Origin of the sequence: Micromonospora citrea, assembly GCF_900090315.1 — a bacterium.
Lineage (GTDB): Bacteria > Actinomycetota > Actinomycetes > Mycobacteriales > Micromonosporaceae > Micromonospora > Micromonospora citrea.
Window position 1 is genome coordinate 3701220 of the sequence record NZ_FMHZ01000002.1, and the last position, 48781, is coordinate 3750000.

41 protein-coding genes, 3 tRNA genes and 1 pseudogene are annotated in these 48781 nt (G+C 72.4%); 19 read left to right on the forward strand and 26 right to left on the reverse strand.

The window, feature by feature from the left end; translation table 11 throughout:
* Positions 1-6: 6 nt before the first annotated feature.
* The 5 genes from GA0070606_RS16985 to GA0070606_RS17005 all read left to right on the forward strand — a co-directional run bounded on the left by GA0070606_RS16985 (position 7) and on the right by GA0070606_RS17005 (position 4399).
* A tRNA-Ser gene (locus GA0070606_RS16985) sits at positions 7-95 on the forward strand.
* A gap of 263 nt (positions 96-358) precedes the next feature.
* The gene (locus tag GA0070606_RS16990; protein ID WP_141721714.1) at positions 359-820 is read left to right on the forward strand and encodes a hypothetical protein; all 462 of its coding nucleotides are present in this window, start codon (positions 359-361) and stop codon (positions 818-820) included.
* Between the two features lie 362 nt (positions 821-1182).
* Positions 1183-2196: an MBL fold metallo-hydrolase gene (locus tag GA0070606_RS16995; RefSeq protein ID WP_091100978.1), complete on the forward strand. Its 1014-nt coding sequence runs from the start codon at positions 1183-1185 to the stop codon at positions 2194-2196.
* A complete protein-coding gene (locus GA0070606_RS17000; protein WP_091100982.1) occupies positions 2193-3428 on the forward strand; it encodes a hypothetical protein in 1236 nt (411 codons plus the stop codon). Before GA0070606_RS16995 ends, GA0070606_RS17000 begins: the two co-directional genes overlap by 4 nt.
* Before the next feature lie 59 nt (positions 3429-3487).
* Positions 3488-4399, forward strand: coding sequence for a 2-hydroxyacid dehydrogenase (locus tag GA0070606_RS17005; RefSeq protein WP_091100986.1), 912 nt, complete (start codon positions 3488-3490; stop codon positions 4397-4399).
* A 114-nt stretch (positions 4400-4513) separates the two neighbouring features.
* Here GA0070606_RS17005 and GA0070606_RS17010 read toward each other — a convergent pair whose 3' ends face one another.
* Entirely contained in the window at positions 4514-5239 is a 726-nt protein-coding gene (locus GA0070606_RS17010; protein WP_091100989.1) for a hypothetical protein, read from the reverse strand.
* Between the two features lie 145 nt (positions 5240-5384).
* Between GA0070606_RS17010 and GA0070606_RS17015 the strand changes: the two genes are divergently transcribed.
* The gene (locus GA0070606_RS17015) at positions 5385-5918 is read left to right on the forward strand and encodes a YbhB/YbcL family Raf kinase inhibitor-like protein (protein WP_091100993.1); all 534 of its coding nucleotides are present in this window, start codon (positions 5385-5387) and stop codon (positions 5916-5918) included.
* Positions 5919-6085: 167 nt separating this feature from the next.
* On the opposite strand, the gene GA0070606_RS17020 is transcribed toward GA0070606_RS17015, so the two are convergent.
* Positions 6086-6796, reverse strand: coding sequence for a class I SAM-dependent methyltransferase (locus GA0070606_RS17020; protein WP_091100997.1), 711 nt, complete (start codon positions 6794-6796; stop codon positions 6086-6088).
* A 210-nt stretch (positions 6797-7006) separates the two neighbouring features.
* Here GA0070606_RS17020 and GA0070606_RS17025 point away from each other — a divergent pair, with 210 nt between their 5' ends.
* The gene (locus tag GA0070606_RS17025) at positions 7007-8827 is read left to right on the forward strand and encodes a DUF6311 domain-containing protein (RefSeq protein WP_091101000.1); all 1821 of its coding nucleotides are present in this window, start codon (positions 7007-7009) and stop codon (positions 8825-8827) included.
* Between the two features lie 136 nt (positions 8828-8963).
* On the opposite strand, the gene GA0070606_RS17030 is transcribed toward GA0070606_RS17025, so the two are convergent.
* Complete coding sequence (locus tag GA0070606_RS17030) at positions 8964-9746, reverse strand: ferric iron reductase (protein WP_091101003.1); 783 nt, start codon at positions 9744-9746, stop codon at positions 8964-8966.
* A 303-nt stretch (positions 9747-10049) separates the two neighbouring features.
* On the opposite strand from GA0070606_RS17030, the gene GA0070606_RS17035 reads away from it, so the two are divergent.
* Complete coding sequence (locus GA0070606_RS17035; protein ID WP_091101005.1) at positions 10050-11567, forward strand: peptide deformylase; 1518 nt, start codon at positions 10050-10052, stop codon at positions 11565-11567.
* Between the two features lie 174 nt (positions 11568-11741).
* Here the strand turns inward: GA0070606_RS17035 and GA0070606_RS17040 are convergent, their stop codons facing one another.
* Entirely contained in the window at positions 11742-12860 is a 1119-nt protein-coding gene (locus GA0070606_RS17040; protein WP_091101009.1) for a globin domain-containing protein, read from the reverse strand.
* A 143-nt stretch (positions 12861-13003) separates the two neighbouring features.
* Here GA0070606_RS17040 and GA0070606_RS17045 point away from each other — a divergent pair, with 143 nt between their 5' ends.
* Complete coding sequence (locus GA0070606_RS17045; RefSeq protein ID WP_091101013.1) at positions 13004-13774, forward strand: CPBP family intramembrane glutamic endopeptidase; 771 nt, start codon at positions 13004-13006, stop codon at positions 13772-13774.
* 95 nt (positions 13775-13869) lie between these two features.
* On the opposite strand, the gene GA0070606_RS17050 is transcribed toward GA0070606_RS17045, so the two are convergent.
* Positions 13870-14535 (reverse strand): hypothetical protein, encoded by a 666-nt coding sequence (locus tag GA0070606_RS17050; RefSeq protein WP_245724717.1) that lies wholly within the window; start codon positions 14533-14535, stop codon positions 13870-13872.
* Positions 14536-15691: 1156 nt separating this feature from the next.
* On the opposite strand from GA0070606_RS17050, the gene GA0070606_RS17060 reads away from it, so the two are divergent.
* From GA0070606_RS17060 to GA0070606_RS17090, 7 genes are all read left to right on the forward strand, one after another.
* Positions 15692-15782, forward strand: a tRNA-Ser gene (locus GA0070606_RS17060).
* Positions 15783-15818: 36 nt separating this feature from the next.
* Positions 15819-15891 (forward strand) — tRNA-Arg (locus GA0070606_RS17065).
* 552 nt (positions 15892-16443) lie between these two features.
* The gene (locus GA0070606_RS17070; protein WP_091101016.1) at positions 16444-16788 is read left to right on the forward strand and encodes a PadR family transcriptional regulator; all 345 of its coding nucleotides are present in this window, start codon (positions 16444-16446) and stop codon (positions 16786-16788) included.
* A complete protein-coding gene (locus GA0070606_RS17075; protein WP_245724718.1) occupies positions 16785-17162 on the forward strand; it encodes a DUF1048 domain-containing protein in 378 nt (125 codons plus the stop codon). The genes GA0070606_RS17070 and GA0070606_RS17075 overlap by 4 nt, the downstream gene beginning before the upstream one ends.
* Positions 17159-17971: an ABC transporter ATP-binding protein gene (locus tag GA0070606_RS17080; RefSeq protein ID WP_091101019.1), complete on the forward strand. Its 813-nt coding sequence runs from the start codon at positions 17159-17161 to the stop codon at positions 17969-17971. Before GA0070606_RS17075 ends, GA0070606_RS17080 begins: the two co-directional genes overlap by 4 nt.
* On the forward strand, positions 17968-18732 hold the full coding sequence (locus tag GA0070606_RS17085) for an ABC transporter permease (protein WP_091101023.1): 765 nt from the start codon (positions 17968-17970) through the stop codon (positions 18730-18732). The genes GA0070606_RS17080 and GA0070606_RS17085 overlap by 4 nt, the downstream gene beginning before the upstream one ends.
* Positions 18733-18844: 112 nt before the next feature.
* Positions 18845-20215, forward strand: a complete 1371-nt coding sequence (locus GA0070606_RS17090; protein WP_425413055.1) for a serine hydrolase domain-containing protein — start codon at positions 18845-18847, stop codon at positions 20213-20215.
* A 513-nt stretch (positions 20216-20728) separates the two neighbouring features.
* Here GA0070606_RS17090 and GA0070606_RS17095 read toward each other — a convergent pair.
* From GA0070606_RS17095 to GA0070606_RS17115, 5 genes are all read right to left on the reverse strand, one after another.
* The gene (locus GA0070606_RS17095) at positions 20729-21619 is read right to left on the reverse strand and encodes an ABC transporter permease (RefSeq protein WP_342672190.1); all 891 of its coding nucleotides are present in this window, start codon (positions 21617-21619) and stop codon (positions 20729-20731) included.
* Positions 21620-21696: 77 nt separating this feature from the next.
* Positions 21697-22227, reverse strand: coding sequence for a DoxX family protein (locus tag GA0070606_RS33345; RefSeq protein ID WP_245724719.1), 531 nt, complete (start codon positions 22225-22227; stop codon positions 21697-21699).
* Between the two features lie 102 nt (positions 22228-22329).
* The gene (locus GA0070606_RS17105; RefSeq protein WP_091101031.1) at positions 22330-23214 is read right to left on the reverse strand and encodes a VOC family protein; all 885 of its coding nucleotides are present in this window, start codon (positions 23212-23214) and stop codon (positions 22330-22332) included.
* 83 nt (positions 23215-23297) lie between these two features.
* Complete coding sequence (locus GA0070606_RS17110; protein ID WP_091101035.1) at positions 23298-23738, reverse strand: DoxX family protein; 441 nt, start codon at positions 23736-23738, stop codon at positions 23298-23300.
* A gap of 338 nt (positions 23739-24076) precedes the next feature.
* On the reverse strand, positions 24077-25228 hold the full coding sequence (locus tag GA0070606_RS17115) for an epoxide hydrolase family protein (protein WP_091101039.1): 1152 nt from the start codon (positions 25226-25228) through the stop codon (positions 24077-24079).
* Positions 25229-26168: 940 nt separating this feature from the next.
* Here GA0070606_RS17115 and GA0070606_RS17120 point away from each other — a divergent pair.
* On the forward strand, positions 26169-27131 hold the full coding sequence (locus GA0070606_RS17120; protein WP_091101042.1) for an alpha/beta fold hydrolase: 963 nt from the start codon (positions 26169-26171) through the stop codon (positions 27129-27131).
* Here GA0070606_RS17120 and fxsT read toward each other — a convergent pair.
* The 16 genes and pseudogenes from fxsT to GA0070606_RS17185 form a co-directional block, all read right to left on the reverse strand.
* Positions 27125-31027, reverse strand: a complete 3903-nt coding sequence (gene fxsT / locus GA0070606_RS17125) for an FxSxx-COOH system tetratricopeptide repeat protein (RefSeq protein WP_091101044.1) — start codon at positions 31025-31027, stop codon at positions 27125-27127. The two genes, GA0070606_RS17120 and fxsT, sit on opposite strands and share 7 nt — an antisense overlap.
* On the reverse strand, positions 31024-32235 hold the full coding sequence (locus GA0070606_RS17130; protein WP_245724721.1) for a TIR-like protein FxsC: 1212 nt from the start codon (positions 32233-32235) through the stop codon (positions 31024-31026). Before GA0070606_RS17130 ends, fxsT begins: the two co-directional genes overlap by 4 nt.
* The gene (locus GA0070606_RS17135) at positions 32222-32899 is read right to left on the reverse strand and encodes a TIR-like protein FxsC (protein WP_091101048.1); all 678 of its coding nucleotides are present in this window, start codon (positions 32897-32899) and stop codon (positions 32222-32224) included. Before GA0070606_RS17135 ends, GA0070606_RS17130 begins: the two co-directional genes overlap by 14 nt.
* A gap of 77 nt (positions 32900-32976) precedes the next feature.
* Positions 32977-33774 (reverse strand): AAC(3) family N-acetyltransferase, encoded by a 798-nt coding sequence (locus GA0070606_RS17140; RefSeq protein ID WP_245724722.1) that lies wholly within the window; start codon positions 33772-33774, stop codon positions 32977-32979.
* Positions 33771-36104, reverse strand: coding sequence for an FxsB family cyclophane-forming radical SAM/SPASM peptide maturase (locus GA0070606_RS17145; protein WP_091101056.1), 2334 nt, complete (start codon positions 36102-36104; stop codon positions 33771-33773). The genes GA0070606_RS17140 and GA0070606_RS17145 overlap by 4 nt, the downstream gene beginning before the upstream one ends.
* Entirely contained in the window at positions 36076-36306 is a 231-nt protein-coding gene (locus GA0070606_RS32930; protein ID WP_245724724.1) for an FXSXX-COOH protein, read from the reverse strand. The genes GA0070606_RS17145 and GA0070606_RS32930 overlap by 29 nt, the downstream gene beginning before the upstream one ends.
* A gap of 41 nt (positions 36307-36347) precedes the next feature.
* On the reverse strand, positions 36348-37250 hold the full coding sequence (locus GA0070606_RS17155) for a DUF4231 domain-containing protein (RefSeq protein ID WP_091101063.1): 903 nt from the start codon (positions 37248-37250) through the stop codon (positions 36348-36350).
* A 60-nt stretch (positions 37251-37310) separates the two neighbouring features.
* Positions 37311-37511, reverse strand: coding sequence for a SitI3 family protein (locus GA0070606_RS32020; RefSeq protein WP_425413100.1), 201 nt, complete (start codon positions 37509-37511; stop codon positions 37311-37313).
* A gap of 2 nt (positions 37512-37513) precedes the next feature.
* Positions 37514-37708: pseudogene (locus GA0070606_RS33350) on the reverse strand (CdiA C-terminal domain-containing protein); the annotation flags it as partial.
* A gap of 207 nt (positions 37709-37915) precedes the next feature.
* Entirely contained in the window at positions 37916-38443 is a 528-nt protein-coding gene (locus GA0070606_RS17165; protein WP_091101070.1) for a DUF6244 family protein, read from the reverse strand.
* A gap of 233 nt (positions 38444-38676) precedes the next feature.
* Positions 38677-41769: an FG-GAP repeat domain-containing protein gene (locus tag GA0070606_RS17170; RefSeq protein ID WP_091101073.1), complete on the reverse strand. Its 3093-nt coding sequence runs from the start codon at positions 41767-41769 to the stop codon at positions 38677-38679.
* Between the two features lie 151 nt (positions 41770-41920).
* Positions 41921-45019, reverse strand: a complete 3099-nt coding sequence (locus tag GA0070606_RS17175; RefSeq protein WP_091101075.1) for an FG-GAP-like repeat-containing protein — start codon at positions 45017-45019, stop codon at positions 41921-41923.
* A 109-nt stretch (positions 45020-45128) separates the two neighbouring features.
* Positions 45129-45407, reverse strand: a complete 279-nt coding sequence (locus tag GA0070606_RS33720) for a DUF6098 family protein (RefSeq protein WP_281190661.1) — start codon at positions 45405-45407, stop codon at positions 45129-45131.
* An 82-nt stretch (positions 45408-45489) separates the two neighbouring features.
* Positions 45490-46548, reverse strand: a complete 1059-nt coding sequence (gene trpS, locus GA0070606_RS17180; protein ID WP_091101079.1) for a tryptophan--tRNA ligase — start codon at positions 46546-46548, stop codon at positions 45490-45492.
* A gap of 85 nt (positions 46549-46633) precedes the next feature.
* Complete coding sequence (locus GA0070606_RS32565) at positions 46634-46810, reverse strand: hypothetical protein (protein ID WP_176737170.1); 177 nt, start codon at positions 46808-46810, stop codon at positions 46634-46636.
* Between the two features lie 48 nt (positions 46811-46858).
* On the reverse strand, positions 46859-47308 hold the full coding sequence (locus tag GA0070606_RS17185; RefSeq protein ID WP_091101082.1) for a PRC-barrel domain-containing protein: 450 nt from the start codon (positions 47306-47308) through the stop codon (positions 46859-46861).
* A gap of 286 nt (positions 47309-47594) precedes the next feature.
* Between GA0070606_RS17185 and GA0070606_RS17190 the strand changes: the two genes are divergently transcribed.
* Together GA0070606_RS17190 and GA0070606_RS17195 are read left to right on the forward strand one after the other, a co-directional pair.
* Positions 47595-48059, forward strand: a complete 465-nt coding sequence (locus tag GA0070606_RS17190; protein WP_091101086.1) for a hypothetical protein — start codon at positions 47595-47597, stop codon at positions 48057-48059.
* A gap of 287 nt (positions 48060-48346) precedes the next feature.
* On the forward strand, positions 48347-48655 hold the full coding sequence (locus GA0070606_RS17195; protein WP_425413056.1) for an SCO4848 family membrane protein: 309 nt from the start codon (positions 48347-48349) through the stop codon (positions 48653-48655).
* Positions 48656-48781 lie beyond the last annotated feature (126 nt).

Consider the following 48781-nt stretch of genomic DNA (forward strand, 5'->3'; position numbering starts at 1 on the left):
GGTCCGGGAGGGTTCGCCTAGTGGCCGATGGCGCTGGTCTTGAAAACCGGTAAGGGCAGCGATGTCCTTCGTGGGTTCGAATCCCACACCCTCCGCTCACCTGGACAGCAAGAACGCCCCTGAACAGCGCGAACGCTTGTCAGGGGGTGCCTATGGGGGGTGGGTCGGTCTCACTGCCCACGCCGCTGCCCAGCGTCCGCCGAGGGCGCGGCGTCGGTCGCGGATCAGTTCGGTCAGGCTCGGTGGCTACGCCACGCCCGGGTACGGTGATTCCGCTGAGGGTTCCGTCGTGGTAGCTGCTGCCACAGGTGGCTGCCGTCGGGCCAACCCGTTGTAGCGGCCGATTAAAATGGCCCGCATGATGGTCGCTGCGCTCATGTTTTTCGTCTTTGCGCTCGGGCTTGGCGGTCTAGGTATATATCTGTTCAGACAGGACGCGCCGGGTGTGGGTGCGGTGCTTCTGTTTGTCGCGATGATTTGTTTCGGTGGTGCATATGCGTTCTATCGAGCGGACGCCCAAATGGCAGAGAGCGAGGTCGATCGCGGCCAGGCGGTGGCCTGCGTAGCCGAGATTGTCGACATGCACGATAAGCGTTCCATGACCAACGATTACAGGCATTACCAGTTTCGGCTGCGGGTTCAGGTGCCCGGCAGGGACACTTACGAGACGGACAGCCATGCTGCGGTGTCTCCCCTGACTCTCGGCATGATCGGTGCAGACAAGATCACGTATCATTGCCTGGCCGATCGCAGCGACCTCAAGACGGTGGAAGTCCTCTGGGATCGTCCAGTCATCAGTGCTTCGGCTTCCCCTAGCTAGGCTCCCACCTTCGCGCAGTGGCTCGGACTGTGGCAACGGGCGGCGGCAGGCTTGGCTTGACGCACTTCCCGATCGAGACGCAGCGGAAGAGGCAGCGATGCCCTTCGTGGGTTCGAATCCCACACCTTCCTTTCCGGCTGGGCGGCAGGCACGTGCCTGCCGCCACGTTGTGCACGGAGATCGTCGGCGCCCGCGCGTCCGGCCTTCGCGGACCGGCGAAACGCATCACTCACAAAATGCGCCGAATCAGACACATCTTGAGGAATATTCGCTGGTTCGTCAGGCGCGATCCGGGCACGATCGGTCGCCTGGCCCGTGCAATCGGGTCGTGATGGCGGCCGAGTGCGAGAGGGGCGTCGACGATGCTGGACGAGCCTCCCGAGGGGCGGCAGACAACGCTCACGACCTCTGCCGGGGCGGCGCGTGATCGCGCCCGGACCCGTCCCGGGCGCCTCGAGCACGGGCACCCGTTCCGGCAGTGGAAGACCTGGCGGATGCCCGGCGCCGGGCTGACGCTCACCGGCTATTCCCGGGCGAACGACAAGACGTTCTTCCACATTCCGGAACTGCGATGCAGCCTCGACGCCGGCCTCTGCGAGGGACGGCGGGTGGACACGGTCTTCCTGACACACACCCACCTGGACCACGCCAAGGACCTCGATTTCCTGGCCGCCGACCCGGGCGGCACCGACATCCACCTACCGGCCGAGTCCGTCCCCCACGCCGAGTCGTACCTGCGGGCGACTGCCGAGCTAAATCACGGTGCGGCCTTCGACCCCACCCGTGCGACGGGTCATCGGCTGCACGGCGTACGCGACGGCGACGAGTTCACCTTCGGGCGTCGGGGCCACCACGTACGGGTCGTGGCCTGTGACCACAAGGTGCCCTGCGTGGGCTACGCGTTCGCCGAGCGCGTCAGGCGGCTGCGACCGGAGTTCGACCAGCTCCGGCAGCGGATCCCGGCCGCGGAGTTCGGTCGTGTCCTGGCCCGTGAGCGCGCGGCCGGCGTCGAGGTCGACACGGAGATCCGGCGGCCGCTGTTCGCCTACCTGGGCGACACCCGCGAGACCGTGTTCGAGCGCAACCGGTGGCTGTTCGACTACCCGGTCGTCATCACCGAATGCACGTTCCTCGACGAGGCCCAGGCCGAACGCGCCGAACGCGTCGGACACACCCTGTGGCGCCGGCTACGGCCGATCGTCGAGGCGCATCCGCAGACCCTGTTCGTGCTCATCCACTTCAGCCTGCGTCACTCCGACCGTGAGGTCCTCGCGTACTTCGAACGGCAGGGGCAGCCGCCGAACGTTCTGGTCTGGGCCCACCCGGAGAGCCATCTACCCGAGCAACACCAGCACGGAAGGAGCCCTGCCTCGTGACCCGGCGGACCTGGCACACCGTGCTGAACGGCCGGCTCGACCACGCTGTCTCCGCCATGGCCGAGGTCGCCCATCTGCGACCCGACGACCCGCAGGCCCAGGCGCTGTTCGACCAGTTCGCGGCGGCCAGACCCGCCACCGTCCGGAAGGCGGGACGCCTCACCACGAAACCGCTCCCCCTGACCTCCTGCTCCCTGCTGGCATTCGCCCCGGACCTCTCCGAGTTCGCGGTGGTGCACCAGCGGGGCGAGGTGCGCAGCGTCGAGACGTACGCGCTGCCGTCCGGCGGGCAGCGGGAGAGTTTCCCGTTGCCCGCCGGTGAATGGGACCCGAGCTACTCCGGTCTCGTCCACCTCGGCGACGCCGTCGTCCTCGTCGAGGGGCACAGCCTCCAGCGCATCCACCAGATCGTCCGGTACCGCCGTCCCGGCTGGGTCAGGGAGGTCGTCGCCACCCGCACCCTCGGGTTCCAGCCGGGGATGGCCGCAGTGCCGGGTGCCTTCGTCGCGGGCGGCGAAGGCGAGTTCCTGGTCGGCACGGCGAGCGGCCCGGTTCGGCAGGTGCCGGCGGACGGCGCCGCCAAGGTGCTGGCCGGCGAGCCGATCAGCGGCCGGATCGCCGTCACCTTCGACGACCGTCCGCAGGAGCAGTTGTTCGCCGTTCTCGATGCCGACCTGCGGATCCTGGCCCGCCGAAGGGCCACGTCGGACACGGACAGGATCGGCAGCGCCTGGTTCTGCGGGCCCGAGCGCGTGCAGACGTACGGGATGTGGAACTACCTGCGACTCTGGCGGATCGGCCGCGGGAAGCTCGGCCTTCGCGGCGACCGCCACCTGCCGAAGTACGAGCTGCAATACGGCAAGTCCGCCCCGCTCGGGTTCACCTACGTGCCGGGCCACGACCTGGTCGCGCGGGAGTTCCCCCACGCGCCGACCCGCTGGTACGACACGAAGCGGCTCGACCAGGTCGACGCACCCGATCCGTTCGGCGAGCGGAGGTTCCCGTTGTGGATCTCGCCGGGTGGCGAGTACGCGATCCTCGAGGGGGACGACGGCCTGGAGGTGGCCGACCTGCGACTGGCCGGCCTCGTCACCCGGCCCATGGCCGAACTGCGGCCGGCGGACCTCCTGCCGCTCGCACGGGACGAGAGCAGACTCGGCGACGACGCGAAACTGGTGCTGAGGCTCCTGCGGGCCCGCATGGCGCAGTCCCGGCCGATCGGCGCCGGCTGACGGTCCCACCGTCGGCCCTGTCGTCACGTATCAGGTTTCGCCTGCTCGCCCGATCCAGCATGATCGTCCCTGTGCGCTACCTGATTCCCCACCCCGACGCGGTGGCCGAGCTGAGCGATCTGGACGTCGGGCTCTACGACGGCACCCGGCCCCTGCCCGAAGACCTGGACGACGTCGAGTTCTACGCGGTCCCGTACGGAGTCATCGATCCACGCCTCTGCGAGCCGATCGCCCGGATGCCCCGGCTGAAGGTGGTGCAGACCGTGACCGCCGGCTACGACCACGTCCTGCCGCACCTGCGACCCGGCCTGACGCTGGCCAACGGCCGGGGCGTGCACGACGCGGCCACCGCCGAACTGGCCGTGGCGCTCACCCTCGCCGCCCGGCGCCGGCTGCCGGACTTCGTCCGGGCGGGGGACGAGGGCCGCTGGGCGTCGGGCTGGTCGCCCGGGCTGGCCGACGCCCGGGTGCTGATCGTCGGGTACGGCTCGATCGGCGCCGCGATCGAGCGCCGGCTCGCGGGCTTCGAGGTGGAGATCACCCGGGTGGCCCGCAGCGCGCGCCCCGGCGTACGTCCGGTCTCCGAACTTCCGGAGCTGTTGCCCAGGGCGGACGTGGTCATCCTGTCCACGCCGTTGACCCCGGAGACCGAGGGCCTGGTCGACGCGGACTTCCTCGCCCGGATGGCCGACGGCGCCCTGCTGGTGAACGTGTCGCGGGGTCGGGTGGTCGACACCGCAGCGCTGCTCGCCGAGCTCGCCGCGGGCCGGCTGCACGCCGCCCTCGACGTCACCGATCCCGAGCCGCTGCCCGCCGACCACCCGCTGTGGTCGGCGCCGAACGTCCTGGTCAGCCCGCACGTCGGCGGCCTGACCGCCGCGTTGTCGCCCCGGGCCCGCCGGCTGCTGGTCGACCAGGTGCGGCGGTACGCGGCGGGCGAACCGCTCGCGAACGTCGTCGTCGGGCCGTGACCCGGGCTCGGATTCCTCCTGCGGGCGCCCCTCGATAGGCCGTGCACGCCTCGGCCCACGGCACGACGCCCCCGGCCAGGCGCGCTCGCCGGCCGGGGGCGTCGTGGCGTCCGTTCAGTAGTCCAGCAGAAGGGGCTGGCGGTGCTGGAGCGCGGTCTCGGCGAGGTCGAGCAGCACCGCGAAGCCGAACCGTGCGACATCGGCCAGCGACGGGTCGTCGGTGAACAGCCCTCGCCGTAGCTCGGCCGGGTCGTGCCCGGCGAGGACACCTGCGCGTTCGTCCAGCAGGCGCAGCTCCGCGACCAGCCGCTCGACCGAGGCCATCCGGACCGGCTCACCCGTCGGCCGGGACGCCTCGAAGACGAGCGGATCCGCGGCGAGCGGCAGCCACCACTCCACCCCGGACAGCAGGCTGAGGAAGCGCTCGGGCTGCGCCGAGGCCGCCTGGTAAGCGGGAGCATCGGCGAACTCGCGCGGGCTGTCCTTCCTGTCCCAGGGGCCCTTCCTGTCCCAGGGGCTCGGGCACAGGTCCGGGCGCTCGTCGTACGCGGCGAGCAGCAGGACGGCACCGAACCCGTCCCAGTCGGGCTTGTCGGTCCAGTACGGCTGGGACGGGCCGTCCGGCCAGTCCACCGGGCCGCCGAGGGCCTCGCCGAGCCACTGCTGCCACTCGCGTACGGCGCCGTGGACCATGTCCGGGTCGGTCTCCCCGTCCTCCTCCTCGTGCGCCCGCACGACGCGCACGTCGTACCCTTCCTGCGCGCCGATCTGTTGGGTGATGGTCAGCCAGTCGCCGAGGTGGTAGCGGGTCAGCGGCCCGACATAGAGATCAAGTCCCATGGGGAGGCATTCTCTCCCAGCGGCACGCCGCGTCTCGACCCCGTTCGAGTCGTCGGGTCGCCGCGGCTTCCGGTTCGATCGCGGGCGTCGGCGGGGTATGAAGGTGAGCCAAGGACAACCGCACCAATCGGAAGGACTCGTCCCGATGAGCCTGGAACGACCGATCGCCCCGGACCCGTACGAGCTGCTGCCGACCGTGTCGGCGTTCACCCTGACCAGCGACGACGTGCAGAACGGCGAGCCGATGGACGCCGCACACGCCCACGGCAGCGTCGGGGGCGGCAACGTCTCGCCGCAGCTCGCCTGGTCCGGCTTCCCGGCCGAGACCAAGGGCTTCGTGGTGACCTGCTTCGACCCGGACGCGCCGACCGGCAGCGGATTCTGGCACTGGGTCGCGGTCAACCTGCCGTCGAGCGTGACGGAACTGCCGCGGGGCGCGGGCTCGGAGGACCTCGGCGGCGGCTTCACGGTGCGCAACGACTACGGCGAGCAGGGCTACGGCGGGGCCGCGCCGCCGGCCGGCGACCGCCCGCACCGCTACGTCTTCGCGGTGCACGCCCTCGACGTGGAGCGCCTCGACGTCACCCCCGACGCGACCCCCGCCGCCGTCGGCTTCAACCTCGCCTTCCACACCCTGGCCCGCGCCGTGATCCGCCCCACCTACCAGATCAAGCACTGACCCACCCATCCGCCCCCGCCCCCACCCCACTCGCCCCGCGATCTTGCACTTGCTGCCCCGACAGAAGGGGCGAAGGCCGCGTAACGGGGGCCGAAAGTGCAAGATCGCGGGGGCCGGGGCCGGGGCCGGGGTCGGGGCCGGGGCCGGGGGTGGGGGTGGGGTGGGGGTCAGGAGGGGACGCGGGCCACGGCGAAGACGGACTGGCCGAACGGAGGGCGGACGCGCTGCTCGGCGGCCTTGGTGGCGGGGAGCACGAGGGTGTCGTAGACCTTCACCATCGGGCCCTCCTTCGGCATCAGGCGGAAGACCTTGGTGGCCATGAAGTAGCCGATCAGGCCGAGCGCGTTCGCGTAGTGGATCTTCTCCACCGTCAGGCCGGCGGCGGTCATCGCGTCGGCCAGGGTCTTCTTCGTGTAGCGGCGCACGTGGCCGGTGGCGATGTCCGCCGGGCTCATCGCGAACTGGAACGCCGGCACGATGATGATGACGTTGCCGCCGGGCCGGACCAGGTCGCGCATGCTGCGCAGCGCGCCCACGTGGTCCTCGATGTGCTCCAGCACGTTGTACGACACCGCGGCGCTGTAGTCGCCCCGCTCGGAGTGCGGCAGGAGCATCTGGCGGACCTCGATGCGGGGCTCGTCGGCCAGCCGCTCCTTGAGCGAGACGAGCCGGTCCGGGTCCGCCTCGGTGGCGGTGAACCGGGGCAGCCGCTCCGCCCACTCCAGCGCGTAGTCGCCGAGCCCGCTGCCGATCTCGATCGGATTGTCACCGAGGTACGGCACGGCCAGCTCGACGAACCAGCGACGGTGGTTGACCGCGGTCGCGAGGCCCTCCAGGACCTCGGACTGCACGCGCTGATCCCCAGTGATTTCTGCCATGCGTCGATTCCTCACGATATGACTCGACCCGCGCCTGGACCGACAGAGTGAATCATCCGCGCTGACGGCAGAAGAATCGGGGCACCATGGTGGCCGAATTGCGGTCGGGGGTGGGCACGTGATCGGCGGTCGGCGAACCCGGCACATGGTACGGCAGTACCCCGAAACATGTCACGGCGGCGCTAGCGGCTGACTACTCTACGAATCGTCATGACTACTCCCGAATCGGGTCCCCCCGCCGGCGCGTCCGCGCGCGGGGCGTCGGAGGGCGGTCCCGACCGGGGATTATGGCGGTGGAGCGGCCGGTGGGCGGACGTCGCCGCGGTGGCGAGCTTCGCCGCGCTCGGCTTCTGGGTGACCGCGCGGCTCTGGCTGCGCCCCTCGCACGGCGTGCGGGACAACCGCACGGACCAGTCCCAGTTCGAGTGGATGATGGCGCACGGCGCGCGCGTCGTGACCGATTTCGTCCATCCCTTCACGTCCGACCGGATGAACGTCCCGGACGGCGTCAATCTGATGGCGAATACGTCTGTATTGTCCGTATCGCTGCCAATGACGCCCGTCACCCTGCTGTTCGGCACCCGGGCGTCCTTTCTGCTCTTTCTCACCCTCGGCATGATCGCCACGGCGACGGCCTGGTACTTCCTGCTCTCCCGGGTGGTCGTCGGCTCCCGGGGGCCGGCCTGGCTCGGCGCGGCGTTCTGCGCGTACGCGCCGGCGATGGTCTCGCACGCGAACGCGCACCCCAACATCGTCTCGCAGTTCGTGGTGCCCCTGATCATCTGGCGCACGCTGCGGCTCGGCGAACCGGGCCGCTGGCTGCGCAACGGGGTGCTGCTGGCGCTGGTGATCGTCTGGCAGGCCTTCATCAACCTCGAGGTGCTGCTGATGACCGCGATCGGGCTGGGCGTGGTCGTCGGGGCGCTCGCCCTCGGCCGGCCCGAACTGCGTCGCCGGGCGCGGCCGTTCCTCGCCGGGCTGGGCACGGCCGCCGTGGTGGCGTTCGTCCTGCTGGCGTACCCGCTCCACGTCCAGTTCTTCGGTCCGGGCGCGTACAACGGCCTGTCCTGGCTGATCCGCGGCTACTCCACGGACCTCGCCTCGTTCGTGGCGTACTCCCGGGAGTCCCTCGCCGGTGACGCGCGCACCGCGCAGGGGCTGGCGAAGAACCCGACCGAGGAGAACGCCTTCTTCGGCTGGCCGCTGGTGGTGCTCGTCGTCGCCCTGGTGTGGTGGCTGCGCCGGCACGTCGTGGTGCGCGGGCTGGCCGCCCTCGCGCTGCTCTTCGGCCTGCTCTCCCTCGGGCGGGAGATCCAGTTGAACGGCAGGGGGACCGGCGTCCCCGGCCCGTGGGCGGCGCTGGAGGGCCTGCCGATCCTGCACTCGGTGGTGCCGACCCGGTGGGCGCTGGCGATCACCCCGATCGTCGGGGTGCTGCTCGCCTACGGGGCGGAACAGGTCCGCGTGCTGGCCGCCCGGCACCCGGGGGCCCGCCCGCAGATCCGCTTCGCCGCCGCCACGGTCGCCGCCATGGCGTTGCTGCCGATCCTGCCGACCCCGCTGCCCACCACCCGGCTCGACGCCGTTCCCGCCTTCGTCACCTCCGGCGCCTGGCGGCCGTACGTGGCCGGCGGGCGGAGCATCGTGACCCTGCCGCTGCCCGACACCCACTACGCCGACCCGCTGCGCTGGTCGGCGCGGACCGGGCTGGAGATGCCCATCGCCCGCGGCTACTTCCTGGGCCCGGACACTCGCCCCGGGCGGGACCGGGTCGCCCTGTTCTCCGCCCCGCCCCGACCGACCAGCGAGTTCTTCGCCGAGATCCGGCGCAGCGGCGCGGTGCCGCCGATCACCCCGCAGGCGCGGGTCGACGCGGTGGGTGACCTGCGCTACTGGCGGGCGGGTGCGGTGGTGCTCGGGCCGCACCGGCACGCCGACGCGCTGCGCCGGGGGATGACGGAGCTGACCGGCGTCCGGCCCACGTACACCGGCGGGGTCTGGCTCTGGGACGTCCGCACGCTCACCGACTGAGCGCGCTGTCCGACGACGTCGCCCCGGGGCCGCCGACGGCGGCGCCCAGGAGGCCGCCGGCGGGCAGCGTCGGCCCGGGGTCGCGAGCGCCGCCGGCCGAGGGCCGCGGACGGTGGCCGGAGCGGCCGGCGGGCGGTCAGGGCTGGCGGACGCAGCAGCCCTGGCAGACCTTGGGCTTGGGGAGGGTGAAGGCGAGGCAGCAGGTGCGCCGCTGCACGGTGGGCTCGCCGGCCGGGCCGGGCACCAGCTCCACCAGGTCGGCGAGGTCGAGCGCGCCGAGCAGCGTCTCGATCGTCTCGACCGACGAGCCGGGCAGGCCGTCGGCGGCCCGGAGGATGCCGTGGGCGATGCCGGACGCCACCGACCCGAGCAGGGTGCGCGCGCCGATGCGGACCTCGGCCTGGATCGCCGCGATCATCGGCGCCAGGTGGGCGTCGAGCAGCGAGGCGCGCAGCACCCGGAGCAGCTCCGCCTCGTCGGCGACGACCCGCACCTCGGGGAGGCCGGAGAGCGCCAGCGGGTCGCCGGGCAGCACCGCGACCGTGGTCGAGCGCCGTAGGCCCATGGTGAGCAGCGGGCGGTGGTCCTCGAAGTGGATCAGGACGTCGGCCGGGTCGAGCAGCGGCACCCGCCGGGCGGAGGCCCAGCCGAGCACCACGGGCAGCGCCGTCCAGTAGCTGTAGGACTTCCAGGCCAGCGCGGCGCAGGCGTGCGGCGTGCCGCCCCAGCGCAGGGTCGCCGAGTGCAGGAACTCGGGCAGCCGGGTGCCGTCGACCAGGGTGCTGGCCGTGCTCCAGCCGAACTCGTCGGCCACCAGCAGGCCGGGCGCGAGGCCGGGCACGTCGTCGGTGCCGAACATCCCGCGCAGGGCGGCGGTGACCGGCGCCAGCGGCGCGGCGGCGACCTGACGCCCCGGCATCACCGCTGTCATCCGCTCATCCCCCGTCCGAAGCGCTCCCAACTGAGCTAAGGCTAGCCTAACCACATCGCGGGGGCCTAGGGAAGCCTCGCCCCTGTCGGATGTCCGAGGTGCGGATCACCGCCACGGGCCGCTCGCCGGTGCGCGGGCGTGCGGAGGGACTACCCGAGGGGTGGGGCGGGAAACGCCGTCAGTATCGACATTCATCGCTTTCTGTCAAGATTCGTGTCGGCAAGGCGGCACTTGCCGTGTGGGGGCGGCCACAGAACGTGAAACTTGATACTCCCGGCCACGAGGAAGCTGATGACGACCTCACCGCTCGATCGGGCTGCCGACTCCTTCGCCGCCGAGCTCGCCCGGCACCGCACGGGACGGGGGCTGTCCAAGAAGCAGCTCGCCACCCTGATGGGGTTCGATCCGTCGTACGTCAGCCACGTCGAGGGGCGGCGGCACCGCCCCACCGAGGACTTCGCCCGCCGCGCCGAGGCCGTGCTGGAGGCCAGCGGCGCGATCTGGCAGCGCTTCAAGGAGTACGACGAGCTGCGCCACGCCCGCGCCGAGCGGGCCCACCGGGAGCCGCCCCTGCCCGGGCAGTGGATGCCGCCCGGCACCGGGCTCATCGTCGAGCGGGAACTCGCCACCCTCACCCACCTCGATGACGCCTACCGCTGCGTCATCCGGCGGGAGCTCTACAACGCCGGCACCGAGCCGGTCACCCGCTACCTGGTCCGGGTCGCCGTCGACCGCTACCCCAACGACCCCGGGCGGTCCAACCGGCACCACCGGGAGCATCCGCTCACCTTCGCCGAGCTGCGGCTGCGGGCCTACCGCGAGGACGCGGGCGAGCGGGAGGCGATGCACTGGCGGGCCAAGCACGACCGGGACGCCTTCAAGGAGATCTGGCTGCTCTTCGAGAACGGCGACCGGCGCTTCCCGCTCTATCCCGGCGACCGGGCCACCATCGAGTACGCGTACAGCGTCGGGCACGACAAGTGGGGTCCCTGGTTCCAGCGGGCCGTCCGGCTGCCCACCCGCCAGATGGCCGTACGCCTGGACCTCCCGGCGGCCCTCGACCCGCAGGTCTGGGGCGCGGAGACCTCGCTCTCGGCGGAGGAGGGCCCGCTCCGCACGCCGGTGCACCGGCACGACGACGGCGACCGGGTGATCTTCGACTGGGCGACCGACGACCCGCCGCTCAACGCGCGCTACCGGCTGCAGTGGCGGTTCCGGGCCCGGCCGGACGCCGAGCCGGAGGAGACCGGGCGGGTGCGCCCCAGCGACCGGATGCGCGGCATCGGCATCGTGCAGCGCGGCGCCGACCTGCTCCGCCAGCCGGCCCGCCCGTTCGACCTGCCCCGGGAGGAGCAGGCGGCCCGGGAGGCGGTCGACCGGCTCTCGGCCGCCCTCGGCCGCCTCGACGAGCTGCATCCGTTCAGCAAGGGCGTGGGCATCGCCGCCCCGCAGCTCGGCCTCGGCCGGGCCGTCGCGGTGGTCCGCCCCCCGGACCGGTCGGCCGAACCGGTCGTGCTGCTCAACCCCCGGGTGGTCGACACCTCGCCGGACACCGACGAGCAGTACGAGGGCTGCCTCTCCTTCTTCGACCACCGTGGGCTGGTGCCCCGGCCGCTCCGGATCGACGTGGAGCACGCCCAGTACGACGGCAGCCGCATCATCACCTCGTTCGAGTTCGGCATGGCCCGGCTCGTCGCGCACGAGATCGACCACCTGGAGGGGCGCCTCTACGTGGACCGGATGGCACCCGGCGTGCCGCTGGTGCCCGTCGAGGAATACCGCGAGACCGGCCACCCCTGGCGCTACTGACCCGGCGGGCAGCCCGCCGCCGACCCCTCCCGGGCACGACCACGTCCGCCCGGGTGGGAAGGACGGCCGGGCGGACGTGGTCGGACGGGGCGGCGCCGGTCCGCCCGTCGGGGACCGGGGCGCGTGCCCCAGGGGGCAGGGGCACGCGCCCCGGCATGGGGGGAGGAACGCTTCCTAGAGGTTGCCGAAGGTGTCGTAGCGGGTGTTCTGCGGCGGGACGTCGTCCTCGGCGAGGACGCGCAGGGTGGCCCGGACCATCCGGGCGGAGCCCGAGACGTAGCAGTCGTGCGTCGTCCACGGCCCGTACCGGCTGACCACGTCGGAGATGTCGCCCAGCTCGCCGTCGAAGTCCGGGTCCTCGCTGCACGCGGGGGTGACCGACAGCCACGGGTGCGACGCCACCAACTCCTGGAGCCCGGCCAGGCCGTAGAGGTCCGCCGCGGTGCGGGCGCCGTAGAAGACGTGCACCCAGCGGGTGCGGTTGTAGCTCGCCAGCTCCTCCACCAGCGCCTTGATCGGGGCGAGCCCGACGCCGCCCGCCACGCACAGGACGTCCCGCTCCGAGGAGCGGTCCAGCGTCATCGACCCCATCGGCGCCGCCACCCGGAGCAGGTCGCCCGGCTTCACCCGGCGCACCAGCGCCCCCGAGACCCAGCCGGCACCCGGAGGCGTACGGACGTGGAACTCCAGCACGTTGTCGTCGTTGGGGGCGTTCGCCACCGAGTAGGTGCGCCACACCCGGGGATGGTGGCGGGGCACCTCGACGCTGACGTACTGGCCGGCCCGCCACGGCAACGGGTGCTGCAACGCGCGGCAGGTCAGCACCGCGGTGTCCGCGCCGTACCGCTCGTGGGTCAGCACCTCCGCGTGCCAGTACGGCGGGTTGTCGTCGGCCGCCGCCCCGGCCAGCATCTTCTCCGAGATCGCCGCGTACGCGTCCCGCCACGCCTGGTCGTACTCCAGGTTCCAGCCGTCGCCGGCGGTGCTGCGCAGCGCGTCCAGCAGCGCGACGCCCATCGTCTCGTAGTGCGCCGCCTCGACGTGGTACTTCCGGTGGTCCCGGCCCAACGACCGCAGGTACTCGTCGAAGCTCTCCGGGTCGCCCACCGTCTGGCTGGCGGTGACGATCGCCTCCAGGATCCGGTCGCCCTGCCCGGTCATCTGCACCGGGAAGAGCTTGCGCAGCTCGGGGTCGAGCAGGAAGAGCCGGGCGTAGAAGTGACCGCTCAGCCGCTCCCGGTGCTCCTCGACCAGGGTCCAGCTCTCCTTCAGCAGCCGTGCGAAGTCGTCCACGGGCGCGCTCCTTCTCCTGACGGCGGATCGGGCGCCCATAGAATGTCCACGGAGCGTGCACGGCGGTCGCACACAATGTGCGATCGGCTCGTGAGGTCCGCTCGGCGCTGCCGCCGACCGTCGGCGTCGGGCACAGTGGTGCGGTGACCGTTGAGCTGGACCGCCCGGCGACCCGCCGGATGCTCGGCACCGAGACGCTGCTGGTGCTCGGCCTGTCCCTGGGCCAGTCCGCCGTCTACGCGACGGTGTCGATCGTCGCCAAGCTGACCGCCGACGGGCCGCTGTCGAAGCAGACCGCCTCGCTCAACACCTCCGTGTCGCCCCGGCCGTGGCTGGACCTCACGTACCAGCTGCTCGGCATCGCCTTCGCGCTGCTGCCGGTGCTGCTCGCCGTACACCTGCTGGCGCGGGACCCCGGCGACCCGGCGCGGACGCTCGGCCTGGACGCCCGGCGGCCCGGCCAGGACCTGGCCCGCGGCGCCGGCCTGGCCGCGCTGATCGGCCTGCCCGGCCTGGCGCTGTTCTGGGCGGCGGCGCAGCTCGGCGTCAACGCCACGCTGGTGCCGGCCGCGCTGCCCGAGCTCTGGTGGACGGTGCCGGTGCTGATCCTGGCCGCCGTGCAGAACTCGGTGCTGGAGGAGGTGATCGTGGTCGGCTACCTGGTCACCCGGCTGCGCCAGCTCGGGTGGCGGCTCGGCGGGGTCGTCGCGACGAGCGCCCTGCTGCGCGGCTCGTACCACCTCTACCAGGGCTTCGGCGCCTTCGTCGGCAACGTGGTGATGGGCGTCGTGTTCAGCCTGTTCTACCTGCGCACCCGCCGGGTCATGCCGCTGGTCGTCGCGCACACGCTGCTGGACGTGTTCGCCTTCGTCGGCTACGCCCTGCTGCCCAGGGAGTGGTTCGACTGGCTGTGAACCATCGTCGCCTCTGCTTCCGCCGGTAGGTCTTGGTGAGACGTGGCCCCTCAGGGGGCCGTTTCCTACCAAGATCTACCGGCGTCCCGCGTTTCTCACCCGGCGTGCCTCGCCCGGCCGAGCGTGGGCCGCCGGTAGGCGGTGATCGCACGGGCGGCGAGTCGCTCGGCCGCCGCCGCGTCGCCCGCCGCCGCCGCGAGCGCCGCCGCACCCGGCAGCAGCCGGGACGCCGCCCGCAGCGCCAGCCAGCCACCGGCCTGGGCCGCCAACGGCGCGGCCAGCCGCCACGCGGCCTCCGCCACCCGTGGCCACGGCGCCTCACCCGGCCCGTCCGCCGCCCGGGCCGCCACCAGCGCCGCCCGCGCGCTCACCGCGTCCGGGTGCACCCGGGTCAGCACCAGCAACTCCGCCGCCCGGTCCGGATGGGCCGGATCCCGGCCGTACGCCGCCGCCAGGTGCAGCACCAGGTTCGCCTGGGTCCACAGCACCGCCGCCAGCTCGGCCACCGGCGCGAACAACCCCGCCAGCGCGGCCGTCGCCCCGCCCGCGGCCGCCTGCCGCACGAACCGCCGGGTCGCCAGCCGGGCCAGCCCGTCGGCGTCCGCATCGGGGTACGCGTCGCGCAGCCGCTGCGCCCAGTCACGGGCGCCCGGCCCGATCGCGTCGACGGCGGCCAGGGCCAGCAGCTCCGGAGCGAACCCGGGGTGGTCGAGCACCCGCCGGCCGATCTCCCGCAGGGACGATCCCGGCGTACGAGCCAACGAGCCTTCCCTGACTCCCGTGTCCGTGCCCGGGCTCGGGCCTGTGTTCGGGCTCGCGTCCGTGTCCGGCCCTGTGGCCGGGGCCGGGCTCGCGCCCGTGTCCGTGCCTGTGCTCGGGGCGGCGGTGTCCGTGCCCGTGCCTGTGCTCGGGGCGGCGGTGTCCGTGCCCGTGTCCGTGCCTGTGCTCGGGGCGGCGGTGGTTGCCTCGGCCGCGGCGGTCCTACTCACCGGCGTCGCCCGCGTCGGGTCGGCCTCTTCCGCGAGGGCGGTGGTTCCGGCGGCGGCCTTCCTCGCGACGGCCTTCTCGGCCGGAGCTTTCGTTACCGGGGCCTTCTTGTCCGCCTTCTTCACGAGGGCCGCCTCTGCCGGAGCCTTCTTGGCTGGAGCCTTCTTGGCCGGGGCCTTCTTCACGGGCGCCTTCTTCGCGGGAGCTTCGGGCGTCGGTTCCGTCGTGGCTTGAGCCTTCTTCGCGGGAGCGCTTCGCGTCGGCTTCGCCGTGGCCCGCGCCGACGATCGCCCGTCAGCCGCACCCGGCACCCGCTCCCTCGGCGAACCGGCCGTGGCGCCGCCGTTCCCGGGGGCGGTCGTGTCGGGACTCACTTCGGCCGGTGCCGGGCGCGGGCTGTCGCCGGCAGGGGCCGGTTCTGCGTCGCCTCTGTGCGCGACGTCACTTCCTGCGTCCGCGTCCCCCCGGCCGGCTTCGCGGCCAGGGGGCGGAGGAGCCGCCCGGTCGGCCTGACGAGGCAGCGGCGGGTCGGCCGAGGGCGGCTGGAAGAGCACCGCCGGAGCCGGCTTCGCCCGCCGCGGACGCTTTCCCGAGTCCTCTGTCCGCCGGGCACGCTCACCGCCGTCCTCCCCTTGGCGAGGCGGTTCCGGGGGCACCGGCGGCGGGGTGAATGTCGCCCTCGGGGAGCGTCGCCGCGCCCCCTCAGCAGGCTCTCGGCGGGTCGGCTCGCGCGGCGGCTGCTCCTGCATATCGATGGAGCTTAGCCCCGATGGCGTTCGGGCACAGCCGGAAAACACGAGGCCGGAGAGGGCACCGGCCGCGCCCCGGGCGCCCCGGCCCGCCGGACGGCCGGGCGTACGAGGGAAGTCGCTTTGCTCCCGATCGGTCGGGCCATGTATTCTCGGGCGCGGTGGTCTGCAGGGCCACCAGGGAGACTTCGCCTAGTCTGGTCTATGGCGCCGCACTGCTAATGCGGTTGGGGTCTTAAAGCCCCTCCCGGGTTCGAATCCCGGAGTCTCCGCGCGAAAGCCGGGTGTGTAGACTGGCTGAGCACCGAGCGCCCGTAGCTCAATGGATAGAGCATCTGACTACGGATCAGAAGGTTAGGGGTTCGAGTCCCTTCGGGCGCACAAGATCGTAAGGGCCTGACCTGCGGAAACGCGGGTCAGGCCCTTCGCTTGTCTGTCCCTTGTTGACGCGCGTGGCTGCTCGGTGTCTGCTCGTCCGACGAGCATCCCCTACGTCCCGCCTGTCGGGCGCGGTGTGAGAGTGTCCGGTGCGGTCCAGCGGCCGGTTGCGCCGGCGATCTCCGCCGTCATCTAGATGCATCGATGGCCGGTGGCTAGCAGTGGCTGCACCTCACCGTCGGCGCCGACACCTACGAGGTGTGCGTCGCCCGCACCCGCCACCCCGACTGACCACCCCACCCGACGGCCCCGCCCTCACCCAGGGGGGCGGGGCCGTCGGCTTTCCCACCGACTCGGAGACGTCGTTCGCTCCTCGTCGGCGGTGTCGGCGTCCTCGGTGGTCTTGCGTTCCTCGGCGGGCCGATCTCAGCGGCTCACGGCTGAGATCACCACGCTCGAGGCCGACGCCCTCAGTATCCAGCGTTGCTATCTACCGGTACCTAGTGTTACGGTCTACCGGTAGTCAGTGATGCTTGGTAGTGAGGGGATGATGGCATGGGCAACCAGATGACGGAGATGCTGAAGGGCACTCTCGAAGGCATCGTCCTGGCGATTCTGGCCCGCAGATCCGCATACGGCTACGAGATCACCGCGTGGCTGCGCGAGCGCGGATTCTCGGACATCGCGGAAGGCACCATCTACGCGCTGCTCGTCCGCGTCGAGCAACGCGGGTTCGTGGACGTGGAGAAGGTTCCCTCCGAGAAGGGCCCCCCGCGGAAGGTGTATTCGCTCAACGCGAAGGGGCGAGACCAACTCGCCGAGTTCTGGAGGACGTGGAACGTCCTCGCGGAACGCATCGAGCAACTTCACCACAACGACAACCAGGACGAAGGAGCATGAGGGTGGCCGCGAAGTGGATCGAGATGCTCGTCGGGTCGTTTGAGCAGAAGAAGCAGTACAAGCACCACATGGCCCGCATGGAGGCCCTGCCGGAGCCCTATCGCAGCACGGCCAAGGCTCTTCAGCGGTACTTCATGTACCAGGGAGGGATCCTCGACGGCGACACGCTCGTCACGATGCTCGGCGACTTCGTCGACCTCTGGGAGCGTGCGGTCGCCGATGGAACGCCGGTCCGCGCGATCGTCGGCGGCGACCCGGTCGAATTCGCCGAGACGTTCCTGCTGGCGTACTCCGGCAAGCAGTGGATAGACAAGGAACGCGAGCGCCTCCGGAATGCGATCGACGCCGCCGCCGGCGAGGAGACGAGCGCATGACCACCGAGACGCGCGAACCCGCGATCAGGGTGCGGGCCATCACGAAGTCCTACAAGGATCTGCACGTGCTGCGGGGCGTCGACTTCGACGTGGCGGCCGGGAGCATCTTCGCTCTGCTCGGCTCGAACGGCGCCGGAAAGACCACGCTGGTGCGGATCCTGTCGACGCTGCTGAAGGCGAACACCGGCACCGCGACCGTGCACGGCTTCGACGTCTCCTCGGCCCCGGGCGAGGTACGCAAGTCGATCAGCCTGACCGGGCAGTTCGCCGCAGTCGACGAGGTGCTCACCGGCCGGGAGAATCTGGTCCTGGTCGCGAAGCTGCGCCACCTGAAGAACCCGGGTGCGATCGCCGACGACATGCTCGCCCGTTTCTCGCTCACCGATGCCGGCAATCGCCGGGCGGCGACGTACTCGGGCGGCATGCGCCGGCGGCTGGACATCGCGATGAGCCTTGTCGGCAGCCCGCCGGTCGTGTTCCTCGACGAGCCGACCACCGGCCTCGACCCGCAGGCCCGCATCGAGGTCTGGCAGACGGTGAAGCAGCTCGCCAAGGATGGCACGACCATCCTGCTGACCACGCAGTACCTCGACGAGGCCGAGCAACTCGCCGACCGGATCGCGATCCTGCACAAGGGCACGATCATCCAGAACGGCACGCTCGCCGAGCTGAAGCAGCTCCTCCCGTCCACCAGGGTCGAGTACGTCGAGAAGCAGCCGACCCTCGAGGACGTCTTCCTCGCCCTCGTCGGCGACACCAGTGACACCGCCGACAAGGCAGCCGTGTCCGCAGGAGAGGAATCCCGATGACCGCCCACGTCCTCAGCGACACCGGAACCCTCACCGGCCGCTCCCTGCGTCACATCCTCCGCAGCCCGGACACCATCATCACCACAGCGGTCACCCCGGTCGCGCTGATGCTGCTCTTCGTGTACGTGCTGGGCGGAGCCATCAACACCGGATCCGACGAGTCGTACATCAACTACATGCTCCCGGGCATCCTGCTCATCACCATCGCCTCCGGCATCGCCTACACGGCGTACCGGCTGTTCCTCGACATGCAGGGCGGCATCTTCGAACGCTTCCAGTCGATGCCGATCCCACGATCCTCCGTGCTCTGGGCGCATGTCCTGACCTCACTCGTCGCCAACCTGGCGTCGCTCGTGATCGTCACCGGCGTCGCGCTGATCATGGGGTTCCGCACCGGCGCGTCCATGGTCGACTGGCTCGCCGTCGCCGGCATCCTGATCCTGTTCATCCTCGGCCTCACCTGGGTCGCCGTGATGGCGGGCCTTTCCGCCAAGACCGTCGACGGCGCGAGCGCCTTCAGCTACCCGCTGATCTTCCTGCCCTTCATCAGCTCGGCGTTCGTCCCCACCGACTCGATGCCTGGCCCGGTCGCGTGGTTCGCCGAGAACCAGCCGGTGACGTCCATCGTGAACACTCTCCGCGCGCTGTTCGCGCAGCAACCCGTCGGCAACGACATCTGGATCGCCCTCGCCTGGTGCGTCGGCCTGCTCGTCGCCGCCTACGTCGCCGCGACAGCGATCTACCGCAAGAAGATCAGCTAGCCGATCGCAAGAAGACAGCGCCGCATCCGTGGGCTGGACAACCCGGCCGCCGGGCACCTGCCCGAGCTCTGCGACCCGCGGATCACGGCGCGGATCCTGGAAGGACTACAGCGTGATGGGCATGACAAGCGAAACTCCCGAGCATGGGCTCGTTGGGCGCCGGACCGTGTTGAAGGGCGTGGTGGGCGCCGGCGTGCTCACCGGCCTCACCGGCCTCGCCGGACACGGCACCGCTTCCGCAAGCGTCTCCGGTAGCGATGCTGGTGACGGTGGTGAGTGCGGTGTCGCGCGCGGCTGGGGAAAGGTGGCGGACGCGTTCCGTGCGAACTTCGAGGGCCCCGGCGAGGTGGGTGCGGCGTGCAGCGTCTACGTGGGTGGCCGCCTCGTGGTCAACCTGTGGGGCGGCCTCGCCGACCGCGCGGCGAACCGACGGTGGCGCAGAAACACCATCATGCAGGTCGCGTCCACGACGAAGGGCGCTACCGCGATCTGTGCACACCTGCTGGTACAGCGCGGTCTGCTGGATCTGGACGCGCCGGTGGTGCGGTACTGGCCGGAGTTCGGCGCCCACGGCAAGGACCAGATCCCGGTGCGCTGGCTGTTGTCGCACCAGGCCGGGCTGCCGATCGTTGACGGACCGCTGACCTTCGAGCAGGCATGCGCCTGGGACCCGGTCATCCGGGCATTGGAGGCGCAGCCGCCGCTGTGGGAGCCGGGCACCCAGCACATCTACCACGCCAACACCTACGGATACCTGGTCGGCGAGGTCGTGCGTCGGATCACCGGCAAGTCACTCGGCACCTTCTTCGCCGAGGAGGTGGCTCGCCCGCTCGGCTTGAGCGCCTGGATCGGGTTGCCCGCCAGACACGAGCCACGGGTGGCGAAGATCCACAACGCTGCTCCGTTCAGCGTGGAAGAGTTGCTCGCCGGGATGATCAGGGTTACCGGGCTCGACGCGGAGACGGTAACTGCCTGGGTCACCGCCCTGTACAGTCCGGGCTCCGTCGCAATGCGCGCCGGCGAACTCGGCGGTGCCTTCACCACGTCCGACTACTTCACCACGCGTGCCTGGCGTGCATCCGAGCACCCAGCCGCGAACATGGTCGCCGACGCACACTCGATCGCCCGGATGTACGCCGCCACGGTCAGCAACGTCAACGGTGTACGACTGCTCAACCCGGCAACCGTCGCAAGAGCGACGGAGATCCACACCGACAAGACATCGATGTACGGGCTGCCGTCAGGGCTGAACATCCCCGCTGACCGTTCCTTCAACATGTCACTCGGGTTCTGGCGAGCCTGCCCGCCCTACCCGATGCTCAGCCCGGCGTCGTTTGGCCACCCAGGCTCCGGCGGCTCGGTCGGCTTCGCCGACCCCGACGCCGGTGTCGGCTTCGGCTACGCCACCAACCTCTGGAACTTCCGACCCGACGACCCACGGGCGACGAACCTGGCCAACGCCGTCCGAACCTGCCTCGGATGACGCGCGAACAACGCACTACTGCCTGACCGTGCCGAACTCGCGCGGGCCGAGTTCCGTCGCCACCTCGACGAAGCCGCGCCTGCGCGGGTGCAGCGCGTCCTTCGTCAGAACAGCACCCACTCGATGGCCGGCGCCGCGTCATGGACCGGCACGAAGCGCAGTACGTGCTCGTTCAGCGGCATCAGCCACTCGTGGGCGGCGACCGTGAGAACACCTCGTGGAAGGTGACGACCAGTGGATCCTGCAGAATGCGCCGGCCCCTAAGGGTCCGGTTGGGCAGCACCGCCTGAATTTGGTACTGCGGGCGCCGGTTGGCCGGGGTGGATGAAGGCCCAGTCGGCGCCCGACAGGCCCTGCGCGACGCCCAAACCACCTGCTACGCCAGCCACAACTGGCACCCGCTGTTCACCGCTGGATGCGGGCGACCACGACGGCCCGCAGGAGGGCAGGCGTGGTGTGACGTCGGCCCGCCCATGTGGAGCGGGCCGACCGACGTGCCGCGCTGACGGGACGTCAGCCACTGCCGAGGGCTTCGGTCGGAGCCAGCGCGGCGGCGCGCATGGAGGGATAGACGCCGGCGGCCATTCCCACGACCAAGGCACCGGCGAGGCCCGCCAGCGTCGCGGGAAGCGGGACGATGACGGGCCAGTGGTGCCAGGTCGCCCACGCCACCGTGGCGGCTCCTCCAAGCAGTGCTCCGGTGACGCCGCCCAGCAGCGCCAGCATCATCGACTCGATCAGGAACTGGCTGCGGATCTGGCCCCTGGTCGCCCCCAGCGCACGGCGTAGTCCGATCTCGGCTCGGCGCTCCAGCACCGAGATGACCATGGTGTTGGCCACGCCGATCCCGCCGACGAGGAGCGCGACCGCGGCCAGCGCGAGGAACAGCGTCGAGAACGCGTTCTGGGTGGCTCGTTTGGCGAGCAGTGCCTCCGAGGGACGGCTGACCACGACATCGGCGGGCTGCTGCGGGTTCACCGTCTCCGGCAGGACGGCGCGGACGTCCTCGATCGCCGGTTCGGCGGTCTGGATGTAGAGGACCGTGGGGTGGCCGTCGAAGGCCAGCTCTGAGCGGGCGGCGTGCCAGCCGACGAACACCGATCGGTCGATCTCCGGAAGCAGGGGCACGGCGGCGAGGATGCCGACGACGGTGAACCACCGGTCACCGATCATGACCTGCTGGCCGACCCCGTCACCGGTGGGCACGCCGGCGATCCCCAGTCTCGACGCCGCCACCGCGCCGAGTACCACGGTGGGGATCCGGGAGGTCGTCTCGGTGAGCCACTGACCGTGCTGATCGTCCGACCACTGAGCAGCAGGCCAGCGGTCGAGTTCCCTCGGGCGCACAGCAGGAAGAGGCCGTCTCGGGGAACCGTGACGGCCTCTTTCCGTCCTGGGCAGCACGAAGTGCAGCAACAGTCCCGGCCGGCCCGGGGAACCACGCTTCAGCGCTCCACACCGCCCACCCGTTCGCCCAGGCTTCAGCCAGCGCGGTTCGCCGGGCGGGGTTCTCGTGCGGCGACGGCGGGGTGGGCCGGCTGCCTGTTGACGACGCCTGCCGCCCAGAGGGCGACGGCGATGAAGACGATCTGCTCCGGAATCCGGAACCACAGCGGCGTGGCGGGATCGCCGTTGAGCGGCACGTTCTCCAGGGCGGCGTATACGTTGGCCGGGAACATCAACACGAACAGGACGGAGAGACCGATTCCGGCTGCCGTACGGGTCCGTGCCAGGACGAGTCCCAGGGCGCCGAGGAATTCCAGTACGCCGGTCCCATATACCACCAGGCTGGGGAACGGGACGAACGGCGGAACCATGGCCACCATGTCGCCGTGGCTGGGCATCACCGTGACGCTGTCGGGGACGAAGTGTGCGGCACCGGTGAAGACGAGCATGACGGCCAGTCCGTGGGCCGCGCTGGTCCGCCAGTCGGCGAACCGACGCACCCCGACCACGGCGAGCAGGCGGAACCCCAGCGTGGGGATCGCGAACAGCATGAGTGTCGTGAACAAGTCCTTCTCCCGAGATGAGGTCGCCGGAAAGCGGTCAGCAGCCGGCGAAGAGAGCAGGGTGGGGCCCGTACGCGTGCCGGGCCGGGACGGGGTGGCGGACCGTCAGACCTGAGTGAAGGCGAGTGGCACCCCGTAGGCGTCCTCGGCCGTGACGTAGAAGCCCTCCGGGGTGGTGTGGGTGGAGATCTCGTTGTGCTCGATGAGCTTGCGCGCGGCGGTCAGGTCGCGGACAGCGACGGTGTGGGCGGCCAGCAGGGGCAGGCCGGGCAGGGCGTGTCCGGGAAGGACGTCGTCGAGCGAGGACTGCGGGATGATCTCCACTCGGCCGTGCCGCAGGTGGATCACGCGCTTGGGGCCTTCGATCCACACGTCGGCGTCCAGGATGCGGGCGTAGCGCTCTTCGTGGCCGTCGACCTCGTCGTCGGGCGCGACCAGCAGCACGCTGTGCAGGCCGACCGCGCCGTTGGGGTGATCGAGATACCGAGGCTGGTGGACGTACTGCGGCGTGAAGTGCTGCGTTGCCTGGAGCGCCCCCTCGGGGGTGTGGGCGGCATCGATGCGGACGCTGTCGGCGCGGACGGTCCGCGGTCCGTCGGGGGTGGAGACCTCTCGTTGCAGCGCGCGGATCCCGGTGGAGGCGAGGCCGGCCGCGCGTAGCCGCTCCGCGGTGGCCTGGACGTCGCGGGAGCCGAGGGTCATCAGCAGGCCGCGGTAGGTCTGGCGCAGCTGGTGGACGCCCCAGGGGTCGGGGGCGGCGGGGTCGACGATGCCGAGCAGTTCGATGAACGACTGCCCGAAGTAGGCGCACCGGTTGGCGGTGCAGGTGGGCAGGAGCGGACCGCCGGGCCGTTCGGCCAGGTGGTGGGGCGAGACGGGGCTCAGGGTGAAACCGAGAGCCGCGTAACGGGCGGAGGCCGCGGTGAGGTCGGTGGTGATGAGCACGGTGTGGTCGATGTAGTCGATGTCGGCGGCGTATTCGGTGTTCATGCGCGGTGTCCCTCGTGAATTTCCGGGTTGACGTGGTGCGGCTGGACGTGGTGCGGCTGGCTGGCGGAACCGAAGATGCGACCTCACGCGGCCGCGGCGACCGCGGCGGCGATGAAGAGCACCTGCAGGACCGTGCGGGTCGGCAGGGGGGTCACGGGTTTCCCGGCCAGGGTGAGACCCCGGCGGGCCGCCGAGACGTTGGCCGGGAACATCGCGAGCATGAGCACGGCCAGCCCGATCGCCGCGTACGGCGCGGTCGGCGGAAACAGCAGTCCGGCGGCGCCGGCGAGCTCCAGGACGCCGGTGAGCGTGACCAGCAGGGCCGGGTGCGGGATCGCCGGCGGGATCATCGCGACGAAGTCGCGGCGCCATGAGGACAGGAAATGGGGCACGCCGGTGAAGACGAACATCAGGGCCAGCGCGCCCCGCAGGGCCGGCTGCCAGGCGTCCAGGGCGTCGACGCCGACCAGGCCGATGAGCCGTAGCACGATGAATCCGCCCGTGAGGGCGATGAACGGAACCATCCCGTCCTCCAATCTTGTCACCGTAAAGATTGAAGGAAACTCTTTATCTTGTCAACGTAAAGATGGGGGTGAGGGCTGCCACGCCGGGCATCGGCACGGAGGGAGGGTGAGGTGGATCGACCGCGCGAACATCCAGGGACGGAGCGTCCGATGGTTCGGCCCGCCCTCGGGGGTGCGAGGTCAGGGTGCGGGTGCAGCGCTGCGATCTCAGGGGACGGGGCCGTGCCGTGAGCGTCAGCTGTCGTCGCAGGCTGGGCCGGTAATCAGAGCCGTCGGGGCGCGGCGGTCGAGACAGCCGGCGGAGCCGGGCCGGTGTTGCGACCCGGCTCCCTTGCTGATCAGTACGGGCGGAGCGAGGTGAAGAACCGCCTGAGTTCGCCGGCGAGCAGGTCCGGTTCCTCGAGCGGCATGAAGTGGCCGCCCCTACCTGGCTCACTCCAGTGCCGGATGTCGGTGCAGGCGCGTTCGGTCATCTCGCGCGGGAAGTTGACCATCGACGGTTCGGTGCTCACCGTGAACGCGGCGGGCACCGTGATGTCGGGTCGTGGGCTGTTGCGGGCATAGTCGAAGTACTGGCGGAACGAGGAACCGATCGTGCCGCTCGCCCAGTACAGGGTGATGATCGTCAGCAGGGTGTCGCGGTCGAACCGGCTTTCCAGGTCTCCGTGGTTGTCGCTCCAGTCCCGGTACTTGTCGACGAGCCAGGCGGCCAGGCCGGCCGGCGAGTCGACAAGCGCCGCGGCGATGGTGTCCGGCCGGGTGCCCATGATGGCGCTGTACCCGCCGTCGGTCTGGTCGTACACCGCCTCGGCGTCGAGAAACGCCTGCTCGGCCGGCGACAGCGGGCGGGAGTCGAAGCTGGCCGGGAACGGTGGGTGGATCATGTGGATGCCGACCACCTGCTCGGGATACAGCGCGCCCAGCCAGCCGGTGACCACGCCGCCGACATCGCCGCCGAAGGCGCCGTAACGCTGGTAACCGAGGACATCGGTCATCAACAGGTGCATCGTCTGCGCCATCGTCGCACGGGTGAGCGGGCCCTTCGGCAGCTCCGAGTACAGGAACCCGGGCAGCGAGGGGACCACCACGTCGAACGCGTCGGCGGGATCGCCGCCGTGGCGAGCGGGGTTGGTCAGACGGTCGACCAGCGGCAGCATCTCCACGAAGCTGCTGGGCCAACCGTGGCTCAGGATCAGCGGCAGCGGTGCGGGCGCGCCTTTCGGACGCGCCCCGGCCACCCTCAGGAAGTGCAGGCGCCGGCCGCCGATCTGAGTCTGGTAGTGCGGCAGTGCGTTGAGTTCTGCTTCCCGAGCACGCCAGTTGAATCCGTCGACCCAGTAGGACACCAGGTGCCGCAGGTAGTCCGGGTCGGTGCCGGCCTGCCACGGCTGGTCGCCGCTGCGGCTGGTGAAGCGGGTACGGGTCAGTCGGGCCCGCAGGTCGTCGAGTATCTCGTCGGAGACGTCGATACGGAACGGGGAGAAGGTCATTGTTCCTCCGGTCAGGAGGGCGCTCCCCGACGCGAGGTCAGCGAACAGGGATGGCCGGGTGGAGTGCCCAGACGTGATATTGGATGTTCACCGGGCTCACCTCCCCCTCATCGCTGCTGACGTGATCGATCTTAGACGCACTCCGCTGTCGCGATGTACCCCCACGGGTTCCCGGCGCGGGCGGCAGGTGGTGGGGCTGGCCCGAACCGGCGTCCGACGTCCGGTGACGACGAGCGGCAGGCGTCGATGAGTGGGCAGCCGGGTGCGCCGGCGCGCGGTCGGACCGGCGCGGTGCTGGTGACGAAAGGGGCGACCCCGCTGCCCTCTGTCGGTAGCCGACCTATCGCCGGCCGTCGACCTAACGCCGCAAGCCGCCAAATCCTGCTTATCCGCCGATGTGGCTCATGGCTCCCCTGTCAGCACTCTTCGGGCGTGGCGGCGGCTTGTGCGCGGCGCTGCACCGGGCCGGATGGCGCCCGACCACCGCGGGCGCCCTGCGCCCCGCGCAGCCGCACGGGACCTGATCCGGCCCGCGCTCCACCGCGCCGGTGTCGGCCCGTTCCGGCATCCGGCCGTGCTGGTTCCGGGTCGGGCGTGCCGGTGCCGGCTCGTTTCCGCAGGTGCGGGGCGCTCTCCCGGCGGGCGTGGCGGTGTGCCGGCGTCGAGCCGACCGCCGGCACACCGGCCGGGGCGGGCCGGCCGGTCGGGGGCCGCGCCGGTGCGGAGCGGCGGCTCGGCCGGCGGCCAGCCGGAAGTTCCAGCCGGCGTGGGCCGGTAGGTGTCGTTTCCGACAGATCCGGCCGGTTGTTGCGGCTCGCCATAGCGGCGCGACGGGCCCGACCATTAGGCTCATTTGCTGAGTGGGGGCCGCAAGACATCGTCTCTACTCGATTCCGGGTTGCGAGTATTGGCTGGTTGCGGCACCGAAGGGCAGGATGGAGTGACCCGAGAAGGCGAGCCAGGGGCCGACTTCGCCACACGCGAGGACAGCAGACGCGTGGCGTACGAGGTGACCGGCGCGCCCGACGGATTCCCCGTCTTCCTGCTCCACGGCACACCCGGCAGCCGCCGTGGCCCGAAGCCCCGCAGCATCGTGCTCTACCGGATGGGCGTCCGCCTGATCGCCTACGATCGCCCCGGCTACGGCGACTCCGACCGGCGCGAGGGCCGGGACGTGGCCGACGCCGCCCGCGACGTGGAGGCGATCGCCGACCAGCTGGGCGTGGAGCGGTTCGCCGTCGTCGGCCGCTCCGGGGGCGGCCCGCACGCCCTCGCCTGTGCGGCCGACGCCGAGCTGCGTGGCCGGGTGAGCAGGGTGGCGGTGCTGGTGAGCCTCGCGCCGTGGAACGCGATCGAGCTGGACTGGGTCGGCGGCATGAACACCGGCAACGTCCGCGGGTTCGGGGTGGGTTCCCCCGACACCGCCGCCGTGGTGGAGGAGATCCGCCAGCGCGCCGAGCGGGCCGCCGCCGATCCCCGGCTCCTCCTGGCCGACCTGCGGACGGAGATGAGCGCGGCGGACCGCCGGGCGGTCAACGACCCGGCGCTGCGCCGACTGATCACCGACACCTACGAGGAGGCCCTCCGCTCGGGCCCGTACGGGTGGATCGACGACGTGCTGGCGTTCCGCCGCAACTGGGCGTTCGACCTCAAGGCGATCGACACCGCGGTGACGCCGGTCCGGCTGTGGCACGGCGCCGACGACAACTTCGCCCCGGTCAGCCACGGTCGGTGGCTCGCCGCGCAGATCCCCGGCGCCGAAATGGAGGTCCGGCCCGGGGCGGCGCACTTCGACGCCGTCGAGGAGCTGCCGCGCATCCTGCGCTGGCTCGTCGACCCCGACCCCGACCCTGACCCGGCGCTGAGCACCGACCTGCTCATCGGCGCGCGGCCCGGTCAGTAGGGGTGCGGGTCGAGCACCCGGCGCACGTACCGCCCGTCGCGTAGCACCACGACGCTGGGGTGGTGCTGCCCGACCCGGTTGGCGAGCCGGTCGGAGATGCGCATCCGCCCGATGCTCACCCGGCCGCCGGACAGCGCCTGGTTGACGGTCTCCAGGTTGCCCCGGGTCCGCAGCGTGTCGGGGTGCTCGGGCCCGAGCACCTGCGTGAGCTGATCCACGACGGTCAGCAGCCCGTCGCGTCCCCGCTCCGGCTCGCCGGTGAGGATGGTGAAGACCGCGACGTTGTTGGCCGCCGCCATGGTGAACGGGTGCCGGTCGCCGAGCGTGGCCAGCATCGTCCCGGTCGTCGCCTCGGTGAGCGAGCGGCTGGTGTCCGTGTCGCCGGCGTCCCACAGGGCCACGCCCAGATTGATCCGGCAGACCAACGAGTAGGGATGGTCGAGACCGAACACCTGGACGAACTGCTGCTCCGTCTCGCCCAGTTCCGCCAGGGCCTGCGCGTTCTCCCCCTGCAACATCAGGTTGGCCGACCGGCTGAGCCGGCTGAACAGGGTGTCCGGGTTGGTCGGCCCGAGGGTGGCCAGCAGCCGCTGGTAGGTCTCGTCGAGCAGTTCGGCGGCCTCGGCGATCTCCCCGGTGCTGCGCAGCGACGCGGCCAGGTTGGCCCGCGCGGTGAGCACGGCGCGGGAGTGGTCGCCGAAGAGGTTCCGGTAGCCGGTCACCACCTCCCGCAACAGCGCCACGGAACCCTCGTAGTCGCCGGTCTCCCGCAGGTCGCGGGCGAGGTTGTTGGCCGACGCCAGGGTGTTCGGGTGCTCCGGGCCGAGGACGACCCGTAGCCGGCGGTTGGTGGCCCGGTCGAGCTCGAGGGCCCGGTCGAACATTCCCGTCAGCCGGTAGGACGCGGCAAGGTTGTTCGCCGCGTTCAGGGTGCGGCGGTGGTCCTCGCCGAAGACCTCGACCGACGCGGCGTACGTCCGCTGGGTGCGCTCCAGAGCCTCCTGGTAGCGGCCCAGCGTGCACAGGTCGGCTCCGTACCCGCCGGCGGTCATCAGCGTGTGCGGATGGCTGTCGCCGATCAGCTCCTCCTGCTGGCGCAGGGTGCCCTCGTCCAGCCGGTAGGCCTCCTCGAACCGCCCGAGGCTGCGCAGCAGGTTGGCCCAGTTGAACCGCAGGTGCAGCAGTTGGACGCGCAGCTTGCGGTGCTCCGGCCCGTCCGGCGGCAGCTTCCGAAGCAGCGCCGACCAGACGGCCTCGGTCTCTCGCGCGTACCGCTCGCCCTGCTCGTACCCGCCGCTGACGTAGATGTAGCGGACCCGGTCGATGACCAGCTGCCGGACGTCGTCGTCGTCGCAGGAGATCGCGCCGGAGCCGTCGAGGTGCGGCCAGAGCATCCGGAACCGTTGCCGGTTCGCCGGGTCCTCCACCTCGCCCGGCGGGCGCGATCCGGCGAGGATCTGGTGCACCTCGTGTTTGGCCGTGACCAGCTCGTCTTCGGTCATCCGGGCGCGCAGGGCGGCCTGCAACAGCCGGTGCACCTGCACCCGGTGGGCGTGCGGGTCCAGCTTGATGAGCGCGAGCTTGTTCATCCGCTGCACCAGCGTCGCGGCGATGTCGCGTTCGGAGACGCGGTCCGCGACGCGGGCGGCGACCACCGGGTCGTGCGGGGCGATGACCCGCGCCACCTGGTCGCCGTAGAGCAGGTCGAGGGAGATCTCCGGGGCCAGCACCGACGCGAGCTGGAGGAGACGGTACGCCCCCGGCGAGCCCTCCCGCAGCCGCTGCAACGGGAGGTCCCAGACCTCCGTCTCCAGGCCGGTGCGGCGCAGCCCGGCCAGGTATTCGTCGACCGGCGTGCGGGTGTCGGCCAGCCACGCCCCGACCGTCGCGACGAAGATCGGCACATTCTCCACGGCGTCGGCGACCCGCTCGGCCTCCGCGACGCTCATCAGGTGCTCGCCCAGGCGGGCGCGCAGGTGCGCCACGCTCTCCGCCCGCTCGAACTCGTCGACGTCCACGGCCCGCGCCAGGTCGCCCCAGTCCGGGTTGCGGGTGGTGACCAGCACGTGCCCGTTGCCCTGTGGCAGATAGGGCCGGACGTCCTCGTAGAGGTCGGCGTTGTCGAAGATGAGCAACCAGTGCGGTGGCGGGCTGCCGTCGGCGCGGCGCTCGGTCTGGCTCAGCCGCTGCCGCAGCGCCCGGTTGGTCTCCGGGATCGTGGTCTGGGGCAGGCCCAGCTCCTCGGCGAGTTCCACCATCCGCACGTCGACGAACTGCGGCGGGTCGGCGGCGATCCACCAGACGATGTCGTACGCGCCCCGGAACCGGTGGGCGTACTCGATGGCGAGCTGCGTCTTGCCGAGGCCGGGGCCGCCCCGCAGCGCGACCGGCGTCCCGCCGCCCGCGGCCCTCAGCTCCTCCCGGAGCCTGCGCAGCAGCTCCTCGCGGCCGGTGAAGCGGGCGTTGCGGGCCGGCACGTTGAAGACGGCGGCGCGCACGCCCGGGAAACGGGCAGGGCGCAGCCCGGCCGCGTCCGCCGTCCGGCCGACCAGCTTCAGCAGGTGGGTCGCCGCGTCCTCGGCCGTGAGGTCGTGCACGGCCGTCCAGCTGCCGACCGGCACGTCCGGCACGGGCGGGGTGTCGTCGACGTGCACGGCCAGCCAACCCGGCGCGGCGCGGTCCACGGCGTCGGGGCGGGACCGCTGGGCCGCCAGGTAGGCCCGGGAGACCAGCCGGACCTCGCGGAACGCCGGACCCGCCGGCTCGGGCACCGGCCCGTCCAGGACGGCGGTCACCACCCGGAGATCCGCCGAGTTCAGCACGGCCTGCGCCCACTCCGCCCAGATCTGGTCCTCGGGCGCGTGCCGGAGCAGGATCAACTCGTCGACGACCGCCGGCTTGCGTTCGAAGCGCTGCACCGTCCGGCGGCGCAGCTGGTCGTCCATCCGGGGCAGGCTGGTGATCCTGCCGTTGGTGATGTGGCTGGTCAACGTCTCGTACGCCGACAGCAGGGTGGTGCGCCCGCCCGGCTCGTCGCCGAAGGTCGCCAGCGTCTCCTCGTACGCGTAGTACGCGCGGTACGGCACCTCGACGGTGAGCCAGTAGGCCTGCCGCTCGCTGTCGGTCATGCCGCCCGGCAGGCCGGTGAACTTCTGCATGGCCAGTGACCGGCCGGCGTCCCGCTTGCTCTTCTCGCCGTCGTCGACCCGCATCGGCACGGGCAGCACCCGGCGGGCCCGGCGCCCCTCGTAGTCCCGCACCCGGGCGGCCACCGCCGCGGCACCGTCGATGCCCTGGTCGCTGAGGGTGAAGCAGTCGACCAGGACGTCGGGCAGGTGGATGGTGCAGATCTCGGCGACGTCGCTGATCCCGGTGCGGCTGTCGATCAGGGCGTAGTCGTAGTGCCGCTTCATGTCCTCCCGCAGCGCGTCGAAGAACTGCGCGCCGCCGAGCCGGTTGTAGAAGTTGTCCCAGTTCAGGCCGGTCACGCTGGTGGCGTAGTCGGGGTTGTGCCGCCCGGCCAGCAGCAGGTCGAGGCTGCCGCCGCCGGGGAACTCCCAGCCCACCGAGAACGCGTAGCGGTGGACGCGCGCGAACTCCCGGTGCCAGTCGCCCGGGCGGGTGTCGGTGCCGCTCTCCTCGCGCTGGCGGGCGTTCTCCCATTCGTAGTCCAGGATCAGGTCCATGACGCCGCCCGTGGTGGCGACCTGCTCCGCGTCGAGGAACGGGGCGTAGAACCGGTGCAGGCCGGGAGACTCCAGGTCCCAGTCGGCGACGAGCACCCGCTGGCCGTTCGCGGCGAGGATCCAGGCGGTGTTGGCGAGCGCCATCGTGCGGCCCGTACCGCCCTTGTAGGAGTAGAAGGTGACGACCTGCCCTTCGCGCGATGGCGTCATCGCTCGTCCTTCCCTCGCGTCGTGTCGAACGGCCGCACCGGCGGCAGGGCCGGGCCGGGTCCCGCCGGCCCGTCGAACGGCCGGGCCGGGCGCAGGCTCGGCCTCGGAGTGGCCGGGCCGTCCGGCGGGTCGACCGGGCCGTACCGGAGGAACTGCTTGCGGGCCTCGGTCACCAGCAGCGGGGTGCAGCGCTCGAACTCGTCGATCGCCCGCACCGGCATGACCCGGGGGAACCCGGCATCCTGCAACGTCTCGGCGACCGACTCGGGCGCCGTGGTGCCGCGCTCGTGGTCGGCGGCGATGACCAACGGGACCGCCCAGCGGGGCAGGTCGGCCAGCGCCGAGCGGATGGCGGCGGCGCCGGCCGCGGCGTCGACCAGCACGACGGTGGGGCTCCGCGGCGCCAGCGCCCGAGCCGCCGCCAGGTCGACGACCCGGGTGGGCAGACCGAGCCGCTCGGCGGTCGCGGCGACGTAGTCGGCCACGGCCAGCTCGTGCTGCCCCGCGTAGGGCCGCCACCGCGAGTGGTCGGTGAGGGTGGCGACCACCAGCGCCGGGCCGACGCTGTCGGGCACCGGGTGGCTGGACAGCGTCGCCGCCCGGGACCGGGCCAGCGGCTGCGTCTCGGCCACCGTGACGATGCGCCTCGCCAGCGCGTCGAGGACCCGCCGGTACTGCTGGTGGTATGCGCTGAGCTTGCAGAGGGCACGCAGGCCGTTCTCGGCGTAGTCGGCCCGGTCGCCGGCGTCCCGCACCAGGTCGAGGGCCCGGGTCGTCTCCGGCCGGTCGCCCCAGGACGGCAGCGGCAGCCACAGCACCGGCACCAGGTGCCGCTCGGCCCGCGCCGGGGCCAGCGGGGCGAGCCGGCTGCGGAACGACTCGCGTTCGCCGAGGGCCCACGCGTTGCGGAAGTAGTTCGGCGAGTGCAGCGGCACGAAGACGTGCGCGAGGCTGAGCGCGTCGGTGAGCGTCTGCCGCAGGTCGGCCCCCGGGTTGACCTGGCCGTCGTAGAAGCCGGCGTCGAGGTCGCCGCCCCTCGTGGCGGCGTGCCGGACGGCGGCGGCCAGGTCGTTGAAGAACCGGTTGACCCAGTAGTCGGTGTCCGGCCGGACGCCGGCCGACAGCGGCACCGAGTGGGCGTAGCTGAGGAAGAAGTAGGTCTCCCGGCGAGGCGCGCCGCGGACCGGGGCGGGATCAGACCACGTCATGTCCGCCCTCCTCGAACGTGGTGCGCAACTGCCGCACGTCGGTCGGGACCTGGGCCCGCACCCAGTGCGTCCGGTACGCCCGGGCGATGCGCTGCGCCAGCCGCCAGACCACCGCGTCGTAGGCGGCCTTGCCGGTGTCGCCGAGACTCAGCAGGCCGTAGATGCCCTCTTCGTGGTATTGCGGGGCGATCTCCGGGGGCAGCCGGGTGGGGGTGAACATCTGTCGCCGCGACACGGCCGCCGGCAGCTGGCGACGCTCCACCAGGGACCAGTTGACCGGAATGACAGGCGTCTCCCCCGCCGACGGATCGGCGCCCGGCCGGGTCAGGATCTGCCGGCGGGTGAACGCGTCCCACTCGCGGGCGCACCAGGCGCTGTTGAGGTAGTGGGTCGAGATCAACGGGATGAAGACCTGGCAGTGCCCGGCGGCGAAGGCGAGGTCGTCGGTCCACACCTGCCCTCCGTCGAGCATCCGGTCCATGAACCCGGCCGTGCGCCCCGGACCGAGGCCGAGCAGCTCGACGACGTGGTCGGAGAGGTCGACGAAGAGCTGGAACACCTTCTGGTTGGTGTCCCGGGGTGCCGCGACCTGGTTCTTCTTGTGGGCGTAGCTGAGGAAGAACACGGGGGCGCTCTCGTCCTCCCAGAGTGTTTCCTCTGCCACCTGAGGCTCCCGACCGGTGCGGCGACTCCCGGCCGTCCACACTATCGAGCTTGGTCAACTCTGCGCTGCCCCGCCCGTCACCGCCGGTGTTCATCCATCCACCCTCGGGCGAAGTCGACGGCCGTCCGGACACCGACGAGCCGGCAGTCGGCGCCGCCGACCGACCCGCGCCGCACTGCGCCGGTGTCCGCCAGAGCCGAGCCGATCAGCGCGAAGTCGGTGTCGTGCAGATCCGGGGCCCGGAAGTCGCGCCGGACCCGCCGCCCGGTGGCGTCGCGCACGTAGCACCGGTACGCCCGGTCGGCCGGCGGCCGGCGCAGCCGGTACTCGGCCAGGTGGAACGCCGTGCAGACGGACCAGTCGACGCCGAGCAGCAGCACCACGGCGTCGACGGCGTAGAGCGCGCCCAGCGGGGAGCGTTCGCCGAGGTGACAGTCGAGGTCGTGGACGGCGGTCAGCCGGGCCGCGTCGGGGCCGAGGGCGGCGAAGGAGGTCTGCGGGTGGCGGCTCCGCGCCGCCCCCGGCTGGCGGCGTACGTGCTCGGCGAAGATTCCCATGCCCTCGGCGGGGCTGTGCTCCGGGTCGAACGGCGCGATGGCCGCCTCGGCCTCCGCGACCCCGGCGGCGCTCATTCCGGCGGTCGCCTCCCGGAACTGCCGGGACGTGATGGAGTTCCCGGCCGTCTGCGCCGGTACGACCACCGTGCCCGACCCGCCCAGCACGTCCCGCACGGCGGCCAGCAGGGCGGCGGGGCCACCCGCGACCCGGCCGACCCGGGACAGGGCGCAGTGCACCAGCACGGTGGCCCCCGCCGGCAGTCCCAGCGCCCGCAGGTCCGTCGCCAGCGTGTCCCGCCGGAGCGGAACGCCGGTCACGCCCATCCGTCCACGGTGGCGCGCATGCCCCGGACGAACCGTTCGCCGGTGGCGGTGAGGGCACCGTGGCCGAGCAGGGCGTCGAGGGCGCCGTCGGTCCGGTCCCGGTGGCGACGGAAGTGGCCCACGGCGGCCGGGCCGGGGCGGTGCCGCCACACGTCGGCGACCGCCAGGCGGGCGTACGCGCCGTGCAGCACGTCCCCCACGGGGCGTGGATCGTCCCGGCACGGCACACGCAGCGTCCGGGTGTCGTCGCGGTCGAACAGGTCGCAGACGTCCAGCACCGCGCCGAGCTTGAGGTGCTGCACCTCGCGTACCAGCAGCACGGCGAGGGCCGCGTCGTCGGGCACGGGCACGGCGGCCACCGCGCCGAAGGCGGTGCCGACGGTGGCGCCGCGTGACCGGCCGGTCGGCTCCGCGCGCAGCGGCACGACGGCCCGCAGCAGGGTGCGTACCCCCGCCGCGTAGCCGGTGGCCTCGGCGTCGATCCGGCGCACCGCCCGCTCCAGTTGCCGAGTCCACCGCAGCGCGGCGGCGCCGGACAGCCGCGGCTCGACCGGCAGGTCGTAGCAGTCCCGGTGCGGATCGGTGTCCTCCAGCACCAACCGGTCCCCGCCGAGGCGCACCGGCAGCCAGCCCGGCCCGTCCTCGCGGGCGGGGCCGCCGTCCCGGTCGGCGAGGACGGTGACCCGCCGGCCCGCGAGCCGGACGTCGCCGTCGTCGGTGACGAGCCGGACGACGCCCCGGTCGGCACCGACGGCGAGCGCGCCGAGCGTCGGCAGGCTGACCGTTCCGTCGCGCACCGGGACGGGAACGTCGGCCCGGACCCGGGCCCGGACCGCGGCGGCAGCCGCCACGCAGGCCAGGTGGGACAGCTCTGCCGCGCCGGTGCGGCACCGCTCGGCCCAGTGGCGTACGAAGGGGTGGGTCAGCACGGCGCGGACGGCGTCGGGGTGCGCGTCGTCCAGGTGCACCAGCAGCCGCCACCCTTCGGCCGCGACCGGGTCGCCCGCGGCCCGCTCGCTGAGGGCGACCAGCAGGGCGCGTACCAGTGCCAGGTGGACGGCGGCGAGCTGGGCCGCCGAGCCCGCCGTGCCGGAGCCGCCGGCGAGGTCGTCGAGGACCCGCCGGTCGAGCGACTCGGCGGGACGGGTGCGCTCGTCGGCGACCGGGGTCGCCGTCACCACCCGGACCAGCCGCAGCAGGTCGGCGCAGTAGGCGGAGGGGTTGTCGAAGCCGTTGCCGGCACGGTAGCGGTGGGCGTAGAGCCCGCCCCCGCAGTGCCCGACCACCGGGCACGCCCGGCAGGTCGGGCAGAGCCCGGCCAGGCCCGTCTGCCGCACGGCGATGCCGGGGTGGGCGGCGGCGTCGTCCACCCGGTGCCGGAACACGTCCAGGCCGGTGGCCGCCGCGCCGTCGAAGGCGGACTTCAGCGAGTCGACCTGCTCGAAGGTGCCGTCGGTCTCGACGACCACCAGGTCGGCCGGGGCGAGCCCCACCGCCTCGCTGCGGCTGCCCTGCCCGGTGGCGGTGGAGAGCAGGGACTCCAGCAGGCGGATCGGCACCGGACGCCCGTCGGCCAGCCAACGCCGGTGGATGGCCAGCAGCCAGTCGGCGTACGGCGTTGCGCGGCCGTCGGGCCGGACCGGCGGGTTGTCCCAGTTGGCGTGCGGCAGCAGGAAGTCGACGTGCGGCGGCTCCTCGGCGAGCAGCGCCTCGTAGACCCGGATCGGGTCGTTGGCGAGGTCGACGGTGCAGAGGATGCCCGCGTAACTGCTGCGGTAGGCGGGGCTGCGCAGCAGCGCCAGCGCCCGCAGCACCTGACGGTGGCTGCTCGCCCCGTTGGCGTGGCGACGGTGCCGGTCGTTGGCGGCCCGGTCGCCGTCGAGCGAGATCCCCACCTTGACGTCGTGGGCGACCAGCACGTCGCAGGTCGCCGGCGTGAGCAGCACACCGTTGGACTGCATCCGCAGGTCGAGCCGGGCCACCGGCTCGATGACCCGGCGCAGGGTGGCGGCGGTGGAACCGAGCCGGGCGGCGCCCGCGAGCAGCGGTTCGCCGCCGTGCAGCACCACTCGTACGCCGCCGAGCCGGTGCGCCGCCGCGTGCTCCGCGATCCGCCCCGCGACCGCCCGCACCGTGGCCGGGGCCATCATCCGCGGCTGGCGTCGCCAGGACTGGTCCGGGTGTTCGTAGACGTAGCAGTGGTCGCAAGCGAGGTCGCAGCGGCTGACCAGCTTGAGCACGTACTGCGTCAGCGGGGCGACGCGGCCGGCCGGTCGCCGGCCCGGATCGGCCGGCTCAGATCGCAGAGGTGAAGGCCGCGACATCGACACGCGCCGGACGAGCCTCCCTCCGGCTGGTCACGTGCGCGACGGACCGGGCCCGGTCGACGGGGATCCGGCCGAGCGGGGTGCGCCGGAGGTCGTCCAGCGGCGGCGGGCTCAGATCGGGCTGGCGTACGGTGCGGTCCACGTCGGTTCCCCCATCTCTGTCGGGAGTGGACGGACGGCCGCCCACGACGACGGTCAAACGACGACTATCGACGATGCTATATGGCACGGGGTGTGATGTCACTGTTGCGCTGCGCCATCCTGCTCGATCACCTTCGCCATCCATCCCTCGTTGGAGAGCGAGATGATCCGTTCCGCCTCCGCGACGAACGCGTCGTCGTCGGTCCAGCCCCGTCCGGCCTCGCGGGCGATCCGCAGCCGGACGAGCTGGTCGGCGGTCCGGGCGTACTCGATCTGGTGGTGCTCGTGCTGCTGGGCGGAGCCGTAGCCGACGAGCGCCGTGGTGACGGCCGCCGCGACGCCGATCCAGGCGGTGAGCCCGAGGTTGTCGCCGAGCACCCCGACCGTGGCGGAGACCGCCGCCGCGGCGACCGTGAGCGCCGTGGTGGCGTACCGGATCCGCCGCGCGGCCCGGCCCATCCGGCGGGCCCGCAGCAGGTAGTAGCCGTCCACCTGCCGCTGTAGCCGCTCCGTCAGGTATGTCGCCACGTCGGAGACGGCCGGCAGGGGCCGGGCGGCCGGCGCCGCGTCCACGGTGCGGCCGACCAGGTCGCCGGCGTCGTCCATCAGGGCGTCGAGCCGCCCGAGCAGGACGACGTCCCGGTCGGTGCCGGCGAACGGGGCGACCCCGGCGAGGTAGCGGTACGTGTCGGCCTTCAACGCCTCGGAGACCGACCGGAGCCGGGTCCACGCGTGCACGGCGTCGCGGGCGGCCCACCGGCCCGCGACCGGCACCAGGAGCAGCGCCGCCGCCGCGACGATCGCCAGCGCCCGACCGGCGCCGTGGTGGGTCTGGCCGAGCTGGTTGGCGAGGGTGCCGCACACGGCGGCGCCGACGGTGAGCGCGGCGACCGCCAGCCGGGCCCGGGTGATCGCGCGCTTCGCCTCGCAGGCCGCCCCCGACCAGGCGGCCTGCCGCTGCCAGACCGTCTCGACCGCCAATGAGGTATCGAAGTCTGCCACCCTCTGGATGGTAGGACGGCGACGCCCGTGCCCGGGTGGCGCGCCCGGCCCGCGCCGCGCTCAACGGGGCAGGAAGCTGCCGTACTCCTCCTCGTACCAGTCGGCCTCGTTGTGCCGGCGGGTCGTGCCCGCGACGCGGGTCAGCATCAGCCAGTCGTCGTTGAAGACCAGCGCCGCGTCCTCGGGCCGGGCGGCCAGGACCCGGCCCACCGTACGCATCATGTGGGGCCGGCCCTTCTCGGCCAGCACGTCCTTGCGCATGTGGAAGTCGACGTCCACGGCGCCGGCGCGTAGCAGTCGAAGACGTGGCCCTCGATGAGATAGTCGGGCGACTTCTCGCTGTTGCCGCCGCCGCCGATGCGAAGCCGGGCCGCCGCGATCTCCTGCTTCGTCGGGTTCTGGTGGATCCGGTAGCCCAGGGCGGCGATGGGGTCGGCGCCCTCGTTCTCCAACTCCAGCGCCCGCCGCTGCGGCGGCCTCTCGTTCGCGGGGATGCGGGTGCGCGGCCCGGTCGGTAGCCCCGGTGGGACGCCTGGTCCAGGCCGCGAGGCCGGGGGTGGCGGTGGTGGATGCTCGCCCTGCGGGGACGGTGTCGCCCGCCGCGGGTACGGCGGAGCCGTGGTTCGCGGGGGTCGGGCCGGTCGGTGCGGGGCCGCCGGACCCGGTCAGTTTCCCGACGAACCGAGCTGCCGCGCCGCGGCGACCGCGGTCTCGACTGCCTGCCTGGCGGGGCCGGTGCGCTGGACCATCAGCACGAGCACCTGCTTGACGTTCTCCAGTCCCTGCACCAGCGGTCCCGGTTGGCCGCCCTGGAGGACGGTGGTGACGAGCCGCTTGGCCTCGTCGAGCTGGGCGATGGTGGCGGTCGTCGCGTCGCGCATGCCGTCGATCGCGCTCGCCACGGGAGTCAGCCCGGCGATCGTCTCGTCCGGGGTGGCCTCCTGCGGCACGGCCGCGGTCGCCCGGGTGGCCTCGCCGATCGCGGTGGCGACGCCGCCCAGGCCGCCCCGGACGGCGGCGATGGCGTCCCGTACCCGCGCCATGCCGGCCGCGACGGCGGCGAAACCGGCGCCGGCGGCCCGCACCGCCACCTCCTGTGCCTGGTTGTCGGCGGCGGACGCCAGCCCCTGTGCCCTGTCGACGCCCGCCGTCAGCGCGCGGAGTTCCCCGGTGATCTTCTCGATGTGCGACACGCCGCCGAATCCCCGATCGATGGAAGGACGCTCGAAGCTGCAACCTAGCCGCAACCGTCCGTGGCCACCAGACCGACGATTCCGTCGGGAGTCGCCGTGGCGTCCGGTCGTCGACCGGGTCGGGATCCGGACGGCCGGTGCGGTCGTCCGTGGCGGATCCCGGTCGGGGAGGTCCGAGACGGGACCGCCCCCGGTCGCGTGGGCGTCCGGGGGCGGTCCGTGGTGGGGCGCGGTCAGATGATGATCTTGTAGATGTTCCAGCCGCTGCCCCGCTGCACGCGCGGTGCGAAGGACCCGTTGCCGAGGCCCGCGTAGTACCAGAGCAGGCCGTCCGCGTCGCGGGCGACGAGGTCGTTGCGCCCGTCCTGGTTGAGGTCCCCGATCGGGACCACCGAGTTGTAGATGTTCCAGCCGGCGTAGACCTTGACGCGGGTGTTCCAGCCGGTGTTGCCGTTGCTGAGGTAGTGGTACATGGTGCCGGTGGAGTCGATGCCGAGCAGGTCGCCGTGGCCGTCGCCGTTGAGGTCGCCGGCGCCGGTGACGCGTGGGTAGATGCCCCAGCCGGAGCCGACCTGGATGCGGGGGTTGATGCCGCCGCGTCCGGTGGTGGTGTAGAGCCAGAGTTTGCCGTCGGTGTCGATGCCGAGGATGTCGTGGTGGCCGTCGCTGTTGACGTCGCCGGGGGCGAGGATCGACCGGTACATCATCCAACCCGCGCCCAGGCTGACGGTCTTCTCCAGGCCGTAGTTCATGTAGCCGGCGCCGAGGTGCGCCTTCATTCCCCCGTTGCCGTCGCGCACGAGCAGGTCGGGATAGCCGTCGCCGTCGTAGTCGCCGAACGGCACGAGCGCGGACGTACGCGCCGCGCCGGTGCAGCTCAGGCACCAGTTGTCGGTCCACCCGTTGTTCAACAGCTCGCCGGTCGGCTCCCCGCCGTTGGTGTCGCCGTACCAGTGGCCCGCGCCCGTGGACTTCACGCCGAGCAGCGACGGGCTGCCGGTGCAGTCGACCACCCGGAACGCGAAGGAGCCGCAGGTCACCAGCAGGTTCCCGGACCCGAGCGTCGTCTCCGAGGCGCCTTCGGTGGTGCCGTGCACCGTCCAGCGGTAGCCGCCGCTCGGGGCCATCCCGCCCGACGGGAGCCGACCGTCCCAGCGCACGTCGAGCCGGTCGCGTGCCGCGCCGCCGGTCCGCTGCGCCACCACCTCGCCGGTCGACTTGCGGGCGACGGTCACCCGCCAGGACGACAGCGGCCGGGTCGGGTGGAACGCGCCGGTCCAGTACCGGCTGTCGTCGGTGGCCGCCCGCGGGTTGCTGCCCCCGCTCGTGGCCGCCCTGCCGATCCCGGGCGGGGTGCCCGGCACGCCGGTGTCGATGACGTGCACGGCGTTGTCGCCGTCGACGTACGCGACCCCGCGCCCCTGGCGGTCCACCGCCCAGCTGTGCCCCCGGCTGTCGGTGGCCGTGCCCCGGGCCAGGCTGGCGAGCGTGACCGGGGCGTGGACGGTGCCGTCGTGGAAGGCGGTCATCCGCAGGGTGGCGGCGGCGGTGTCGTGCTGGACGAGGAATCCGTCGCCGAGCAGGGCCGGCCCGACGGGCACGGTCAGGTTGGCGCCGGTGTGGAGGTCGTGGACGCCGGCGGGGCCGGTGGCGCCGCAGGTCCACCAGAGCCAGCGGGCGCTGGCCTGCACCTCGGTCGGTACGCACGCCGTGCCGGTGGACACCGTCCGCTGCGCCTTCAGGCCAGGCAGGCTCAGCTGCTGGAGCTGGCCGTTGGTGCCCGTGGCGGTCCACAGGCTGTCGAACCAGAGCGCCGCCGCCCGGATCGGGCCGGTACGCAGGACCTTCGTCTCCGTCAGGTGCGCCACGTACTGCGTGGCCGGGGAGCCGCCGTCCACCACGGCGTACTCGTCCATGGCGTCGACCAGCCGCGCGCCCGTCGTCGGGAGGACCATGGACAGGTCGCCGACGCCGCGGCGCGTGCTGACCATGGTCTGGCCGTTCACCTCGCGCAGGTAGGTGGTGCCGTCCTGGGCGCCGTCGACGATCCGTACGCACCGCGCCTCGCCCGGGCAGCGGACGGAGTAGACGCTGAGGGTGCCGCCCTGCGCGGGCACGGCGCCGGCGGCGTCCGGCGCCAGGGTGTGGTTGAAGAGCGCGAAGTGCGTCTCGCCGGTGCTCGGCAGCACCTGGGTCTGCAGGTGGCGGACGACGCCGCGCCGGAACGTGAGGCCGGCGTTGTCGACCGGGTCCCGCACCGGCAGCACCGACGCCCGGCCGGGCTCACCGGCGGCGGCGACGAACCGGTGCACCGCCCAGTCGCGGGAGGTGGAGCCGCCGACCGCCAGGGCGGTGCCGTCCGGCCCCTGCACCAGCGAGTCCCTGGCCTGCGCGCGGGGCAGCACGGTCGTCCGCGCGGTGCCGTCCAGTCCCACCGTGACGACCGAGCCCTCGGTCGCGCCGGACGCGGGGTCGAGCAGGACGACCACCCGGTCACCCAGCACCGCGGCGCTCGACCAGGCGCCCGCGACGGTGGCGATCCGCGCGGCGGTGTCCGCGCCGGAGACGAGGCCACCGCGCGAGTGGGCGTGCACCTTGCCCGAGCCGATCCACGCCACGGCGTCGCCGGAGAGCCGGAAGTCGGCCGGTGCGGCCGGGGCGGCGCCGGGGATCGGCACGATGCGCGCGGTGGCGATGTCGAGCAGGCCGTACCAGCGCTCGCTGTCGGCGCCGACCGCCGGGACGACCACGGACGTGGCGTCGCCGACCCGTGCGTCGTCGAGGTAGCCGCTGCCGGCCGGCAGGCCCGTGACCGGCCGGGTGTCGGTGACGGTGCCCTCGGGGCCGACCTTCTGGATCTCCAGCCGCATGTCCGGGTGCCGGACGAGGATCGAACGCCCGAAGACCCCGAAGAGGGTGCCCTCGGTCGGCCGGGGCCAGTGGTCCCAGGTCCGGTCGCTCAGGTCGTACACGCCGAAGCGGGTGACGTCGTCGACGGGGTGCCTGGTCCAGACGGAGACGGCGTCGCCGCCGGCCGGCCGGATGTCCCGGCTCCGGTAGCCGTTCAGCCCGCTGGCCTGGACCGTCGCGCCCGTGTCGTACCGGGTCCAGTGGTGGTTGGTGGACGCGTTGTGCTGGTGCAGGAAGCCGGACGCGCCCGCGAGCAGGATCTTCTCGACGGGCAGGACGGTCGGCTCGGATTCGGCGATGACGGCTGTCTCGCGGGGGGCGGTGCCGGTGTCGGCGGCGGCCGGCGCGGCCGGCACGGTCAGCAGAGCGAGGGCGACGGTGGTCGCCAGGGCTCCTGCCGGAAGACTGCGGCCCAAAGAGATCCTCCTGATGGGGGCTGCGCACAGACGCGCTGGAGCCTACCGGCAGGGACGGACGTGGATCCGCGGCTGATCGGGTGGAATTCGCCCCCGTGACGGCGACCGCCCCCGGCGCCGTCGGCGGCCGGGGGCGGGCGGGAGCGGGTCGTCAGATAATGATCTTGAACATGTTCCAGCCGCTGCCGGCCTTCACCCGGGCGGCGAAGGAGCCGTTGCCGAGCCCGGAGTAGCGCCACAGGACGCCGTCGGCGTCGCGGGCGACGAGGTCGTTGCGCCCGTCCTCGTCGAGGTCGCCGATGGCGACGACCGAGTTGTAGATGTTCCAGCCGGCGTAGACCTTGACGCGGGTGTTCCAGCCGGTGTTGCCGTTGCTGAGGTAGTGGTACATGGTGCCGGTGGAGTCGATGCCGAGCAGGTCGCCGTGGCCGTCGCCGTTGAGGTCGCCGGCGCCGGTGACGCGTGGGTAGATGCCCCAGCCGGAGCCGACCTGGATGCGGGGGTTGATGCCGCCGCGTCCGGTGGTGGTGTAGAGCCAGAGTTTGCCGTCGGTGTCGATGCCGAGGATGTCGTGGTGGCCGTCGCTGTTGACGTCGCCGGGGGCGAGGATCGACCGGTACATCATCCAACCCGCGCCCAGGCTGAGGGTGTTCGCGCCACCGAAGCCCAGGTGGCCGGTGCCCAGGTGCGCCTTCATTCCCCCGTTGCCGTCACGGACGAGCAGGTCGTGGTGGCCGTCCCCGTTGAAGTCGCCGAACGGCACCAGGGCCGAGGTCCGCTCGGCTCCCGAGCAGCTGAGGCACCAGTTCTCGGTGTAACCGTTGCTGTAGAGCTGACCGGGCGTGGCGGTGGGCCGGGTGCCGTACCAGTGGCCCTCGCCCGTGGACTTCACACCCAGCAGGCCCGGCCCGCCGGAGCAGGCGTACCCACGGAACGGGAACGTGCCGCAGTGCACGACCAGCTCGCCGGAGCCCACCGTGACCGGGGCGGCGGAGTCGGTGAGGGTGCCCTTCAACGTCCAGGTGTACGCCCCGTTCAGCGCCGCCTGCCCCGACGGCAGCTTGCCGTCCCACCGCAGGTAGACCGAGGTCCGCGACTTGCCGCCGCCGGCGCTGTGCACCAGCTCGCCCGTCCACCTGCGGGTGACGGTCAACTCCCAGCTCCACAGCGGACGGGTCGGCCGTACGTCCGCCTGCCAGGCGAGGCCGGTGGTGCCCGGATACACCGCCTCGTTCGCGATCACGCTGCCGAATCCGGGGGCGGTGCTCGGCACGCCGGTGTCGACGACGTGCACCGCCCGGTCGGCGTCGGCGTACGCGACGCCGGAGCCGTGCCGGTCCACGGCCCAGGTGACGCCGCGACCGTCGGCGGGGACGCCGGCGGCCAGGTCGGCGAGCTTCAGCGGGGCGTGGAGGGTGCCGTCGTGGAAGGCGCTCATCCGCAACGCGCCGGTGTCGTGCCGGACGAGGAAGCCGTCGCCGAGCAGCGCCGGCCCGGACGGCACCGTGAGGTTGCCGCCGTCGCGCAGGTCGAGGACGCCGGCGGGGCCGGTGGCGCCGCAGGCCCAGTAGATCCAGCGGGTGCTGGCCTGCACCTCGGTCGGCACGCACGCCACGCCGGTCGAGACCGTGCGCGTGGTCTTTCCGGTCGCCAGGTCGACCGCCGTGAGCTGGCCGGCCGTGGCCGTCGCGATCCACAACGTGTCGAACCACAGCGCCGCCCCGCCCTTCGGCGCGGTCCGGACCACCTGGTCGGAGCCGACGTCGACGACGTGCTGCTCGTTCGACGCGCCGTCGGCGACGAGGAGGTGCGAGGTGGAGGCGTCGAGGATCCGCCCGCTCGTCGTGGGCAGCGGAGTCTGGTCGTATCCGCCCGCGGCCTGGTCCAGCGTGAAGGCGGTGTCCGTCGTGGCGCTCGGCACCAGGTAGGCGGCACCGGCGGCGGCGCCGTCGACCAGGCGTACGCACTTCACGTCCGTCGCGCACGCCGCCGGGGTCGAGCGCATCATGACCCGCTCTCCGGGCGTGTGGCGCGGGTCGGGGAAGACCGGGTGGTTGGCGACGACGTACTCCGTCGCGCCCGTCTTCGGCGACACCTGGGACTGCACGTGCCGGACCAGGCCCTGGCGGTAGCTGATCCCGGCGTTCGCCACCGGGTCCCGCACGGGAAGCACCGGCGTGACGGTCGGCGTGTCACCGGGCCGCCCGGTGATCCGCCGGACCGCCCAGTCCGAGGGGCCGGAGCCACCGACGACCAGGGCCGTCCCGTCCGGACCCTGAACGAGCGCCTGGAGACCCCAGGAGATCTTCGGCAGCAGCGTGGGGCGGGGCGCGGTGGTCTGCACCGGCACGTAGGTCGCCGGGAAGTACTCGCCGGTGTCGCTGGTCTGGCTCCGGCTGATCACCAGCCCGCCGTCCACGACGACGGTCCGGAGGAGGCTGTCCTGCGGGACGGTCACCAGCCGGGCCGAGGTGTCCGTGCCGCTGGTGAGGCCGCTGCGGGAGTAGAGATGGTATTGCCCGCTGCTCGACATCCAGCCCACGGTGTCGCCGGAGAGCCGCCAGAAGTTCGACGGGACGCCGTTCGGGATCCGCTTCACGGTCGCGGTGGCGAGGTCGAGCAGCGCCATCCGCTGCCCGCCGTCGGCCTGGTAGCCGATCACCACCGAGGTCTCGTCCCCGACCGGCGGCAGCCCGCTGGGCTTGGCGTCCGCCGGGATGCCGGTCACGGGCGTCGTCGTCCACGTGCCGTCGCCGTCGGGGCTGCGCAGTTCCAACGTCACGCCGGTGAGCGGCGGCGTGCGCAGCAGCATCCGCTGGCCGTAGACGCCCCACACGGCGTGGTCGGTGGGGATCTCCCACTGCTGCCAGCTCAGGTCGGCGAGGTCGAGGACGCTGACCTTGCCCGGCGCCGGCCGCGCGGGCACCTGGGCGGTGGTGTAGACGCTGTCACCGCCGGCCGACTTCAGCGCCGAGGGCTGGACGCCGGCCAGCTCCTCGACCCGGACGCTCTGGCCGGTGTCGTACCGCGTCCACAGGTAGTCGGGGGAGTTGCCGTGCCGGTGCAGGAAGCCGGTGCGGCCGGCGAAGAAGACGGCCTCGTAGGCGGGCGCCGTCGCGTCCGCCGGCGGGATGACGGCGACCTCGCGCGGTGCGGTGGGGGTGTCGGCGGCGGCCGGCGTGGCCGGCACGGTCAGCAGGCCGAGGGCGAGGGTGGTCGCCAGGGCACCTGCCGGAAAGCTGCGGCCCAAGAAGTTCCTCCTGATGGGGCGGCGCGCACAGATGCGCGGAGCCTATCCGGAGGATCCTCGGCGCACGCGCCGCCGAACGGATGAATCCCACCGCCCGACCGGGGCTCAGTCACGGCTCGACCGCGAGCGGGTTCGCGGAGAAACCGGGCAGGTCGATGCCGGTCAGCGCGTCCCTGCTGGACTGCCCGGGCCCGCGCGTGCCGAACAGGTCCGCGTCGGGGCCCAGGGAACACCGGACGTAGGGCTCCTCGTCGGGGGCGGCCTTCCGCAACACGTCGACGAGCTGGTCCAGTCGTTGACGAGCTGGTCCAGCCCGTCGACGACCGGCGTCACCGCCTCGTGTCGCACGCCGCCCACGGTCCTCCACATGCCCCGGGCGGCCGGCCATGCATCCCGATTCGCCGGTGCGGCGTCCGGCCCGGAACCGGGGTGTCGCGGTTCCGGGCCAGCGCGCCGACGCGTACGACCGCTCAGGCCGGCGTGGTCGCGGCCCGGCGGCGCCGCTCGGCCCGCCGTCGCACCTGGGTGTACGCGCTCGTCAGCCCCATCGCCCGGCGGGCCTCGACGAGCGTCTGCCGCACCTCACGCCGGGTGCGCTCGGTGCCCTCGACGATCAGCTCGTCGACGAACCCCGGGTCGGCCTCGAACCGTGCCCGGCGCTCGCGGATCGGGTCCAGGAAGCGGTTGAGCGCGACGGCCAGCTTCTCCTTGACCTCCACGTCGCCGACCCGGCCGGCCCGGTACCGCTCCTTGAGGTCGTCGACCTGCCCCCGGTCGGGGTTGAAGATGTCGTGGTAGGCGAAGACCGGGTTGCCCTCGACGGTGCCGGGCACGTCGGCGCGGACCCGGTTCGGGTCGGTGTACATCCCCATCACCTTCCGGCGGACCGTCGCCGGATCGTCGGAGAGCGAGATCGCGTTGCCCAGGCTCTTGCTCATCTTCGCCCGGCCGTCCGTGCCGATCAGGGTGGGCGTCTCGGACGCGATCATCTCCGGTACGGGGAACACCTCGCCGTAGAGGTGGTTGAAGCGCCGGGCGATCTCCCGCGTCACCTCGACGTGCGCCGCGTTGTCCCTGCCCACCGGGACGACCTGCCCCTTGACGCAGAGGATGTCGGCGGCCTGGAGGACGGGGTAGCCGAGCAGGCCGTACGGCATCTCCTCCTTGCCCGCGTCGCGGGCCATGTCCTTGAGTGACGGCACCCGCTCCAGCCTCGGCACCGTGACCAGGTTCTGGAAGAGGGTGTAAAGGTCGCCGACCTCGGGGATGGCCGACTGGAGATAGAAGATGGCGCGCGCCGGATCGACGCCGGACGCCAGGACGTCGGTGACCATCTCCCGGGCGTTGACCGCGACCCGCTCGATGTCCTCGCGGGTGTTCCGCGTGGTGAGCATGTGCAGGTCGGCGATGATGAAGAAGCTCTCGTAGCGCTGGTGCAGCCGCACCCGGTTGGCGATGCTGCCGACGTAGTGGCCGAGGTGCAGCCGCCCGGTGGGGCGGTCTCCGGTGAGCATGCGTGGAACAGACACGGTGAACAGGCCTTTCGTGCGTGACGGACGAGTCGCGCGGTCGCGCGCCGGCCGGGAGGTCGTCCCGGGACCGGTCGGGGTCGGCTCAGTGAGCCGACCGCCATCGCCCGCCGTCGCGGAACCGCAGCCCGCCGGCACGAAGGAGGTCGATCATCTGCTCGCGGCCGTCACCGGAGCTGGTGGGAAAGGTGGTCACGACGCCGATCGGGAGGCCGTCGACCGGGTCGACGACCTCCGGCGCGTAGCTCATCGGCCGGACCACGTCTCCTACCGTAACCGGTCGGAACCGCCGGTGCGGGGCCCGCGGCGCTCAGTTCCGCCGGTAGGTCTCCCGGTAGTAGTCGCCCACCTGGTCCCGGTAGTCGCGCTCCCGGTATCCGTCCGGGTCGAAGGCCGGCGACTCCTTGACCTGCTGCCGGGTGCGGTCCACGTGCACCGTGCGGTCGAGATGGTCCACCCGCGTCACCGTGCCGACCGGCAGCAGCACCTTGCGGCCGAAGATCCACGGCCCGGTGTCCACCACCAGCCAGGGGGCGTCGGTGTCGTCGCTGGCCTCGTCGATCGCGCCGATCCGCCCGTCGGTGGCCTCCACCCGGTAGCCGACCAGGTCGACGGGGGTGCCGGGGCCGGGTGCGTCGGGTCCGTCGCCGGCGCCCTCCGGCGCCTCCGATGGCGCGGCGTCGGGGCCGCTGCGGGCGTACCCGCCGGCCAGGGCGGACGGGTCGCGCCAGGTCCAGGGGTTGAACGTCGACGGCTGCACTGGTCACCTCCGATGAGGGTCTTCGCTCGCCGAGAACAGTGCCCGTCCCGCGCCGGCGGGAAACAACGCGGCAATTATCGGTTCACAAGAATGTACGGGTGCGAAGTACGTCATATCCGCCGGACGTCGATGGGTGACGGCGTCGCGCCGCAGGTCGGGCCGCTTGGAACTGGGAGACGACACACTGGCCGGCAATGCGTGATGTCCACCAGGCACATTCGCGCGGTGGCCGGCCGCCGACCATTCTGGTCCCGCATTCGTCGGAGCAGGAAAGAGGGGGACGCAGATGTACCGCACCATTCGTCGGATCGGGGTCGTGCTCGCCGTCGCGGTCGGGCTCGTCGCCGGAGGCGGCGCCGCACAGGCGGCCGTCGTCAACCCGGTCACGCCGCAGTCGCTCTGCGGGCCCGGCTACGTCCTCCAGGACCAGGACCCGATCCGGCACGCCCGGACCGGCGCCCGGCTCGGCACCGTCCACCTCATGTACAACCCGATCGTCGGCTACGGCTGCACGGTCACCGTCAAGTCCGCGTACGCCGGCACCCTGACCCGCACCCAGGTCTACCTCGCCGCCCAGCACCTGCCCACCCGGGTCGACGACGGCGACCGGCTCTGGGCGGCCGGGCCGGCCCGGGCGTACGTCAAGGGGGGCTGCGTCATCTGGGGCGGCTTCATGGCCGACCCGACCGGCACGATCCACCACCACGACCGGGCGAACCCCGCGATCGGCGGCATCGGCACCTGCTTCTGACGCGACGGCAGGCCAACCGACCCCGCACGGGCCTCCCGCTCGCCGGCCACGCGTCGCGGCCGCCCCCATGGCGGGATAGCGGGACCGGGCCCGACGGACGGGTCCGTGTCGGCGGGACGCCGGCGACGTGCCCGGCGCGCCGGCGCAGGGCGTACGAGGTGGAACTCGCGCCACGGTCGGTGTGCTGTGCCGCCGGCGCGCCGGGTCGAGCCGGCGGCACAGCATCCCGCCGGTGCCGGCCCGCGGCACTCGATCACCATCCGGCGGCTTCCCGGAGCCTGACCAGCGTGGGAACGGCGCTGGCATACTCGGCAGCCATGGTGCTGTCGCGTGGCTGGGCGCTCTTCCTCACCGGGGTCGGAATCTGGACCTGGGTGATCTGGCCGAGGTTCGCGGTCGCCATCTGGAAGGACCCGCGCTCCTGGTCCACCGGCACCGTCGGCGACTTCCCCGCCACCGGGTTCCTCTGGGTGCACGCCCTGCTGATCGCGGCGTCGCTGGCCATCGGCACCACCGTCGGCGTGCTCGGCGTCCGCGGCTGGCGGGCCGCCCGGCGTGCCGCTCCGTCGGCAAACGCCGCTGACCAGGCAAGATAGTCGGGCGATAATGGTGTGACGGGGGACGCTACCCCCGGATTTGACGTTCAAACCCGCAGACGCGTAACTTTCTCTCTGCCAGCGCGGAACGGGGCAAACAGGGCGAAGGTCCTGGAGCGCCGAGCC

Coding starts and splice junctions, on each gene's coding strand:
- GA0070606_RS16995 (WP_091100978.1), top strand. CDS start 1,183: ATGCTGGACGAGCCTCCCGAGGGGCGGCAGACAACGCTCACGACCTCT.
- GA0070606_RS33720 (WP_281190661.1), bottom strand. CDS start 45,407: ATGGCCGGCCGCCCGGGGCATGTGGAGGACCGTGGGCGGCGTGCGACA.
- GA0070606_RS17145 (WP_091101056.1), bottom strand. CDS start 36,104: ATGTCGCGGCCTTCACCTCTGCGATCTGAGCCGGCCGATCCGGGCCGG.
- GA0070606_RS17190 (WP_091101086.1), top strand. CDS start 47,595: ATGTACCGCACCATTCGTCGGATCGGGGTCGTGCTCGCCGTCGCGGTC.
- GA0070606_RS17105 (WP_091101031.1), bottom strand. CDS start 23,214: ATGAACACCGAATACGCCGCCGACATCGACTACATCGACCACACCGTG.
- GA0070606_RS17075 (WP_245724718.1), top strand. CDS start 16,785: ATGAGGGTGGCCGCGAAGTGGATCGAGATGCTCGTCGGGTCGTTTGAG.
- GA0070606_RS17070 (WP_091101016.1), top strand. CDS start 16,444: ATGGGCAACCAGATGACGGAGATGCTGAAGGGCACTCTCGAAGGCATC.
- GA0070606_RS17080 (WP_091101019.1), top strand. CDS start 17,159: ATGACCACCGAGACGCGCGAACCCGCGATCAGGGTGCGGGCCATCACG.
- GA0070606_RS17130 (WP_245724721.1), bottom strand. CDS start 32,235: ATGACGTGGTCTGATCCCGCCCCGGTCCGCGGCGCGCCTCGCCGGGAG.
- GA0070606_RS16990 (WP_141721714.1), top strand. CDS start 359: ATGATGGTCGCTGCGCTCATGTTTTTCGTCTTTGCGCTCGGGCTTGGC.
- GA0070606_RS17085 (WP_091101023.1), top strand. CDS start 17,968: ATGACCGCCCACGTCCTCAGCGACACCGGAACCCTCACCGGCCGCTCC.
- GA0070606_RS17115 (WP_091101039.1), bottom strand. CDS start 25,228: ATGACCTTCTCCCCGTTCCGTATCGACGTCTCCGACGAGATACTCGAC.
- GA0070606_RS32020 (WP_425413100.1), bottom strand. CDS start 37,511: ATGCGCAAGGACGTGCTGGCCGAGAAGGGCCGGCCCCACATGATGCGT.
- GA0070606_RS17030 (WP_091101003.1), bottom strand. CDS start 9,746: ATGCCGGGGCGTCAGGTCGCCGCCGCGCCGCTGGCGCCGGTCACCGCC.
- GA0070606_RS17110 (WP_091101035.1), bottom strand. CDS start 23,738: ATGGTTCCGTTCATCGCCCTCACGGGCGGATTCATCGTGCTACGGCTC.
- GA0070606_RS17015 (WP_091100993.1), top strand. CDS start 5,385: ATGAGCCTGGAACGACCGATCGCCCCGGACCCGTACGAGCTGCTGCCG.
- GA0070606_RS17005 (WP_091100986.1), top strand. CDS start 3,488: ATGATCGTCCCTGTGCGCTACCTGATTCCCCACCCCGACGCGGTGGCC.
- fxsT (WP_091101044.1), bottom strand. CDS start 31,027: ATGACGCCATCGCGCGAAGGGCAGGTCGTCACCTTCTACTCCTACAAG.
- GA0070606_RS17035 (WP_091101005.1), top strand. CDS start 10,050: ATGACGACCTCACCGCTCGATCGGGCTGCCGACTCCTTCGCCGCCGAG.
- GA0070606_RS17020 (WP_091100997.1), bottom strand. CDS start 6,796: ATGGCAGAAATCACTGGGGATCAGCGCGTGCAGTCCGAGGTCCTGGAG.
- GA0070606_RS17025 (WP_091101000.1), top strand. CDS start 7,007: ATGACTACTCCCGAATCGGGTCCCCCCGCCGGCGCGTCCGCGCGCGGG.
- GA0070606_RS17010 (WP_091100989.1), bottom strand. CDS start 5,239: ATGGGACTTGATCTCTATGTCGGGCCGCTGACCCGCTACCACCTCGGC.